This is a genomic window from Stenotrophomonas sp. YJH_SMC_119 (genome assembly GCF_059368315.1).
Map to the genome: position 1 here is coordinate 224280 of NZ_JCAFRP010000004.1, position 53003 is coordinate 277282.

A 53003-nucleotide genomic window follows, 5' to 3' on the forward strand; every position below is an offset into this window, starting at 1 on the left:
ATATGCAGGTAAATGCCTGCATGTCAAATCCGGCCCAGGGACTTCCGACCCTGGTAGTGCTGGCCGCTGGCCGGCATCCTCGTGACAGCTGATTGACGCGTTGACAGGAGTACGTGCATGACTGAAACAGGAAAGGACACCTTGACCATCCGCCGCGCCAGTGCGGCAGATGCCGCTGCGGTGCTGGCGCTGTTCGACGAGGTGATCGAATGGTTCGTGTCGATCGGCAATCTGCAGCAATGGGGCAGCGAGCCATGGTCCACGGTGCCACGCCGGATCACCCAGGTGACCGATGCGTGCGCGCTGCCTGGCGCATGGGTGGCCCAGAACGAGCAGGGTGAGGTGCGTGCGTTCCTGGCGCTGGGCGAGTCGATGCCCTATGTGCCGGCGCCCGATGGGCCGGAGCTGTACGTGCGGGTATTGGTGGCCTCGCGTGATGCGCGCGTGCGCGGCATTGGGCGTCGCCTGATGGCGTTTGCCGATGAACAGGCGCGCGCTGCCGGCCTCGACCATCTGCGCGTGGACTGCTATGGCGGAGGCAGCGGTGATCTGGTGCGCTTCTACGAGTCCTGCGGCTACACGCGAATTGCGCCGTTCAACGTGGACGGCTGGCCAGGCATGCTGCTGGGCCGCCAGCTCTGACGCCGCTGCGTCATTCGGTCGCAGCATGCATGCAGGAATCGGTACATCGGTTCGGCGCTAGAGTGGGGTCACCCCCTCCAGGAAGGAGCAGCGCATGTACTACAGCAGTGGCAACTACGAAGCCTTCGCGCGCCCGCGCAAGCCAGCCGGTGTCGATGGCAAGCGCGCCTGGTTTGTGGGGTCGGGGCTGGCCTCGCTGGCCGGCGCCGCGTTCCTGGTGCGCGATGGGCGCATGGCCGGTGAACGCATCACCATTCTTGAACAGCAGCAGATTCCTGGCGGTGCGCTGGATGGCCTGAAGGTGCCGGAAAAGGGTTTCGTGATCCGTGGTGGCCGCGAGATGGAAGATCATTTCGAGTGCCTGTGGGACCTGTTCCGCTCGATACCGTCGCTGGAGATCGAAGATGCCAGCGTGCTGGACGAGTTCTACTGGTTGAACAAGGACGACCCGAACTATTCGCTGCAGCGCGCCACCATCAATCGCGGCGAGGATGCACACACCGATGGCCTGTTCACGCTGACCGAGCAGGCACAGAGGGACATCATCGCGCTGTTCCTGGCCACCCGTCAGGAGATGGAGAACAAGCGCATCAACGAAGTACTGGGCCGTGATTTCCTGGACAGCAACTTCTGGCTGTACTGGCGAACCATGTTCGCGTTCGAAGAGTGGCATTCGGCGCTGGAGATGAAGCTGTACCTGCATCGCTTCATCCACCATATCGGCGGCCTGCCGGATTTCTCGGCGCTGAAGTTCACGAAGTACAACCAGTACGAATCGCTGGTGCTGCCGCTGGTGAAGTGGTTGCAGGACCAGGGCGTGGTGTTCCAGTACGGTACCGAGGTGACCGACGTCGACTTTGATCTGCAGCCCGACCGCAAGCAGGCCACGCGCATCCATTGGATGCATGACGGTGTAGCCGGTGGCGTGGATCTCGGCGCGGATGATCTGCTGTTCATGACCATCGGTTCGCTGACCGAGAACTCGGATAATGGCGACCACCACACTGCGGCACGCCTGAACGAAGGCCCGGCGCCTGCCTGGGACCTGTGGCGCCGCATTGCCGCGAAGGATGACGCGTTCGGGCGTCCGGATGTGTTCGGCGCGCACATTCCAGAAACCAAGTGGGAATCGGCAACGGTGACCACGCTGGATGCGCGCATTCCGGCCTACATCCAGAAGATCGCCAAGCGCGATCCCTTCAGCGGCAAAGTGGTGACCGGCGGCATCGTCAGCGTGCGCGACTCGCGCTGGCTGATGAGCTGGACGGTGAATCGCCAGCCACATTTCAAGAACCAGCCCAAGGACCAGATCGTGGTCTGGGTGTATTCGTTGTTCGTGGATACGCCCGGCGACTACGTGAAGAAGCCGATGCAGGACTGCACCGGCGAGGAGATCACCCGCGAGTGGCTGTACCACCTGGGCGTGCCGGTGGAGGAGATCGACGAGCTGGCGGCGACGGGCGCGAAGACGGTGCCGGTGATGATGCCGTATATCACCGCGTTCTTCATGCCGCGCCAGGCCGGTGATCGCCCGGACGTGGTGCCGGACGGTGCGGTGAACTTCGCTTTCATCGGCCAGTTCGCCGAATCGAAGCAGCGCGACTGCATCTTCACCACCGAGTACTCGGTGCGCACGCCGATGGAGGCGGTGTACACCTTGCTGGGGATCGAGCGTGGCGTGCCGGAGGTGTTCAATTCCACGTATGACGTGCGCTCGCTGCTGGCCGCGACCGGGCGCCTGCGTGATGGCAAGGAACTGGACATTCCCGGGCCAGCGTTCCTGCGCAACCTGCTGATGAACAAGCTGGACAAGACCCAGATCGGTGGTCTGCTGCGCGAGTTCAAGCTGGTGCAGGAGGACTGAGCGGGGCGTGGGTAGCGCCGGGCCATGCCCGGCGAGCCCGGCAGCGGGTAGTTGACAGCGTTTCAACCTACTAGTAGGTTGGCGACATGAAAGAGTCGCTCTCGCCCAAGGCCCAGGAGATCCTGACCCATGCCCGTTCGCTGCTGGAGGCCGGTGGCTACAACGGTTTCAGCTACGCCGACGTGTCCGCGCGGGTGAACATCAGCAAGGCCAGCATCCATCACCACTTCCCCAGCAAGGCCGACCTGGTGCGCACGGTGGTTGAACTGTACCGGGCCGAGGCGCGCGAAGGCCTGGCGCTGCTGGACCGGCAGCTGGACGACCCGCTGCAGGAGCTCAACGCCTATGTGGAGTACTGGTCCAGCTGCATTGCAGGGGGGACGTCGTCGTTCTGCATCTGCGCGATGCTGGCAGCGGAGGCGCCGATGATCCCTGCGGAGATTGCCGATGAAGTGCGCGGGCATTTCGAGGATCTGAGCGGGTGGCTGACGGTGACGCTGGAGAAGGGCGCGGCGCTGGGCCAGTTGCGCCTGCAGGGTTCCCCTGCGGACGAGGCCAGGGCGTTCATGTCCTCGGTGCACGGCGCGATGCTGGCCGCGCGCGGTTTTGGTGACGCGGCGACCTTCGCGGCACTGGCACAGTTGGCGATCGCGCGGGTGAGTGCGGCGCTCTGAGAGATGTGTGGTGGGCCTGCGGCGACGCGGGCCTTCTTTTTGAGTCCAATGCCTACCTACTAGTAGGTTCATTCTATCCCTGGAGATGTCCCATGTCCCACCCTCTGTCCACGCTTGGCGTGATCCATACCGCTGTCAGCCTGATCCCGGTGTTGAGTGGCCTGTATGCCTTCATTCGCCATCGCGCAATCGATCCCGCCACGCGCGCGGGCAAGCTGTACCTGGTGGGGCTGGTGCTGTCGGTGGCCACCTCGTTCACCGTGTCCAGCACGGGCGGGATCAACCCCGGCCACGCATTCGGGGTGATCGTGCTGCTGGTGGCATTCGGCGGCGTGCTGGCCGCGCGGCTGCGCTGGCTGGGGCGCGCAGCACCTTATGCATCGACGTTTGCGCTGTCTTTCAGCTTCCTGCTGTCGTTGGTGCCCGGCGTCAACGAAACGCTGACCCGCGTGCCGGCAGCGCATCCGATTGCTGCCGCGCCGATGGCCCCGGTGGTGCTGCACACGCTGCTGGTCTGCCTGGTGGTGTTCGTGATCGGCGTGGCCGCGCAGTGCTGGAGGCTGCGAAACCGTGCCTTGGCAGGACGATCCTGAGACGCCGCCGGTCACTCCGGCGCGGCAAGTGCGCCCAGCAGTGCCACCGGTTCGATCAGTGCAGCCGAGCGCGCCGGGTCAAGTTGAATGTGACGGCTGCAGAAGCCGAACGATCGGCCTGCGGCACGCTCGGGGACGCGTGCGCTCGCGTCCGGTGTCTCAATCTCCAGCACCTCATCCACGGCCAGCGCCAGCGTTGCGGTACCGGCATTGATCAACAGCATGGCCGGGCTGCCACCGTCGAATGCCGCTTGGCCGCTCATGCGGCGCAGGTCGACCACGGGTAATGGCTGCCCACGGACTTCCAGGGTCGGCCTGCCGTTGCGGTCTGCAGGGCCGAATGCCTCCAGGCCGCGAATTTCGACGGCAGCCTGGATGTCAATCGCGAACAGGGCGGTGCCTGCACGCACGATCACGATCTCGAACAGGTCGGCGGGCGATGCGCGTTTTTCCATTGCAGGTGGGGCGGGTACTGGCATGCGATGGGCGTGGCGAAGACAGCGGGAAGGAGGATCCTGATGATGACGCCCGAACGTAGCGCACGGCCGCGTCGGCAGGCGCACGCAAGGCGTCGGTTCAGTCTGTATCAGGCGGGGGCGCGTGGCGGCTCGACGGTGCCGATGCGTGGGAAATGCGGACGCAGCAGGCCAACGAGCTGATCCATGCCTGGAACGGAATGGCCAAATTCGTCCCATCGCGCATTGACCAGCCCGGACACGACGATCTGCCCGGTCTCGATGCGGGTCATCGCCCAGTAGGGTACGGCGCGTGCGCCGATTACCATGTCCAGTACCGGGGTGACGGCGGCGTGCGAACGACTGTCCTGGATGCGGCGCCTGACCGCCTCCAGGCCGTCGGGCGGGCCTTCGATGTACTGGAAAAACCGCTGCCCGTCGACGAGCAGCGCTCCGGTAACGTCCACCCGGCGATTGAACGCGGCAGAGCCCGAGACGATCTGGCGGAGGGTTTCATCGGAAAGCCCAGCCGACATGTGGCTGGAGTAAGCAAATGCGTGGAGCATGGAAGGGGCTTCGTGTGACGCCCATCACTATACGTGGGTCTCCACCGTCCGCCGTGAGCCTTTTCTCACGTGGCGCTGGAGAGCGCTGAGCTGGATCAGCAGCCCACCAGCCGATCCGCGCCAACACCGCCGCGATGCTGGCTGCGGTACTCGGTAGGGCTCGCATCGACCTGGCCCCGGAAGTGCCGACGGAACGATTCCTGCGAACCGAATCCAGCCTGCTCGGCAATCCACTGCAGCGGCCGATCGGTGGTTTCCAGCAGCTCGCGGGCGTAGGCGACGCGCTCGCGGATCAGCCAGTCGATGGGCGACAGGCCGGTGGCCTCCAGGAACTGCCGCTGCAGGGTGCGTTGGCTGAGTGCGGCCTGCTCGGCGAGGCTGCCCAGCGAGTGCGGCTCGCGCAGGTTGCGGCGCATCCATTCCATCAGCTTTGCCAGGCGCGTGGGCTCGCCATGGGGAATGGCGCGGCTGACACGCTGGCTGCGTTCGGCATCACGCCACGGCGCCAGTACCAGCCGTTCGGCCACCAGATTGGCCACGCGCGCACCGTAATCCTTGCGCACCATATGCAGCATCATGTCCATGCCGGTGGCCGAGCCGGCCGAAGTGATGATGCTGCCGGTATCCACGTACAGCGCATCCTCCCGCACATCGATGTGTGGGAACTCGCGTGCCAGCGCTTCGGTGAGGCGCCAGTGGGTGGTGGCCTGGCGGCCATCGAGCAGCCCGGCCCACGCCAGCACGAAGGCACCGGAGCAGATCGAAGCGATGCGCGCGCCACGGCCGTGGGCACGGATGAGTGCATCAAGCAGCGCCTGTGGCGGGCGCTCGCTGGGCTCGCGCCAACCGGGAATGACGATGATGTCGGCGTCATCAACTGTGCTGAGGTCGTAGGGAAGCTGCACCTGCGTTCCGCCAAGCATGCGCAGCGCACCAGGTTCACCCGCGCACAGCTGGGTGCGATACCAGGCCACGCCGAGTTCCGGCCGCACCGGCGCGAACAGGCCAACCGCACAGCCGAACTCGAACAGCCCTTGGCCGTGGCAGGCAACGATGGCGACGAGCGGTGCGCTGGGATCGGCGGGTGGGCTGGGCATGGCTTGATGCTACGGGTGGTGATGTGCGCCGCAGAATGCTGCGCGGGCATGAGGTGATGCCTGTGGAGCATGTGTACGGGGGGGGCATTCGTCTGGCTTGGGCACCCGACGGGGTAGAGTCGACTGTTAGTCGACTATCGCGCGCAGCGCGGGCTTCCAGGCGGTATCGCCAACAGCAGTCGACTAACAGTCGACTCTACCCCGTCGTTTGTCGCCCATCACCCACCACCTGCCACCCGCCGCTCGCCGTCCCATGGGCGTGGTGCGCAGGGCTGCCTAACGTCATTACCAGCAGTCATGTGGGTGGCCGGATGTTACGGCTGGGTGACGCGATCGCGCCTGTCGCGGTGGGCGGACAGGCCCTTGAATGGAAGCGTGTTTCCGGCCCACCCCCACGAGCCCCCATGCCTGCCGCCCACGCCCCTGTCCTGAGCACTCTCGCTGTTCTGATCACAGCCATCCTCGCCGCTTCGCCCAGCCATGCGGCTGAAGCCGATGCGGATCCTGCTGCCGCCGCTGCGACGGCCAACGTGGCCGCGTCCACGCTGGATGCCGTGGTGGTGACCGGCTCGCGCACCAGTACGCGTACGGTGAAGAACAGTTCCACGCCGATCGACGTGATCTCCGCCGAAGACCTCACCGCCACCGGCCAGGCCAACCTGCTGGAAGCACTGCAGCGCGCACTGCCGTCGCTCAGCCAGATTGGTGGCTACCAGAGCGACCAGGAGAGCCTGATTCGTGGCTACCAGCTGCGCAACCTGTCGCCCGGCTACACGCTGGTGCTGGTGAACGGCAAGCGCCGCAATGCCAGTGCCTATGTAAGCGGTGCCAATGGGGGCGGCTTCCCAGGCCATGCGTGGGCGGACCTGGCGTTGATTCCGGTGTCGGCCATCGACCACGTGGAAGTGCTGCGTGATGGTGCGTCGGCCATCTATGGCTCCGATGCGATTACCGGTGTGGTCAACGTGATCCTGAAGTCGCAGGCGCACGGTGGCGAGTTCGCCGTGGAAAGCGGGCAGAGTATTGATGGCGATGGCTCGCGAACCAGCGTGCGTGCCAACGTTGGCCTGCCGTGGGGTGCCGATGGCTTCGTCAACCTCTCCGGCGAGACCACCCGCCAGCATCATGCGATCCGCACCCGCCGCTACATCGATGGCTATCTGAGCTACCCGGCGGTGGATGGTAGCGGCAATCTGGTGGCGCTGCGGCCGAATAATCGATTGCCGGCCGGCGCATCGCCGAACCCGGCCGAAGCCAGCCGCAATGCCGAGGCCAACACCATCCTCAGCTCCCCGTCGTATGCGCTGAAGGCGTTCGCGGTGAACGTGGGCCATGGCCTGGGCGAGAGCGCGCAGTTCTACGCCAATGCCACCGCCAGCGATCGCACCGCGCAGGCGATCCAGAACTTCCGCCTGCCGGCGACCATCTTCACCACCTACAAGGCTCCAGGCGTGCTGAACGTGTTTCCCGATGGCTTCCTGCCGGTGCTGGAAACAAAGGAGAAGCAATACACCGGCACCGCGGGCGTGAAAGGCCAGATCGCAGGCTGGGACTACGACGCCAGCCTGACCGGCAACCGCAGCACGGTGCGTACCTATACGCGCAACTCGGTGAACTACTCGCTGCCGTACCCCCGTTCGCCCACTGACTTCTATGACGGCAAGCTGGACTACCAGCAGGGCATCGCCAACCTGGACCTGCGCCGTGGCTTCGAGGTGGCGGCGTTTGCGTCGCCGCTGGAGGTGAGCGCGGGCGCCGAGTACCAGCACGAACGATACGAGCGTGGGGCAGGGCAGTGGGAGTCATACACCGGCTTTGGTGCTGCGGCCTTCGTCGGCTATTCCACTGCGGACGCGGTGAAGGCGACCCGCAACAGCAAGGCGGTGTACGTGGGTGCGGCCACCAACATCACCTCGCGCTGGTATCTGGATGCGGCGGCGCGCTGGGAAGACCATTCCGACTTCGGCAGTGTCTCCACCGGCCGCCTGACCACGCGCTTCGACTTCACCGACGCGTTGGGTGTACGTGCGACGGTCAGCAATGGTTTCCATGCGCCCAGCCTGGGCGCGCAGTTCTACCAGGCCACTGGCAGCTGCCCGTGCGGTACCACGCTGGTGGCGCAGGTGTCTTCGCCGGCAGCGGTTGCGCTGGGTGCTACGCCGCTGAAGCCCGAGAAGGCCACCAACTACAGCCTGGGCGTGACCTGGGACCCGAGCCCGGCGTTCCACTTGGCCGTGGATGCCTACCAGATCGACATCCGCGGCCAGCTCGGCCAGTCCAGCCAGATCGGCTACAACGCGCAGGATCCTGCACGCGTCACCGACAACAGCGGCACGGTGCTGAGCGCGGCGCAGAAGAACACCATCGATGCGCTGCTCGGGTCGGCCGGCATCAGCATCCTGCCGGGTGATGCGTTCTACGCCAGCTACTTCACCAACGTGGGCAATACCCGTACGCGCGGCGTCGAGCTGACCGTGGAAGCGAACCAGGAAACGGCCTGGGGCAAGCTGCGCTGGAGCTACGCGGCCAACGTGGGGCGCACCACCATCCAGAAGATCAGCGACATTCCGGCGGCGCTGCAGGGGCTGCCGAACATCAACCTGTTGACCAAGAGCAGCGAGTACGCGCTGCGCTTCCGTACGCCCAGCTACACGCAGGTGGCGGGGTTGGGCTGGCAGAACGGGCGCTGGCGCTCGAACGTCGACTTCACCTACTACGGCCCGATCAAGCGCCTGAACAACGGCGTGGAGTACAAGCAGCCGCCGGTGCTGGTGACCAATCTCTCCGGTGCCGTGGAACTGGGCGCAGGCTGGAGTGCGGCGCTGGGCATCAACAACGTGTTCGACAAGCGCACGCGCAAGGTGCCGGAGTACGCGCGCAGTGCCACCGATGTGGCGAGCATCGAGACGACCTGGGACAACGGCGATGTGCTGGGCAACGTCGGCGCGTACTGGTACGGGCGGGTCAGTTACCGGTTTTGAGGTTCACGCCAAAGGCGGCCGGACGTAGTTCGGCATCATCGAGGAGCATTTCATGTCTTCTGCATTGAAGGTGGTGGCAGTGGTGGGGTCACCGACCAGCTCGGCGACGTCGCGCACGTTGCTGCTGGTGCGGCACTTGTTGGCGTCGTTGCAGCAGCGGGTGCATGCCAGCGTGGAGCTGGTGGAGCTGGCGCCGATCGCGCGTTCGCTGGGGCAGTCGCTGTCGCGCGATGAAGCGGAGCCAGCCGTAGAGCAGGCACTGCAGGCAATCGAGGCGGCCGGTCTGCTGGTGGTGGCGACGCCGGTGTATCGCGGTTCCTATCCCGGGCTGTTCAAGCACCTGGTCGATTTCATCGGGCTGGAAGCGCTGGTGGATACGCCGGTGCTGCTGGCGGCGACCGGTGGCAGCGAGCGCCATGCGTTGGTGATCGACCACCAGTTGCGGCCGTTGTTCAGTTTCCTGCAGGCGCACACGCTGCCGATCGGGGTGTATGCCACGCCTGCCGACTTCGATGGCGAGCAGATCAACAGTGCAGCCTTGCAGGCGCGCATCGCACTGGCGGCCGAGCGCGCGGCAGGGCATCTGGCTTCGCAGGCGCTGGCGGTACCGGCGCCGCTGCGAAGGATCGCCTGACGGCATAACCGGCGGCGCTTTGCTTATGGCCAAGGCGCATCTGCATGGCCGGATCTGACCGCCGATTGTCGCCTGGCATCGCCGTGCCGACCGCCGTCATCTCTAGCATCGATATCGAAGCGGCATCGCATTGCCGCCCCCCGATGAGGACGACCCCGTGAGTCTGAACGCAACCGACAAGCCCATCCTGTTCCTGCTCGACCGTGAGTTCGAGGACGGACAGATTCCCGGCCAGCGCTTCTTCTGCCGGCACAGCCTGTTGCTGGAAGGTGCGCTGTCGAGCATCGACGGCCTGGACGCGCAGCTGGACGTGCGCCGCATCGGTTTCGCACGGCCGCGCCGGGAGGTGATCGCCGAAATCGGCGAGCAGGACCAGTCGCTGCCGAAGCTGGTGCTGCCGCAGGGCGTGCGCAGTGACCTCGCGAGTGGCGTGCACCAGGACCGCCAGTACATCTCCGGTGCCGAACCGATCCTGGCCGCGCTGAACGGGTTGCTCGGCATCCCCGTGGCCCATCCCTGAGCGAGGACGCGACCATGAGCTATCAGATCAGCGTGTTGGACAAGAGCCCGGTGGCCGAAGGCGCCTCGCCGGAGCAGGCGCTGCGCAACAGCCTGCAGCTGGCGCAGCGCGCCGAACAGCTGGGCTATCACCGCTACTGGTTTGCCGAGCACCACGCCGTGCCGACGTTGGCCAGCCCCGCACCGGAAGTTCTGGCGGCCTGGGTGCTGGCGCAGACCCGGCGCATCCGCATCGGCAGTGGTGGGGTCATGCTGCGCCACTACGCGCCGTACAAGGTGGCGGAGAACTTCAACCTGCTGGCGGCGCTGGCGCCAGGTCGTGTTGACCTGGGCGTGGGCAAGGCGCCCGGCGGCCTGCCGGCCTCTACCGCTGCATTGGCAGCGGGGCGCCCGGCGTTCGCCGACTTCGACCAGCAACTGCGCGATCTTGAGGGCTATCTGTCCGGCGCCGACGCCGATGTGCTGGCGCGGCCGATTCCGCAGCGGGCGCCGGAGCGCTTTCTGCTCGGTGCCAGCCCGCAGAGTGCACGGCAGGCGGCCGAGCTGGGCTGGCGTTTCGTCTACGCCGCGCACTTCGACGGCGACCCTAAGCACATCGAGGCCGCGTTCGACGCCTACCGCAACGTCTCCTCGCAGCCACCGCTGCTGGCTACGGTGGCCTTCGCCGCGCCGACTGCCGAAGCCGCAGCGCGTCATATCGGTGCGCTACGCGTCTACAAGCTGCACCTTGGTCCCGGGCAGACGGTGAACCTGCCCAGCCCCGAAGCGGCTGCCGAGTACGCACGCCAAGTGGGCGTGGCCGACTTCCGCATCGAGGAAACACGCCCGAGCGTGTTGTCTGGCGATGCGCAGCACGTGCGCGGCGAACTGGACGCGCTGCATCGGCGCTTCGGCGTGGGTGAATTCATCCTCGATGCGCCGGTGGCCGACCTCGACGCACGCCTGACATCCCTTGAACTGCTGTCGCCCGCGCCGCGCGCGGCGGTGGCCTGACCTGCAGGAGCGATTCCCATGAGCACGACCCCCCGCCACATTCCGTTCGGCATCATGCTGCAGGGCCCCGGCAGCCACATGCATGCCTGGAAACATCCCTCCAACCCGGCCGATGCCAGCGTCAACCTGCAGTTCTACATCGACATCGCGCGCACTGCCGAGGAAAACGGCATCGCCTTCGGCTTCGTGGCCGATGGCCTCTACATCAACGAGAAGTCGATCCCGCACTTCCTCAACCGCTTCGAGCCGATCTCGCTGCTGTCGGCGCTGGCCACGGCAACGAAGAAGATCGGCCTGGCCGGCACGCTGTCGACCTCCTACAGCGACCCGTTCACCGTTGCCCGCCAGTTCGCCTCGCTGGATCTGCTCAGCGGCGGCCGCGCCGGCTGGAACGTGGTGACCTCGCCACTGGAGGGCTCGGGCCGCAACTATGGCCGGCCGCACCCGGAGCATGCGCTGCGCTACCAGATCGCCGACGAGTATCTGGAGGTGGTGCAGGGGCTGTGGGATTCCTGGGATGACGATGCCTTCGTGCGCGAGCGCAACAGCGGTACGTTCTTCGCGCCGGAAAAGTTCCGCCGCCTCGACCACAAGGGCCGCTTCTTCCAGGTGGAAGGCCCGCTCAACATCCAGCGTTCGCCACAGGGCCAGCCGGTGATTTTCCAGGCCGGTTCGTCTGATGATGGCATCGCGTTGGCCGGCAAGTACGCCGATGCGGTGTTCACCCATTCGCCATCGCTGGAAGAAACCCGCGCGTTCACCCAGAAGGTGAAGAACTCGGCGATTGCGCACGGCCGCAGCGGCAATGACGTGAAGATCTTCCCGGGTATCGGCCCCATCGTCGGCCGCACGGCCGAGGAGGCCGAAGCCAAATACCAGGCGATCGCTGCACTGGCCACGCTGGAGGATGCGCTGGCCTATCTCGGCCGCTTCTTCGACCACCACGATTTCAGCCAGTACGATCCGGACGCGCCCTTCCCGGAGCTGGGTGACATCGGCAGCAACTCGTTCCGCTCCACCACCGACCGCATCAAGCAGGATGCGCGTGAGAAGGGCTTGAGCCTGCGCCAGGTGGCGCTTGAAGCGGTGAGCCCGCGACCAAACTTCATCGGCACGCCGGAGCAGGTGGCCGATGAGCTGATCCGTTGGTTCGACGCCGGTGCCAGCGACGGCTTCATTCTCGGCTTTGCCGCACAGCGCGAAGGCCTGGATGATTTCGTGACCCAGGTGCTGCCGATCCTGCAGGCCCGCGGCTACCACCAGCGTGAGCTGCAGGGGCAGACCCTGCGTGAGCATCTGGGGCTGCCGTACAAGGCCAGCCGGTATGCGGCCGATGCCGAACCGGCGCGGAAGGCGGGGTAGGGCGATGAGCGGAGAGAATTCGGTAGCGCCCGGCCATGCCCGGCGAGACCCCGCGTACATCGGCGTGCTGCCCGAAATCGCGGCACGCGCCGAGGCGGCCATCGCGATCCGCCATGACCTGCACCGGCATCCGGAGCTGGCCTTCGAGGAGCACCGCACCAGCGCCCGTGTGGCCGAGCTGCTGCAACAGTGGGGCTATGAGGTCACCACCGGGCTCGGTGGCACCGGTGTTGTCGGCACGCTGCAACGCGGGCAGGGCGGCCGTCGTCTCGGCCTGCGCGCCGACATCGATGCACTGCCGATCCACGAGGACTCGGGGCTGGCCTACGCCAGCCAGAACGAAGGGCTGATGCATGCCTGTGGACACGATGGGCACACCGCCATCCTGCTGTCCGCCGCGCATTACCTGGCCCATCACGGCAATATCGACGGCACCCTGCAGCTGGTGTTCCAGCCGGCCGAGGAGACCGGTTCGGGCGCGTCGAAGATGATTGCCGACGGCCTGTTCGAGCGCTTCCCGGTGGACGCGATCTATGGCCTGCACAACTGGCCGGGCGTGCCGGTGGGCCACTTCGGCTTTGTCGATGGCCCGGCGATGGCGTCGGTGGACTGGGCACGGCTGAAGGTGATCGGAAAGGGTGGCCACGGTGCCGAGCCGCAGGGCAGCGTGGATCCGATCCTGGCCGCCGCGCACATCATCACTGCGCTGCAGAGCGTGGTGTCGCGCAATGTCGATCCGCGGCAGATGGGCGTGGTCACCGTCGGCTCGATCCACGGCGGCCAGGCCGCCAATGTGATTCCGGACGTGGTCGAGCTGAAACTGACCGTGCGCGCCTACCTGCCCGAGGTGCGCGACACCCTGCGGCGCCGGGTCACCGGGATTGCCGAGCAGACCGCTGCCGCGTTCGGTGCGCGCGCCGAGATCGAGTTCCCGCGCGGTTTCCCCAGCGTGATCAACCACCCGCAGCAGACTGCCTACATCCGCGAGGTGGCGCTGCAGGGCTTCGGCAGTGAACACGTAGTGCCCGAATTCGCGCCGCGCACCGCCAGCGAGGATTTCGCCTTCCTGCTGCAGGCGCGGCCGGGCAGTTTCGTGTTCGTCGGCAACGGCGACAGCGCGCCGCTGCACAGCCCGCGCTACGTGTTCAACGACGCCGCAATCGCACCCGCCGCCAGCCTGTGGGCACGGCTGGCCGAAGACTATCTGGTGAAGGACGTGGCATGAGCAGCAACGAACGCTTCTTCTACACCTCGGTGGATGATCCGCTGGCACGGCCTCTGTTCGATGGCCTGGAACAGGAGTACGACAGCCGCTACGCCGACGTGCGCCGACGCATCGGCGGCAGCGCCCGCGAGGAGCTGCAGCGCTACCCGGCGCAGGCCTTTGCGGCCCCGGTCGGTGCCTTCGTGCTGCTGCTGCGCGACGGGGTGGCGATCTCCGGCGGCGCGTTCATGCCGCACCGCGATCCGGATACCGCCGAGTTCAAGCGGATCTGGACGTTGCCCGGGCTGCGTCGCCAGGGCATCGCGCGGCGCGTGCTGCAGGAGCTGGAAGACCAGGCGGCGCGGCAAGGATACCGGCGGGTGTTCCTGACCACCGGCTTCCGCCAGCCTGAAGCGGTTGGCCTGTACCTCAGCCATGGTTACACCGCGCTGTTCGATCTGGATGCGGATCCCGAAACCATTGCGCACCTGCCGTTCGAAAAGCACCTGCGGGCAGCGACGCCCGTCATCGTGCCTGCGCAGACCCAGCTGCAAGGAGCCCACGCGTGAGCACGCCTTCGACCGCGCTGGATGGCATTGCAACCCGGCCCGCGCCAGCGCCCGCGTTGAAGATCGTGCCGGCCCGGCATCCGCTGCAGGTGTTCGGCACAGTACTGGCACTGGCGCTGATCCTGATCGGGCTGCAGTCCGTACTGGGTAATCCGCGCTGGGGCTGGGGCACCTTCGCTGAGTGGTTCTTCGCACGCCCGGTGCTCGAGGGCCTGGGCCGCACGCTGCTGCTGACCGCGCTCGGTACCGGTCTCGGTTTCGCACTGGGCACCTTGCTTGCGCTGGCCCGCGTCTCTGGTTCGCCGCTGCTGTCGGCGGTGTCGTGGGGCTACGTGTGGTTGTTCCGCTCGATCCCGCTGCTGGTGCTGTTGCTGCTGCTGAACAACCTGGGCTACCTGTACAGCACCATCGAGCTGGGCGTGCCGTTCACCGGCATCAGCCTGTTCTCGTACCCGACCACGCAGCTGATCGGTGTGTTCACCGCCGCGGTGCTGGGCCTGACCCTGAACCAGGCGGCGTTCTCGGCCGAGGTGATCCGCGGTGGCATCCTCTCGGTCGACCATGGCCAGTACGAGGCGGCAGCGGCACTTGGACTGCCGCGTGGCCGCCAGGTGCGCCGCATCATCCTGCCGCAGGCAATGCGTTCGATCCTGCCGGCCGCGTTCAACGATGTGATCGGCCTGGCCAAGAGCACCTCGGTGGTCTACGTGCTGGCGCTGCCGGAGCTGTTCTACACCGTGCAGGTGATCTACCGCCGCAATCTGGAAGTGGTGCCATTGCTGATGGTGGCCACGGTCTGGTACCTGGTGATCCTGACCGTGTTGTCGCTGCTGCAGCGGCGCGTGGAGCAACGCTTCGCGCGCGGCCAACTGCAGCGCGAGCGCTCGGTGTCGCGGGTGTCGTCACCGGTGCGGACATCCAGTGATGCCGCACCGCGCGTGGCCAACCGCCCGCGCATCGCCACCCAGGTTGAAGCGGGCGAGGGCGCTGCGGTGTCGCTGCATGGTGTGGGCAAGGTGTTCGGCGAGCAGCCGGTGCTGGAAGACGTGAACCTGGACCTGCGCGCTGGAAGCGTGACGGTTCTGATCGGCCCGTCCGGCGCCGGCAAATCCACGCTGCTGCGGCTGATCAACCACTTGGAGCGTGCCGACAGCGGCTATGTGACCGTGGGCGGCCAGCTGATCGGCTACCGCCGCGAGGGTGACACCTTGTACGAACTGCCCGAGCGTGAGATCCGCCGCCGTCGTGCGGAAGTGGGCATGGTGTTCCAGGGCTTCAACCTGTTCCCGCACCTGACCGCGCTGGAGAACATCATCGAAGCGCCGATCGCAGTACGCGGTGTGCCGCGCGCGCAGGCCGAGCAGCAGGCGCGCACGCTGCTGGAGCGGGTCGGCCTGGCCGACAAGGCCGATGCGTTCCCGCGCCAGCTGTCCGGTGGCCAGCAGCAGCGCATCGCGATCGCCCGCGCGCTGGCGCTGCAGCCGAAGGTGCTGCTGTTCGACGAACCCACGTCGGCGCTGGATCCGGAACTGGTGGCCGAGGTGCTGAGCGTGATCGAAGAACTGGCCCGTTCGGGTACCACGCTGGTGATCGTCACCCATGAGCTGAGCTTCGCCCGCCGCGTGGCCGACCACGTGGTGATGATGGACCAGGGCCGGGTGATCGAGCAGGGCACGCCCGAGGCCCTGTTCGAGCGCCCGCGCCAGCAACGCACCGCCGATTTCCTGGCCAAGACCCTGTAACCCTCAAGGAATGCCATGAGCCCTGCAGCACCCCGTCGCCCCTCACGCAGCACCTTGTTGATCGCAGGCGTGCTGGTCATCGGCATCGCCGGCATCGTCTACTCGCGCGTGCGCCAGGCCCCGGATGCCGGCGCCGTGGCCGCGACCAGCCTGGCCGGCGCGAACACCGCCATCCTGAAGGGCACGCTCGACCCGAAGGCGCAGGCCTTGATTCCGGCTGGCTACCGCTTCGTCACGCCGGGCGCATTCACCGTGGCGACCCACCCGGGGCAGCTGCCGCTGGCCGATTACGGCGCCGACAGCAAGGACGTGGTCGGTATCGAGCCCGACATCGCACGGCTGATCGCCGATGCGTTGGGCCTGAAGCTGGTGATCGTGCCGGTGGCGTGGGCCGACTGGCCGCTGGGGCTGGAATCGGGCAAGTACGATGCGGTGCTGTCGAACGTGACGGTCACCGAGGAGCGAAAGAAGAAGTTCGATTTCTCCAGCTACCGTTACGACCTGCTGGGCATCTACACGCGCACTGATGGGCCGATCCAGAAGATCGAAAAGCCGGCCGACGTTGCCGGGCTGAAGGTGGTGGTCGGTGCCAGCACCAACCAGGACCAGATCCTGCGGCAGTGGGACCAGCAGAACATCGCTGCCGGCTTGAAGCCGGTGGAGTACCAGTACTTCGATGACGCGGTGGTCGGCCGGTTGGCGGTGATCACCGGGCGGGCCGATGTCTCGTTCGAGCCCAATGCCACCGGCGCGTACTCGGCACGCGACGGCAAGGTGCGGCGCGTGGGCCTGTTCCCCGGCGGATGGCCGAACGCTGCGGCGATCTCGGTGACCACCCGCAAGGGCAGCGGCCTGGCTGATGCGGTGACGCAGGCGCTGAACACGCAGATTGCCAGTGGTACCTATGCGCAGGCGCTGAAGCGATGGAACGTGGCCGAGGAAGCCGTGCCGCAGTCGCAGACCAATCCGCCGGGGTTGCCAACGTTGCAATGACACCGGGCGTGGCCCGGGTGACCCCCCGCTTTGTAGAGCCAAGCCTTGCTCGGCTGCTTTACCAGCGCGCCTCCAGCGTTTTGAACGGTTTCGCCAGCCGCACACCCTCGGCATCGAAGTCGGAAACGCTATGCCCATCCACACGCACCGTCTTCGGCATGGTGCGCGCCGGCCACCAGACTTTCACTGCCGTCCCGCTGCGCAACCCCTTGCCCAGCGTGACCGTCAGCGTGCCGTCGCGCTGCCGCGCCTGCATCTGCAACGTGCCATACGCGGTCGGCAGCCGCTCCACCGCCAACCCATCGCCCGCCACCCACGACAGCGGCGTGCCCGGCAGCAATGACAATGCATCATCGTCTTCGCGCATCAGCATGCCGAACAGCGTGCGGCCATACTCGGCACCAATCCAGGTATGCGGCATGTCGCCCAGGTAGCGGGGGAAACGCAGCCGCGAGTGCACGACCTCGGCCAGTACCTGCCACTCAAGCGGGCGCCGATCATGCAGCAGTCCCTGCAGCAGCTCATCGGCAACCTGCGGTTGGCCCAGGTGCACATAGCTCAGCACGTTGCGGATCTCATACGGCGTATAGGCGTACAGCGCTTCGGGCTGGCTGCGCTTGCGCACATCCTCCAGATAACGCGCGAAGGTGGTCCGCAGTGCCTCGGCGGGCAGCACGCTCTGCGCACCGGTGGGGTCCAGTGCGATCGATACGCCGGTTGGATCGCCATCGCCCAGGTCGGCCGAGGAGGGGATGAAGTCGATGCCCTTCCACGCCATCGTCGCCTGGATAGAGGCGTGCAGCGCGCCGTAGAGCAGCTTGTATTGCTCGCGCGCCCAGACAGCAGTCTCGTGGTCGCCCAGTGCCTCGGCCAGCCACGCGCCGTCGTGCCAGCCCTTCAGTCCCCAGTAGTCATCCCAGTAGCTGTGGGTGGGCGAGGGGTAGCCCTCGTGGCTGATCGACGGCGCAATGATGCCCGCGAAGCGTTCCGGTGCCGGCTGGTCGGCCTTGTAGCCGGGCACCAGCGTGCGCTCGCGCAGTTCCTGCAGAAAGCGCAGCGCCGCTTTCACTTTCGGCAGATAGGCGCGCACTGTTTCTGGCCCGCCATCGAGGCGCGCGACATCGGCCACCAGCGTCACGTACTGGCCCTGGCTGTCGTACTCGATGTCCGAACCAAAGCCGGTGTTGACACTGCCATCGTCGTTGAGGATCGGCGAGACCAGGCCGTTGGCATGCACGCCGTGTTCGCTGTACCAGGCCAGGTAGTCGCGCGCGACGCGTGCTTCGCCCATGCGCAGCAGCACCGCCGAGGTGGCCATGCCGTCGCGGATGAAGGAGCGGTTGTAGTTGCGGGGCCCGGGCTGCATGGCCGGGCCGGTCTGGTTGATCAGCATGTAGGCGGCCTGCGCGCGCAGCATGTCGACCAGTGAGGGATCGGGCAGGCGCAGCCCGACCTGGCCCAGCCGTGCCTGCCAGTCCGCAGAGGCCTGCGTGGCCAGGGAATCGAACGCCGTATTGGCATCGCGGGGCAGCGTGGCCAGATCAAGCGCAGGCGCCTCGGGCAGTGCGCCCTTGCTATCGGCGGCGGCAGTACCCAGCGGGAACGCGACCACGATGGCATCGCTGGCGCCCGGTGCCAGTGATACACGGTAGTTGAGCGCGGCGGCGGCAAGACCCTGGTCATCACGCGCCTGTTGCGTGGAGGGCAGCTGGCCGGCAGCCAGGGTCGCGGTGATTTCCGTTGCGCCTTCCCTGCCAAACGGCGCCGCGCCGGACGCAGCCACCGGCGTGAGCGACTGCAGCAGCGTGCGTCCATTGATGCGCACGGCCTGTCCATCGATCGCCACATCGCGGATGGGTGACAGCCCGCCGTTCTGCCACGGTGGATTCATCTGCATCGGGCGCACGACCAGGCTGAGCGTGCCGTCGATCCTGGTGCCGCCGGTGTTGTGCAGGCGATGACGCAGGAAGGTCACCGGCTGGCCATTGCGCTCGATGGCGAACGCTTCACTGCGCAGCTCCAGGCCAGGTTGCGGTGACCAGGTAGCGGAGGGCATCGGCTTCCAGCCGTCCCGCAATGCATGCTGCACGTTCTGCCCGGCCGCACCCGCAGTGCTCCCATCGGCGCTGCGCCAGATCGGCTGCACCAACGGCGCGCCCTTGAAGGCTTCCAGGTTTCCGTACTCGTCGAAGATCGATTTCTGTCGTCCTGCGTGCACGCCGACGGCCGTCCAATAGGTCTGCTGCATCTGCAGTGAGGCTGGGAACAACGGGCGCTCCGCGCCGCTGGCGGCGATCTGATACTGCTTCATCGGTGTCATCACGGCTTTTGGGCCGAGCAGGCGCAGGCGTGCCACCTTTGGTGCAGATCCATCCACGCTCAGGCGGAATGCACGCACGGCCTGTGCGGCATTGGCGGCCAGCCAGCTCTGGCGGTGGCTGGCCGCCTGCGCATCGTGCGCGAGGTCCTGCCACCGGCCCTGTGCATCCTGAACCTGCAATCGGGCAGGGCCGCGGCTGCCATCAGCCCAGTCGACCACCAGACCAGCCGTCGATTGAGCCTGCGGCAGCGTGATCTCTAACGCATGGGATCCATTTGTCCCGGCCGGAATCGGGACGGTGCCGCCGCCTTGCCAGAGCGCTGCTGCCTGCGTTGCATCGATACCGCTGATGCGTGCGCTGAGCGTGCTGTCCAGCGGCTCCATCTCGAAGATCGACACGCCCCAGTCGGAAGTGCGCTGCGGACTGGCCAGCCGCAGATAGCGCGCCTGCCGCGGCGCGAAGTACAGCGTTTCCACATCGCCCAGTGAATCGGCCATCGTGTACGCGGTCTGCCACTGCGTGCCATCCAGTGAGGTCTGTAGCGAATAGCCTTCCGGATTGGAGACATCCCAGGTGAGGCGCGCGCCGGACAGCAGGGTGGGCGCGCCCAGGTCGATCTGGAACCAGTGGCCGGGGCTGAAGGCGCCGCCGGTCACGGTCTTCGGGTCGCCGTCGATCAGGTGGCCGATCGCCATCGCCGGTACCTGTTGCGATGAACTGCTGGCCTGCCATTGGCTGCGCGGGGTGAGGGTCTGTGCCTGTGCGCTGGAGACCAGGGCGGCCAACAGCAGGGCCGCGGCAAGGCGCAACGGGAAAAGCGGGGTGGAGACCTTGGAGCGTTCGGCGCGCAACGTCATTACGGACAGCCTCGCAGGTTCGACCGGAATCGGGCGAGCGCTACGCTAGCAAGGGATGTAATCGGTTACATGACGCACTGCAGCGCCGCTGGACGCTGGCCCCGCCATCACGGGAGGGCTGACGGATGTGGCTCTGGACGTGTAGCGCGGATTGGCTAGGGTCACATCGCAAGTCTTTTAGTTTGGTTGTCATTTGACAACTTACGTGAGCCGTGTGCAGACTATGGAGAACAAGGAATGTCTCGAGCGCGTCATCCAGACAAGGACATCGAAGCGGCGTTGCAGTTCGCGGAGGACCGTGGGTGGAGGCTCCGTATGGCGTGCGGCCATGCGTGGGGCCGGATGTATTGCCCTTACAACGACACCGATTGCCGATGCGGGGAGTTCTGCATCGTGAGCGTCTGGAGCACGCCGCGAAGCGGCAGCCATCATGCAAGGGCCTTGCGGCGTGTGGTCGAGAACTGCAGTCGTGAGCAATGAGATCAGGCTTCGTCAGAAGCGAAGGGGTCAATCATGGAATTCAACTTCACCCTGAAGTACCGCTTGCCGGACACAGGCAATGAAATCGGCGTCCTCGAGCAGCGCCTGGCCGAAGGCGGCTGTGACGACGCGCTTGTGGGCCTTGGGCTGCCGGGACGGCTGGCCCTGGCGTTCTGCCGCGAAGCAGACAGCGCAGGGGCTGCCCTGCGTTCGGCGCTGGACGATGTGCAGCGGGCCGTGCCCGGTGCCGAACTGGTTGAAGTGAGCCCCGATCTGGTGGGGCTCACTGACGTCGCAGACCTGCTCGGAATGTCGCGCCAGAACATGCGGAAGCTCATGCTGGCCAACCCGCAGTCGTTTCCGTCCCCCGTGCATGACGGCTCGACCTCGATCTGGCATCTGGTCGACATTCTCGGTTGGCTGCGAGCGCGCGGCAGCGGGAAAGTCACGACGGAAATGACCGAGCTCGCCGCCGCTGCGCTGCAGATCAATCTGGCCCGGGAAGGGCGCAGGCTTCACCCGAAGACGTAGCAGCGGCCAGAATCGGAGCCCATCGCATTACAGCTCCACCGTCTCCCACCATCGCGTACCCGCCTGCGGCGCCTGCATGTCCAGTGCTTCGCCCATCATCGGCGTGGCCACCGGCACATTCTTTGCGGCCGCCAATGCCGTGATGCGTTCGAACGGCTGCTGCCATGCGTGCAGGGCCAGATCGAAGGTGCCATTGTGGATCGGCAGCAGCCACTTGCCGCGCAGGTCCAGGTGCGCCTGCAGCGTCTGTTCCGGCTGCATGTGCACGAACGCCCAGCGCGGATCGTAGGCACCGGTCTCGATCATGGTCAGGTCGAACGGACCGTATTTTTCGCCGATGGCCTTGAAGCCATCGAAGTAGCCGGTGTCACCGCTGAAGAAAATGCGGAAATCATCGTCCTGGATCACCCATGACGCCCACAGGCTGCGATCACTGTCGCCCAGTCCGCGGCCGGAGAAATGCTGGCCGGGGGTGGCGGTCAGGCGCAGGCCATTGGCCTCGGTCGATTGCCACCAGTCCAGCTGTTCGACCTTGCTGGCGTCCACGCCCCAGGCGATCAGCTGGTCGCCGACGCCGAGCGGTGCAATGAAGCGCGCGGTCTTGCCGGCCAGCTGCATCACCGCTGCGTGGTCGAGGTGGTCGTAGTGGTTGTGCGAGAGGATCACGCCGGCGATCGGCGGCAGATCGTCGATGCTGATCGGCGGCGCATGGAAGCGGGCCGGGCCCATCCACTGCACCGGCGAGGCGCGCTCGGAGAACACCGGGTCGGTCAGCCAGTACTGGCCGCGCAGCTTCAGCAGGATCGTAGAGTGCCCCAGCCGGAACAGGCTGCGGTCCGGCGCGGCGTCCAGTGTGGCGCGGTCCAGCGGCTGCACTGGAATCGGGTGCGCGGGCACGGTGCCCTTGGGTTTGTTGAAGAGGAACGTCCACCAGATCTCCAGGCCGTCGCGCAGGCCCATCGCTGGACGGGGCAGGGCATTGCGGAACTTGCCATCACGGTACTGCGGCGACTCGGGGAAGTCGGGGAGGGACCAGGACTTGCAGAAGGTGTAGGCGGTCACGGCGAGGATTCCAAGCAGGAGGACAAGGAGCAGGCGCTTCATGGGTGACGTCCGCTGAGTACACTGCACAGTGTAGTTTCGGGTTTTCCAAAAGTACACTGCCGAGTGTAAAATGGAAGCATCCGTTCAGTTATCCGGTTCCCGCCATGCCCCGTGCCCCGCAACGCCTGACCGACCGCAAACGCGAAGCCATCGTGCGCGCGGCGGTGGAGGAGTTCCGTGCCGCGGGCTACGAGGCGACCAGCATGGACCGCATTGCCGAGGCGGCCGGGGTCTCCAAGCGCACCGTCTACAACCACTTCCCGAGCAAGGAAGCGCTGTTCTCGATGATCCTGGAGGAGCTGTGGGAGCGCAGCGTGGCCAGCGACGCATTGCCGTACCGCGCCGACCAGCCGCTGCAGGCGCAGTTGCTGCAGTTGCTGGGGCAGAAGCTGGAATTGCTCAGCGATGCCAACTTCATCGACCTGGCGCGGGTGGCGATGGCCGAGATCATCCACTCACCGGAGCGTGCGCAAGCCATCGTCTGCCGCATGGGTGAAAAGGAAAGCGGCGAGAGTGCATGGATCCGCGCGGCCATCGCTGATGGCCGGTTGCGCGAGGTCGATCCGGAATTTGCTGGCCACCAGCTGCACGGGCTGGTGAAGAGCTTTGCGTTCTGGCCCCAAGTGACGATGGGGCAGGCGCCGTTGAACGCACAGGAGCGTGCACGCGTGGCCGAATCGGCGGTGGCGATGTTCCTGGGTTTCTACGCGGTCTAGCTGGCGGCGAAGCGGAGGAACTCGTCGGCCGGCAGCGCCGCCGAGTACAGATAGCCTTGGCCGACATCCACGCCCAGGGCCCGCAGCTTCTGCTCCTGCGCCAGGGTTTCGGTACCTTCGGCCACCACGATTGCGCCGCAGCGGTGCGCAACCTCGACGATGAAGCGCACGATCGACTGCGACTTGGCGTCGGACAGTGTGGCGATCAGCGCCTGTTCGATCTTGACCTCGGCGATGGCCAGCTGCGAGAGCAGGATCAGGGTTGAATAGCCAGCGCCGAAATCATCCAGCGACAGGGTGACCTCTGCCGCCAGCAGCTGTGCGATGTTGGCATCTACCACGTCGCGCTCGACGATCTCGGTCCATTCGACGATCTCCAGGCGCAACATCACGCCAGGCACATCGTGCAGCTGCAGCAGTTCCTGCAGGCGCAGGCCGAAGTCGGGCAGGCGCAGTGACTCGGCCGAAACGTTCACTGCGATCTTCAGTTGCGTGCCATCGCGTCGGCACTGCTGCAGGAAGTGGATGGCCGACTGCAGCGTGGCCCATTCCAGTTCAGCCAGCCGTCCCTGCCGGCGCAGCAGGGAGATCACCCGCATCGGCGCGATCAGCCGGCCCTCGCCGTCGCGCATGCGCAGCAGTGCTTCGGCGCCGACCAGTTGGCGATCCTGCAGGCGATGCTTGGGCTGGTAGCACAGCGGTGCGTCGCCCTGCTGCAGCCAACGTTCGAGAGCGACTTCGATCAGGGCGTCGATCTCGCTGTCGCGCTGGATCGGGTCGTCGAAGAACACGACGCCGGATTCGATCGCACTCAGTGCAACGGTGATCGCACGGAACGGAAGATGTCCTTCGTCGGCATCTACGGGGGGCTTCAATTCGACTACTGCACAGCGGAACAGCGGCCGGAAACCGGGCCAATCGCGGCCGACCTGCTCGGCCAGGTTGCTGGCCAGCTCGGTGATCTGGGGCTGCGTGCGCAGTTCGGACAAGGTCAGGTCGCGCACCAGGATCGCCAGCGCGGCATCGCCGAACTGGTAGATCTCCAGTTGCGTGGCCGGCAGCGAGGGCAGCAGCCGATGTACTTCTTCGGTGCTGTCGCGCTGCCAGATACCGTTGTCCTGCAGCGGACCATAGCGCAGGCGCAGATCGCGCAGGTTGCCCATCTCGGCCACGATCAGGCAGGCCTTGCCGATGCCGTCGTTGTCGCGCCAGTAATGCTGCAGGCGTTCGCCGAGCGCACGCATGTTGGGCAGGCCACTGATCGGATCGATGCGCAGCCAGGCCTGTTCGCGCTGGCGTTGTGCATCGATCTGCGCATCGTTGTAGACCAGTGCGAACACCGCGCCGAGCATCAGCAGTGAGAGTGGCAGTGCCAGCAGGCGCTGGATTGCCAACTCCTCCACGGGTAGCTGATGGGCGCCGATGATTGCTACCCCCAGTGCCAGGCCCAACGCAGTGACGACGATACGAACGCCCCAGGCCTGCAGGATCAGGCGCAGCGAGAGTTCATTGAGCATGCGTGGGTGCAGGCGCCTGCGCAGCCAGACGCCGGCCAGCATCTGCAGCGTGGCCTCGAGGCCGGCAGGCAGGAAATACTGGGTGCCGGCGAACTGGTAGCGGGCCAGCAGGCTGGCGCCCAGGCAGGCCAGGCCACCGCGCCAGCCGCCGAGCAGGCCGCTGACCAGCAGGATGTCGAAACCCAGGTGGAGCTTGACCACGCCCTGGCTGTAGCGGGCCACGAACCAGGAATTGAACAGGTAGATCAGGCCCAGCGCCACGCCCACGTATAGACGGCGGCCTTCAATGGCGTGGCCGGCGCGGCGGGTGGCGATCAGCAGCACGCCGATCATGCCGATGACCGCCGTGGCCTGCAGCAGGTACAGCGGCAGGCTGGGCAGGGCGCTGTCCAGGACCTGGGCCGAGACCCGTGAAAGCGCATCCATAGCAGGTTCCCGCCTGTGACCGACGGCCAGTGACGAGCAGCGTAGTCGCAGCAGCGCGCAGGTTCAATTGCGCTGGCTGCGTTCGGGCAGGAGGTGTTCTGCCATGAAATCCACGAACGCGCGTACACGCGGCTGCTGATGGCGATGGCTTGGCCAGAGGGCCCAGAAGGTGCTTCGCTCAGTGCTCCATGGGTCCAGAACGCTGACGAGCGAACCGCGGTCCAGCGCATCACGCGTGGTGAAGTCGGGCAGGCACGCAATGCCATGGCCATCGATGGCCATGTGCAGGATCGTCTCAAGATGATTGGCGGTCATTGCGGCAGTCAGCCGGGTTTCAGCGCCTCCCTCACGTGCGGGCAGTGGCCAGCGTTCGATCAGGCCGGTGCCGGGAAAGCGATGGAGAAGGCATGCGTGGCCGCTCAGCTCGTCCGGGTGCTGCGGCGTGCCGCGCTGGGCGAAGTACGCAGGGGCGCCCACGCACAGCAGGCGGGTACTGCCGAGGTTGCGGCCGTGCAGCCGGGAGTCGGCGGGGCTGCCTGTGCGGACGACGGCATCGAAGCCTTCCTCGATGACATCGACCAGGCGGTCGCTGAAGTGCAGGTCGAGTTCGATGGCGGGGAAGCGCTGCGCAAACGCCGAAAGCACCGGCAGCATCAGACCGCTGGCGAGTGGAAGACTGACCTTCAGGCGACCGCTGGGCGCGGCGTGGGCATCGGTCAGTTCGCGTTCTGCCGCAGCGACCTCGATCATGATGCGGCGGCAGCGTTCAAGGAACTGCTCGCCTTCGGCAGTCAGGCTGACGCTGCGGGTATTGCGATTCAGCAGGCGGGCGCCCAGGCGCTCTTCCAGCCGGGGCGATGGTCTTGCTTGCGGCCGAAGGGGTGATGCCACGCTGTCGTGCTGCGGCCGCGAAGCTGCGTGCTTCGGCGACCAGAACGAAGAGGCTGAGACCGGCAAAGCTGTCCATGACGTGGCCATTGATGACGTTTGTGTCATTAAAGTATGGAGCGAATGACGGATTCTTACGCAATAGCGTCGTCGATAGCATCAATGCGGTGGCGCTTGGCCACGCTCGAGTTTCATCGACATGTCTGTTGCCTCTGCTGAGACGGCCGGATCATCACGCTTTGGCGTGGTGCTGGCAGGGTGTCTGACGGCGCTCACCATTCCCTTGAGCATTGCCAGCCCCGCCGTGGGCATTCCTGCCATCCGGGACGCGCTGGGCGGTTCCCCTGCGGCGTTGTCCTGGATCATCAACGCCTATCTGTTGACCTACGGCTGCACCACGCTGGTGGCCGGTGGACTGGCCGATCTGCATGGCAGGCGCCGGATCTGGATTCTGGGCGGCGCGTTGTTTGCGCTCGTCACCGGCCTGATTCCCTTGATGCCCGATGTGGCGTGGATCAATGTCCTGAGACTGCTCCAGGGGATGGCGGCGTCGGCAGCGTTTGCCGGCGCGATGGCGTCGCTGGCGCAGGTGTTCGACGGCCAGGCGCGGGCAAGGGTTTTCAGCCTGATCGGCACCACCTTTGGTGCAGGGGCCGCAGGCGGTCCGCTGCTGGCGGGCGGGTTGATCGATGCGCTGGGCTGGGAATGGGTGTTCTTCCTGCCTGCGTTGCTGGCCGCCCTGACCGTACCGCTGGTCGCCCTGTCATCCGCCGAATCGAGAAACGCCGGTTCGCCGCGCCTGGATTGGCTGGGGGCCATCACCTTCATGCTGGCGCTGGGCTCACTCACCTACGCCATGATCGTGTTGCCGGAACGTGGCCTGCTGCATCCGCAGACGCTGGTACTGCTGGCGCTCCCGGTGGTGTTGCTGGGCCTGTTCATTGCCGTGGAGCGCTCCCATCGAACACCTCTGCTGGATCTCGGCCTGTTCCGCAACCGGCGCTTTGTTGGCGTGCAGATTCTCGCCGCTGCACCCGCGTTCTCCTACGTCGTCCTTCTGGTCGTGCTGCCGGCGGGCTTCATCGGTGTTGAAGGACTGCGACCCACCGAGGCTGGACTGGCGATGGCAGCACTGTCTGCACCCTTGCTGGTTGTTCCGCTGGTTGCCGGTTACCTGCTGCGCTGGATTCCGGCGCGGACGCTGTGCTGTGCGGGCCTGCTGATCGGTGCGCTTGGGCTGGCATGGCTGGCGCAGGTGTTCCAGTTCCCGTCGGTGCGCTGGATGCCGATGCTGGTCATCGGAATCGGCATCGGCCTTCCCTGGGGGATCATGGATGGCCTGGCGGTCAGCGTGGTCGGCAAGGAACAGGCCGGCATGGCCGCTGGCATCTTCAATGCGATGCGACTGGCAGGCGATTCCATTGCCCTCGCGCTTGTCGGCATCATGCTCTCGGCCCGGATTGGCGGGAACATGATGCTGGAGGCCGGCGTCGTGGCCCGTGCCGCCGTGCGCAGGCTGTCCATGGGCGACCTTGGCGGAGCGGTGGAGGCATTGCCCGGCGTTTCGAGAACGGCGCTTGCCCAGGCATACGTGGAGGCCGTCCGTGGCCAGCTGTTTGTCCTGGCGATGGCGACCGTGCTGACCGCCATCGTGCTTGGGTACCTGTTGCGCGAAGAGGTCGAGCCTGGCCTGAGCAGGGGCAGTCAGTAGCGCGGGTCGGCGATGGCCGGCAGCACCAGTTCGCGCACGAAGCCGGACGGTGACAACTGCAGCAGCGCGCGCACCATCGCAACGACGTCGTGCACCGGCACCAGTTCACCGTCGCCGCGCGCTGCGGCCTCTGAAACCGGAACCGACAGCGCATCGTCGGTGTTGAGGTAGCCCAGCTGCAGGCTGGTCACCGCCAGGCGGCGATCGCGGAAACCCTCGCGCAGTGCATCGGCGATGCCGTTGAGTGCGAACTTGGATGCACCGAACGCCACTTCCGGGCGGCCGCTGCGCGGCAGTGCCGAGGTCGACCCGGTCAGCACCAGCTGCGGGCGTGGCGCGCCCAGCACCCGCGGCAGCAGGCGCTGCAGCAGCACCAGGGTCGCGGTGATGTTGACGTCGACCAGCTGGGTGAGCGCGGCATCGCTCTCGTCGAGGAAGGCGTACTCGTCGCTGAAGGCGGTCTCTTCCCAGATGCCCAGGTTGTGGATCAGCACATCCAGATCGGCCGGTGCCCGCGCTGCGATGTGATTGGCAGCCAGGGTGGGTTGGGACAGATCGGCCTCGATCCACTGCAGGATGACACCCTCGGGGCATTCAAGGTCGCGCGGACGGCTGCGCGAAACGCCGATGACGGTGTCGCCCGCACTGCACAGGCCTTCCACGAACGCCCGACCCAGGCCCCTGCTGGCGCCGATGACCATCAATTTCATGTTGCTTCCTTGTTGTACTGCGGCGGCCTCAGTCGGCAGCCAGAATGGTGTCCCAGTCGGCGAACGCGCGCAGGCCGCTGCGCTCGGCGGTAATGATCGAGGCGGTGTTGTCGAGCTGGCAACGGTACTGAGGCTGCAGCCCGGCCGCCTGCGCGGACATGGCCATGGCGTGTGCCAGCTGGCGCGCGTGCCCGCGACCGCGGGCCTCGGGCAGGGTCAGCACGCCCATGTCGGCCAGGGCTGGATCCAGGCTCCACGGGTACATGCTTCCCGCGGCAACCAGCCGCTCGCCATCGAAGGCGCCGAACACCTGCCAGTGGTCCAGCTCGACCCAGGCGGCATCGAGATCCTCTTCGCTGGCGTTGGCCTGGAACACCTCGAACGCGGCTGCGTCGGCCGGGTCGAGACGGCGGATATGTGGTGGTGCAGGGCGCGCGGCCAGGGCCGCAAGTTCTGCGGCAGGGAAGTAGAAGACACGATCCGCACCATGCGTGCGCTGGCCGAGCTGCTGCAGGCGCTGTTGCAGCTGTGCCAGCGTCCAGTGCGGTTGCGCATGCAGGTGCAGGCGAGCCGCCAGGGCAGGGCGCAACAGTGCGCGAGCGGGGCCGACGAGTGGATGCAGCAGCATGCCGTCCTCGCCCTCGTCGAAATCATCGCTGCACGCCAACTGCAGCAGTGGATCATCCTGCAGCGTGCGCTGCCCGCAGAACACGCCGCGCCAGGTCGCATCGATCAACGGAGCAAACACATCATCCATGACCGGTGTCTCGCTCAGTGCCGGGGCAGGTCCACCTGCAGGCCGGCGGCCTTCCATTCGGGGTAACCGGCGGCGAGCCGCTGCGCGGTCAGTCCGGCCTCGCGCAGCATCGCCACCGCATCGTTGGACAGCACGCAGTAGGGACCGCGGCAGTACGCGACAATGTGGACGGCACGCGGCAGTTCGTCCATCCGTGCACGCAGTTCCGTAACGGGAATGTTCAGCGCGCCGGGCAGGTGGCCCAGATCGAATTCCTCGCGCGGCCGCACATCCAGCAGCACCACGCTGCTGCGTTGTTCCAGCAGCTGCTCCACGGTCAGTCCTTCCAGCGCATCGCGGCGCTGCAGGCTGTCGTGGATCACGCCGTGCATTTCGCTGCGCTGGTGGTCGGCATAGTCGCGCAGTGCGGCCAGCAGGTTGCCCAGCGGGCCATCACCGCTGCGGTAGAGGATGCGCTTGCCGTCACGGCGGGTCTGTACCAGGCCGGCACGGCGCAGCTGCTGCAGGTGCTGGGAGGTATTGGCCACCGACAGGCCGGTCAGTTCAGCCAGGCGTTCCACGGCGCGCTCGCCTTGGGCGATGTGCTCCAGCAGGGCCAGGCGATGGGCATGGCCGAGCGTGCGGGCGATCTCGGCCAAGGCCTCAAGCGGTGAGGGTGGTGGCTCTGTTGCAGCGTTCATGCGGGGCACGCTAGCATCGCTCTATCATTCAAGCAAATAATTGAAGGTGTGCGATATGCTTGGCCAGGCGACATTCGTGATGGATGCGGTGGTAGTCGGCGTGGGAGCGACCGCAGTAATGGACCTGTGGGCGGTGGTGCAGCGGCGGCTGTTCGGCATTCCCTCGTTGGATTTTGCGATGGTCGGGCGTTGGCTGGGGCACCTGCCACGCGGGCGCTTCCGCCACGATGGCATCGGCCGCGCGGCAGCGGTCGGTGGCGAGCGCGCGCTGGGGTGGACCGCGCATTACGTGATCGGTGTGGTGTTCGCCACGTTGTTGCTGGTCGTGGTCGGGAGCGATTGGGGGCAGGCACCCACCCTGTGGCCGGCGCTGGCCTTCGGCATTCTCAGTGTTGCCGCGCCGTTCTTCATCCTTCAGCCGGGCATGGGTGCCGGCATTGCCGCTTCGAAGACCCCGGCGCCGGGCAAGGCACGCCTGCGCAGCCTGGTGGCGCACAGCGTGTTCGGCGTGGGCATGTACCTTTCCGCGCTGCTGTTGGCCGCGGTTCGTGCAGGGTGAGCGAAAATCGGTGGGGTCACCGGCAACAGGAACACCCCGGCATGGAAGCACCTGATCCCTTCGCTGATGGCATGCCGCTACCGTGGGCATGGCAGGAAACGTTGGCCGATGCGCGCATCGAGCGGCAGTCGATCGGCGTGTCGCGCGCGGATGTAGCCCGTGTGCAACGGCCGGGGCAGGCCGATGCCTTCGTGAAGTCGGAAGTGATCGACGCCTTCAGTGAGCTCGGTGATGAGATCGCGCGCCTGCGCTGGCTGCAGGAACAGGGACAACCGGTACCAACGGTAATTGCCACCGCCGAAGAAGCGGGCCGGCGCTGGTTGCTGATGAGCGCGCTGCCCGGCCGCGACCTGGCTTCGTCGCCGGAACTCGCGCCGCAGCAGCTGGTGGAACTGCTGGCCGACGCGCTGCGCGGGCTGCATGCGTTGCCGGTGGCAGCCTGTCCGTTTGACCAGCGACTGGTCTCGCGCCTGCAGGCCGCGCAGGCCCGCGTCGAAGCGGGCCTGGTGGACGCCGATGATTTCGATGATGAGCGCCTGGGCCAGAGTCCGCAGCAGGTCTTCGCCGAATTGTGCAGCACCCGACCCGATCATGAAGACCTGGTGGTCAGCCATGGCGATGCCTGCCTGCCGAACCTGATGGTGGTCGAGGGGCGTTTCAGCGGTTTCATCGACTGTGGGCGACTGGGTGTTGCCGACCGCTACCAGGACCTGGCGCTGGCTGCGCGCAGCCTGGTCCACAACTTCGGCGACACGCGTTGGGTGGCGCCGTTGTTCCAGCGCTACGGCGCGGTGGCCGACGAGCGCCGGCTGGCGTTCTACCGCTTGCTCGACGAGTTCTTCTGACCCCGCGCGTGGCTGGCGATGGCCGCGCAGATCAGGCCACCCACCACGCTCAGGTGCTCCAGCGCGAAGAACAGGGCCAGCTGCTGTTCCGCGCCGTGCTTGGTCCAGAAGGTATGCACGACGACGATGGTCAGCAGCATGAACACTGCCAGCACGCCGCTGCCCAGCCAGAGCAGGCGATCAAGCAGCAGGCACAGTGAGCCACCCAGCAGCACCACCGCGCTGGCGAGGTTGAACAGCACAGGCGGCTGCAGCCCGGCGGCCTGCATTTCGGCCACGCTGTTGTCCCACGCCAGCAGCTTGGCCAGGCCCGAGGACAGGAACACCACGGCCAGCAGCAGCCGGGCGAGGAACCACAGCACGCGGCTGTCGAGCAGGGTGGCGATCATCCGTGGCATGCAGGAACTCCGGGTTGAGCGTGGGGCGGGCCGGGCAGCATCGGGCCTCAACCGCGGTTGAGGTCAAGGCTGGCTGAACGAAGCCCGATGGTGGTCGGGTTGTTGCCTTCTAATTGGACGAACGTTCGTTCACTATTTGCGCCATGAAGCGAGCCGACCGCAACGAGCAACGCATCGCGCAGATCCTGCAGGCCGCCCTGCAGTGCTTCCTCGCGAAGGGATTCCACCAGACCAGCATGCGTGACATCGCGCAGGCGGCCGGTGTCAGCCTGGGCAATCTCTACAACCACTTCCCGGGCAAGGAGGCGATCATCCTTGCCGTGGCGGTGGCTGAGAGCGAAGAGCTGGCACCGTTGCTGCAGCGACTGGCCGCGTCCGAAGGCGAGCGCGCACAGGTGCTGGCTTTCCTTCGGGACTTCCACGCACTGTGCCGGCAGCCGGAATGGGCGACGCTCGCCGTCGAAGTGCTGGCCGAGAGCGCACGCAATCCGGCCGTAGCCGAGGCATTTGCGGCCAATCGCAGGCAGTTGCAGGCGGTCCTGGCCGAAGCGCTGCAGCAGGTGGCACAGCGCGAACGCCGGCGTCCCGTGTTGGCCCCCGCATTGCAGGCGCAGGTGCTGCTGGATGCCATTGAAAGCGATGCACTGCGTCGGGGGCTGGGCGAGGCCGGTGGCGGCGATGAGGCATCGCTGGATCTTGGACTGCTCGCGCTGCTGCTCGGGGCGCGCGCATGAGTGCCGTTGACCGGCGATTGCACGGCCTTGATCTGGCGCGCTACCTGGCCTTGGCCGGCATGGTGCTGGTCAACTTCCGCCTGGCGATGGCCGTGCCGGCAGAGGGCGCCGGATGGTTGGCAGGCTTCTTCCACTTTCTGGAAGGCAAGGCTTCGGCGACGTTCGTTACGCTGGCTGGCTTGGGCCTGGTGTTGGCCACGCAGCGGCAAGGGGGGTGGCCGGCCAGCGTGCAGACCTGGAGGCGCGCGCTGTTCCTGATGGTGCTGGGCCTGCTCAACCTGACCCTGTTCCCGGCCGATATCCTGCACTACTACGCGGTGTATTTCGCGCTGGCCGTGGTGTGGCTGCGTGCCTCGCCGCGCGTGCTGCTGGCCAGCATCGTGGGCCTGGCGGCCTGTTCGTTCTGGGCGTTGCTGCACTGGGATTACAGCCAGGGATGGAACTGGCAGACGCTGGAATACGCCGGCCTGTGGCAGTGGCCGGGCGCGGCCCGCAACCTGCTGTTCAATGGCTTCCACCCGTTGATGCCGTGGCTGTGCTTCTTCCTGCTGGGGATGCTGCTGGCACGGCTTCAGTTGTCGCAGCCGCGGGTGCAGCATGCATTGCTGGTGCTGGGGCTGCTGTTGATCGGGGCTGGACATGGCGTGCAGCAGCTTGCGCAGGGAACGCCCTGGCAGGTGTGGCTGGGAACGCAGCCGATGCCGCCGGGACCGGCTTATGTGCTTACGGGTGCGGGTGCGGCCTGCAGTGTCATCGCCGCGTGCCTGTGGCTGGCGCGTGTGCGACCGGGTGACTGGTTGGAGCCGTTCACCGCGGCCGGACGCATGACCCTGACCCTGTATGTGGGCCACATCCTGCTGGGCATGGGCACGCTGGAAAGCCTGGGCCTGCTCGATGGCAGCGCGTCGCTCGCATCGGTGCTGCTGTGGGCGCTGCTGTTCCTGATGCTGGCGACGGGCGCGGCCTGGCTATGGTCGTGGCAGTTCGCACGCGGCCCGCTGGAGACGGTGATGCGGCGCATCGCAGGCTAGTTCCCTGGTGGTGCTGAAGCGATGTTGTGACGGACATGTCTGTGCCGCGGCGAACGCATCTGCGATAGTGGTGGCAGGTAACACTTTCTGCTTGCATCCATGTCATTCGCTTCGGCGCAGCATCTCGGCGAAGTCCTGCAACAATCCTATGGCATCACCCCCACCGCCGTGGTGCCACGCCCGGTGGGCGCCGACGCCAATGCCAGCGTGTATCGCGTCGATGCGCGGCACGGGCAGTGGTGGTTGAAATGCCGTACCTACCAGGTCGCCCCAGCGGTGTGGGACAGCCTGCATTGGATGCGCGGCACGCTGGGTATCGATGAGATCGTCGCGCCGTGGCCGGCGTTGACCGGTGGTGCGTCTGTGCAGCGCTGGGGATTGCAGTTCACCCTGTTCCCGTATGTGGAAGGCCAGTCCGGGTTCGAGGCGGCGTTGAGCCGCACGCAGTGGAAACGGCTGGGGGAGGTGCTGCGGCGGCTGCATGGCGCGCAGTTGCCAGCGGAACTGCAGCAGGCACTGCCGATCGTACGGCTGGAAACCGCGGCGCTGGAGACCGTCGGGCAATGGTTGGCCGGCGAGGGCCTGGCGGCTGCGAAGGACGGGCTGGGCCGCGCATTCGTTTCGGTATGGGACCAGCAGCATGCGCGCATCGCGGCGCTGCATGCGCAGGCACGGGAGCTGCTCGCGGCGTTGCAGGACGCGCCGGTAGACCTGCATCTGTGCCACACCGATCTGCATGCCGGCAACCTGCTGATGGGCAATGACGGGGGCCTGCACCTGATCGATTGGGATGGTCTGTCGCTGGCCCCGCGCGAGCGTGACCTGATGTTCATCGGTGCCGCTGTTGGCGGGCGCTGGGGTCGCGAGAATCCACTGGGGTTCGAGGAGGGCTACGGCAGCGACCGCGGTGACCCACGCTGGATCGCCTGGTACCGGCACTGGCGCATTCTGCAGGACCTGATCGAGTTCCAGCAGGTGCTGCTGGGCAGTGACGGAGAGGACCGATCGCCGCAGCTGCGCCGGCAGTCGCTGCACTACCTGGGGGAGCAGTTCGCACCGGGCAATGTGTTCGATGCGGCGGAGCGGGTATATCGCGCGCTGGATCAGGTTCCAGGCCGTTGCCAGGATCGCCCTAGGTAGAGTCGACTGTTAGTCGACTGCGCTTCGATTGGAACAGGCAAAGCCCGCGCTGCGCGCGGGAGTCGACTAACAGTCGACTCTACCCATGGCCTGTCCATGCACGACCCGTGGCTTGCCCGTGCAGGCCCCATGGCTTGTCCATGCAGATGGTTTTCATTCGGCGGGCTTGGCTGCTGCCGAGGCCGCCGCGCTTGCGGCGCGGCGCGACAACACCGCTTCGCGGTGGGCGATGTAGGCGTTGGCGGCGAGGATGATGCCGGCACCGATGAGCGTCCAGCGATCCACGCTTTCGTTGAACAGCAGCCAGCCGAGCAGCGTTACCAGCGGCAGCTGCAGGAAGCTGATCGGGGTCAGCGCCGAGACTTCACCGAGCCGCAACGCCCGCGTCCACAGCAGCTGACCGACGGTGCCCAGCACGCCGGTGGCCAGCAGCCACAGCCACGCCATGCCGGAGGGCCAGACCCAGACGAACAGTGCCGGGACCAGCGACAGCGGCACCCAGAACACGTAGGTGTAGAGCACCACGGTGTCAGCGCTGTCGACACGGGTCAGCTGCTTGATCTGGATCGCCACCAATGAGCTGAGCACGGCGGCTGCCACCGCTACCAGGCTGCCCGCGGTGAAGCCGGCGGTACCGGGGCGCACGATCACCAGCACACCGATGAATCCAACCACCACCGCGGCCCAGCGCCGTATACGCACGGTCTCGCCCAGCCACAGCACGGCGGCGATGGTGACGAACAACGGCGTGGAGTACGAGAGGGAAACCGCCTGCGCCAGTGGCAGATGGCCCAGTGCCCAGAACGCGCACAGCATCGAACCCAAGCCAATCGCACTGCGCACGAAATAACGCGGCAGCTGCTGCGTTTTCAGTGGTGCATGGCCGGGGCGCAGCAGCATCGGCAGCAACGCGAGCAGGCCAAAGGCATTGCGAAAGAACGCCACTTCCTGGGTTGGTACGTACCGGGTGGCGTAGCGGATGGCGACGGCCATCAGGCCGAATGCCATCGTGCTGCCGAGCATCAGCAGCGCCGCCCGCATCGGGGTGGCGCTGGGGGAGAGGGCGGGGGTGTTCACCACTGTGCGCCGAGCAGGCGGGGCTCCGGTTCGATCGGCACGCCGAACTTCTCCAGCACCGAAGCGGAGATGCGTCGCGCCAGCGCCAGCAGTTCAGCACCGCTGGCATTGCCATGGTTGACCAGTACCAGCGCGTGGCTGGGGGCCACGCCGGCATCGCCTTCGCGGAAGCCCTTCCAGCCGCAGGACTCGATCATCCATGCCGCCGAGACCTTGCGCTTGTCGTCCTGCTCGGCCGGGAACACGGGCAGGTCGGGGAAGTGCTGCAGCAGGACGTCGACCTGTTCCAGCGGCAGCACCGGGTTCTTGAAGAAACTGCCGGCGTTGCCCAGCACATCCGGGTCGGGGAGCTTGCGGCGGCGGATCGCGATCACCGCGTTGGCCACGTCCACTGCGCTCGGCAGCTCCACGCCCTGTGCCTGCAGTTCCTCGCGGATGCCGGCATAGTCCATGCGCAGGTCGTGCAGCAGCGGCAACTTCAGTTCGATGGCGGTGATCAGGTAGCGGTCCATCTGCTGCTTGAACACGCTGTCGCGGTAGGTGAAGCGACACTGCTCGTTGTCCAGCCGTACCCAGGTTTGTTCCTGGCAGTCCCAGGCCTCGACCGCCTGGATGAACTCGCCGACCTGCGCACCGTAGGCGCCGATGTTCTGGATCGGCGCGGCACCGGCGGTGCCGGGAATCAGGGCCAGGTTCTCCAGCCCGGACAAGCCTTCCTGCAGCGACCACATCACCAGGCCATGCCAGGGGACGCCGGCCCCGGCGCGGATCACTGCGTGGTCAGCGCGGTGTTCCAGGAAACTGATGTCACGGTTGCCGAACACCAGCACGGTGCCCGGCAGGTCTTCGGCGATCAGTACGTTGCTGCCGGCACCCAGTACCAACAGGGGACCGCTGGCCACTTCGGGCAATGCCAGCACTTCCGGCAGCAGTGCGGCATCGTGCAGTTCCAGCAGCTGCGCGGCGCTGGCCTGCACGTGGAAGGTGTTCAGCGCCTGCAGTGGCGCATTGCGGGTGAGCGTCCAGCGCAGCGGGGCGTTGCCGTCGACGGTATCCATGGGCGCGCTCACAGTGGGGCCACCGCGCCGCGGCTCGGCGCTTCGCGGCGGCGACGGATCGCCTCCACGCATTCGGAGACCAACGCCGGGCCACGGAAGATCAAGCCGCTGTAGCACTGCACCAGCGCCGCGCCTGCGGCCATCTTGGCCACCGCATCGGCACCGGACAGGATGCCTCCGACACCCACCAGCGGCACCGACTCGGGCAGGCGCGAGCGCAGGCGGCGCAGCACCAGGGTGGACTGCTCCAGCACCGGCGCACCGGACAGGCCGCCGGCCTCGTTGGCCAGCGGGTCGCCGGCCACCTTGCTGTGGTCGATGGTGGTGTTGGTGGCGATCACGCCGTCCACCTGCAGTTCGCCCAGCACGCGCGCGGCGGCATCGATGTCGCGGTCACTCAGGTCCGGTGCAACCTTGACCAGCATCGGCACACGGCGGCCGTGGCGCGCCGCGAGATCTTCCTGGCGGTCGCGCAACTGGCTGACCAGCTGGCGCAGCGCGGTCTCTTCCTGCAATTCACGCAGGCCGGCGGTGTTGGGCGAGGAGATGTTGACGGTGATGTAGTCCGCCAGCGGATACACCTTGTCCAGGCAGGCGATGTAATCGTCCACCGCCTGTTCGTTCGGGGTGTCCTTGTTCTTGCCGATGTTGATGCCGAGCAGGCCGCGGCGGTTGCGCGCGCGCTCGACATTGCGCACCAGCGCGTCCACGCCCGCATTGTTGAAGCCCATGCGGTTGATGATCGCGTTGTGTTCCGGCAGGCGGAACAGGCGCGGCTGCGGGTTGCCGGCCTGCGGGCGCGGGGTGATGGTGCCGATCTCGACGAAGCCGAAGCCGAGCGCGAACAGCGCATCGATGTGCTCGCCATTCTTGTCCAGGCCGGCAGCCAGGCCGACCGGATTGGGGAAGGTCTGCCCGAACACCGTGCTGGGCATCGGCGCGATGCGTGCGGCCAGCAGCGGCGTGGTGCCGGTGCGGTAGGCCAGGTCCAGTGCGGACAGGCCCAGGCCGTGGGCGCGCTCGGCGTCGAGCGAGAACAGGAAGGGGCGGGCAAGCGAATACATGCGTCGGTTCAGTCCAGCGTGCCGAGGAAGGCTCGGGTTCGATATTCAAAAGCGACCTGGCCGTCGACCGCGTGGGCGGCGAACAGGTCCTGCAGAGCGTCGATCATCGGCGCGTGGCGAGGATGACCGGATTGGGGTGCGTAGGAGGAGGACAGCAGGCGCCCGCGCAGGGCGTCGAAGTCCAGATGCTGTACGTTCGGCAACTCCACCATGCCGCGCAGGCCGCGGCCGAACCAGGCCTGCATGGTGGCATCGTCCTGGTAGCGCTCGGCCACCGCGGTGTAATCGGTGCCGTAGTCCAGCAGCAGCTGTTCGTAGCCGACCAGGAATGGACTGGCATCGAGCAGGCGCGAATTCCAGTAGATCAGTGCCAGGCCACCGGGGCAGAGGATGCGCTGCCACTCGGCGCGCACCGCCACGGTGTCGAACCAGTGGAACGCCTGCGCGACGCTGACCAGATCGATGCTGGCATCGTCCAGGCCGGTGGCCTCGGCGCGGCCATCGACGGCGGAAAAGCCCGGATACTGCGGCGCCAGCCACTCTTCGGCGGCGGCGCGCATGGCGGCGTTCGGCTCGACCGCCACCAGCGGATGACCGCTGGCCAGAAACTGACGGCTGGAAATGCCGGTGCCAGCACCGATGTCGGCGACACGGGCCTGGTGACTGACATCCATCGGGCCGTGCAGCCATTCCAGCAGCGCGGGCGGGTAATCGGGCCGGTAGCGGACGTAGTCGGCGACGCGGCTGCTGAAGCGTTCAGTGCTGTCGGAGGTGGTCATGGCGTCAGTTCGACACCGCGGCCAGCCACGCCAGGCCACCGAAGAACAGGATGAAGACCAGGATGGCGGCAAGTACCGCGCCGACCATCACCCAGCCCAGCACCAGGCCGGTAACGGCCAGGCCATCACCTTCCAGTTCGTGCGGGCGGCGGCGGATCTCGGCGCGGGCCATGTGGCCGGTGATGATGGCCACGATGCTGGCCACGAAGGGCAGGACGGTCCAGCTGGCGATGCCCATGACCAGGCTGACCACGGCCAGGGCGCTTGTCTGTCGGGGTGCCACGCTCATCGGGGTCCTCCTTGGCAGTGTGCACATGATAGTGCCTCTGCCCGGGCAATCCCATGCCCGGCGGATGCGATGGCAGGCGTGGACCCTGGTGGGCGAACGAGGTGCAAGCCCTGGTAGGCGTCGACCTCGGTCGACGAAAGGCATTTCAGCAGGGTAGGCGTCGACCTTGGTCGGCGAAAGGCATGCCAACCAAGGTTGGCAGCGACCGGAGTGCCGGTATCAGCCCATCAACACCTGGCCGCCATCCACGTTGAGCACGCTGCCTGTGACCCAGCGCGCCAGCGGCGAGCACAGGAACAGGGCGGCGTCGGCAATTTCGCGCGGATGGCCGAAGCGGCCGAACGGGATCTTCGCCAGGGTGCCGTGGTACAGCGCCGGATCTTCGGTGCGGCGGCGATCCCACAGGCCGTCATCGAACTCGATCGAGCCCGGCGCGATCGCATTGACCCGGATCCGGTCCCTGGCCAGCGCCAATGCCTGCGACGTGGTGTAGTGCGACAGCGCGGCCTTTGCGGCGGCGTAGGGCGCGCCACCGGGGCGCGGCTGCTGTGCGGCGATCGAGGACAGGTTGAGGATGCAGGCATCGCTGGATGCGCGCAGCCACGGCAGTGCCAGGCGCGAGGCCCGTACCGCCGCCATCAGGTCGATCTGCAGGCTGGCGGCCCAGCCATCCTCGTCGTCGGCCATGCCGTAGCCGGTAGCGTTGTTGATCAGTACATCGATGCCGCCGAGTGCATCGGCAGCGGCCTGCAGCCAGGCCTGGATCTGGCCGGCGTCGGCCAGATCGGCGGAGACGGTATGCAGCGGGGTGCCCTGTGCCTGCGCATCGGCACGCAGGGCATCCAGGCCGGCCTGGCCACGTGCGCAGACCGAGACCTGCGCACCGGCGCCGGCAAATGCCAGCGCCATTTCACGACCGATGCCCTTGCTGCCGCCGGCGATCAGCACGCGGCGACCGGTGAAGTCGAGGGTCGGAGCCCCATTGGGGATCCGGCCCTGGGCAGGGGTCAGATCCCCGGAGGGGCTCTGACCCGCAGCCATGGCAGAAACGTCTGCCATCACAGATCGAACTTGATGCCCTGGGCCAGCGGCAGCGAGTCCGAATAGTTGATGGTGTTGGTCTGGCGGCGCATGTAGACCTTCCACGCATCCGAACCGGACTCGCGGCCACCGCCGGTGTCCTTCTCGCCACCGAAGGCGCCGCCGATCTCCGCACCGGACGTGCCGATGTTGATGTTGGCGATGCCGCAGTCGCTGCCAGCGGCCGACAGGAACTTCTCGGCAGTCTTCAGGTTCTGGGTGAAGATCGAGGACGACAGGCCCTGCGGCACGCCATTCTGCATGTCGATGGCTTCATCGAGGGTGTCGTACGGCATCACGTACAGGATCGGCGCGAAGGTCTCGTGCTGGACCACGGCATCGCTGTTCTTCAGGCCGGAGACAATCGCCGGCAGCACGAAGTTGCCGGCGCGGTCGATGCGGGTGCCGCCGGTTTCGATGGTGCCGCCGGCAGCCTTGGCCTGGGCGATGGCATCGAGGAACTGCTGCACGGCGCCGTCGCTGTTCAGTGGGCCCATCAGGTTGGCCGCATCGGTCGGGTCGCCGATCTTGCCTTCGACCTGCTTGTAGGCCTTGACCAGGGTGGCCAGCACGTCGGCGTAGATCGAGCGGTGCACGATCAGGCGGCGGGTGGTGGTGCAGCGCTGGCCGGCGGTGCCGACGGCGCCGAACACGATGCCCGGCACGGCCAGCTTCAGGTCGGCGGTTTCGTCCAGGATGATGGCGTTGTTGCCACCCAGTTCCAGCAGGCAGCGGCCGAGGCGACGCGCGACCTTCTCGTTGACGGTGCGGCCGACCTGGGTCGAGCCGGTGAAGCTGATCAGCGGCACGCGACGGTCATCGACCATCTTTTCCGACAGCGCGGTGCCCGCATCGTTGATCAGGAAGAAGATGTCCGGGAAACCGGCTTCGCGCAGGGCGTCGTTGCAGATCTTCAGCGAGGCGATGGCGGTCAGCGGCGTCTTGTTGGACGGCTTCCAGATGCACACGTCGCCACAGATGGCGGCCAGGAACGAGTTCCAGCTCCACACCGCGACCGGGAAGTTGAAGGCGGAGATGATGCCGACCAGGCCCAGCGGGTGGTACTGCTCGTACATGCGGTGGCCGGGGCGCTCGGAATGCATGGTGTAGCCGTACAGCATGCGGCTCTGGCCCACGGCGAAATCCGCGATGTCGATCATCTCCTGCACTTCGCCGTCGCCTTCCGGCTTGCTCTTGCCCATTTCCAGCGCCACCAGCGAACCCAGGGCGTCCTTGTGCTTGCGCAGTGCTTCGCCGCACAGGCGCACGGCTTCGCCGCGACGCGGGGCTGGCGTGGTACGCCAGATCTTGAAGGCTTCCTGGGCGCGGGCGACGACGGTCTCGTACTCGGCCTCGGTGGTCGCGCGGACCTGCGCGATCGGCTCGCCGGTGGTCGGGTTGACCGGGGTGATCAGCTCACCGCTGGTCGCGCTCGACCACTCCCCGTTGCCCAGGTACGTGCCAGCGTTGATCGCGTCCAGGCCAAGGGACTTGAGCAGCTCGGAAGACATGCGGACTCCTGTGTTTCGTTACGTTGTTTGGTGCCATCGCGGGCAGGTGGGGGGCGCGATGAACTGAATCGCCGATGGTAGCAGAGCGGCCTGTCCGGCCATGGTGCAACGCGCCAGCGCCGCCGTGTGGAGCACGAATGCTTGGAGGGTAGGGTGTGTTGCCTGTAAACTTCCCGGCTGCATGGCCCCGTAGCTCAGCTGGATAGAGCGTCCCCCTCCTAAGGGGAAGGTCGCCCGTTCGAATCGGGCCGGGGTCACCAGAATCAATAACTTAGGAAGACTCAGTGGCGAGCATTTCCCACTGTTCCCTGCATATCCACAGGATTTGGTCCCAGTGGTCCCAACGCCGCGGATCAGTATTTGAGCTTCGCTACGGCGCCATCGTCGCCCTCAGGAGTTAGGTGAGCGTAGAACTTCTCGGTCGTGGCGTAATCAGCGTGTCCGGCCAGAATCTGCACCCGTCGCAATGGCACTCCGGCCATGACCATGTGGGCGCAGAAGGTGTGCCGTAGTCGGTGGAGGCTGCCGCCGATCCCAGCCCGCTTGGCATTGGACGCGAACCAGTCGGATACGGTGTCTTTGTGCACGGCCACCAGCGGATCGGGTAGGCGGCGCAGCGCCCAGCGCGCATACCGGTTAAGCGGCACCTCGCGCCACTTGCCTGACTTCGTGCGCCCCTGGCCATCTTCGTCTGGCTCGCTCTCGACCCTGAGTCTGCTCCCTGCCACCGAATCCTTGCCCAGTCCAACCAGCTCACCACGGCGCAGACCCGTGTGGGCAATGAAAAGCCACAGAGGCGCCCGACCGGGGTTCGCACGGTACAGCTTGCGCATCGCGGCCCGGTCGTAGAACCGCACCGCTACGCTGCGGACGCCGCGCGGTGCCTGGGTTTCCTCCAGCGGGTTGAAGTCCAGTTCCTTCCACTTCACGCCACGCCGGAACGCGGCCTGCAGCCTACGCACTTCCTTGCCCACGGTCTCTGGTGCCACCTTGTCCTTGGTCAGGCGATCTGTCTTGTATGACTCCATTTCCATCGGGCGCAGGGTGTCGATCGGTCGATGGCCGAAGCGAGCAATGAACAGTCGGACCTCGCTCTTTGCCTTCCCGTGCGTGGTCGGGTGTTCCGCCTTGTACCAGTCCAGGTACGCCTCCAAGAAATCCTTGACAGTGGGCAGCCGGGGGAGGATGCGCACACCATGGGTCAGTTCCGCTTCTTTCGCTGCTCGTACGCCCTCAGCCTCGCGTGGGCTGACGCGACCAATGGCGACACGGCTTCGCTTGCCGCCTTCCCGCCAGTTGAGGTACGCGGCGCCATCGTGCCAGAAGATTGTGACCTTGACCATTGCTTGGAGCCGTAGATTGCAGAGTAGAGGACAGCCTTCTCGTATAGCTTCTTGCCCATGAAATTTCGTGGTTCGATGCCGTAGTCGGCGATGTTCGAATCGAACTGGCTTCGTGAAACCCCGCAGTAGTGCGCGGCCTCGTCCACGGTCAGCCAGTCCTTTCCGACGATGTCTAGCTTTTCAGCAGCTCCCATCGGGTCCTCCTTCAGTTCGTGGCCAGCGCAGCGCGCAGCTGCTCGGTGGCGGTGCTCATGCAAACAGGTCCAGTTGGGCCGGCAGTGCCGGTAGTGGCGCGATAGAGGCGGCTCCGGATCCACCCATCCCGAGTTGCTGCATTCGCACCAGAAGTCGCGCGGCATAGTTCTCGCTGTTCCTGATGAACCGTGAGTGCTGGGCGGACCTGTATCGGTCACCGGCGTGGCTACGCAGTAGCAATGCGTCCCGCTCTTTGCGCAGCTCCCGGATGTGGTGGAGCGTTTGGGAGTACGCACCCGGCAGGCGCCGGCGGTCGTACTCGTCCTCATCGGGGTCAGGCACGTGCGTTGTGTCCTGGGCGATCATCGGAACATCTCCAGTTGCTGCGGCACGGTCGGACGACGAATGGCGTAGGGGCTGGGATCTCGCTCGTTGAGCAGGTCCTGGGCGACATGGAAGTGGTAGCCGCGGCCGTTCATGTCGGTGATGAAAACCATCGGGAAGTAGCAGACCGCGATGGCTCCGGAGCAGAGCAGGTAGTAGCCGCGACCACACGGCGCGCGGCCGGCCTCGGTGCTGCTGTCCAGCATGTCGCGCGTCTAGCCGGCAGCAATGCGGACGGCTACCGCGTTCGATGCGATCTCCCATGCTTCGTCTCGGTCCATGATCCGCGAGGACACCATGCCCATGGTTCGCAGCGCGGCGTCCATGTCGCCGGCAGCGAGCGCCTGAAGTGCGTGGCCGCGGGCCTCCCACAGACGAGCGTCCTGGGGGGCGATCGAGTCGAGCTCGACCCCGGACATGCTGGCCAGCTGCCGGCCGACCTCGCGGTGGTCGATTGCCTCAGCCATGAGCGCACCTCCGCCAGCACCAGCGCAAGCGGTGAGCAGCTGGTCAGCCATTCTCATTCTCCTGCGCATGGCAGCCGCGTGGCAGAATTCGCTCCGACATCAAGGAGGTGTGGCCATGGGTATTTGTCCGCTGGCAGCAGATTGGGGCAACGTTGCGGATTGGATTGCGGCCGGAGTAGCTGCTGCTGGAGCTGTCGCGGTTTGGCTCGTTACGAAAGCTGCGAATCGAACGGCGAGCGCATCGCACGAACTCGCTCGGCAGATGAAGGAGCGTGACGATGAGGTCCGACGTCGTGATCAGGCGGTTTTGATCGCGCTCATTTACGCAGAGGTGCTTTCTGCAGCGATATCCTATGCAGATCTTCTCGAACATCTTGTCACGGGGAATTCGCTCGAATGGGCAGTAGAAAGCGAAGTTAACTTGGACAAGTTGGAGCGTTTGGCTGCCGGTCCAGGTCTGGTAAGGTCGAAAAAAGAGATTGGGCGACTCAATCTCCTTCCAACGGAAATTTGTGAGCAGCTGGCGATGGGGCTTGCCCTTACTGACCTGTGTGCTGAGAACGTGCGCTTGCTTCGACAAGCTAACGATCGAGACGGACAGGAGGAGCAGTTCGAGGTTCTTTGCAATAGCGTGCAAGGTGCTGCCAAAGCATTCGCTGCGGCGAGTGCACGCATGAAGCTGCTGATGGTCTCGAATGAGCGAGTTGAAGCTCATGTCGACACTCCCCACGCCTGATGGTCGATCTTCTTCACTCGGCCGAACAACTGGCGGCGGGAGTTCAACAGCTGCAGCGCGATGTGCCGGCGGTGGTCGGTGAGCTGGAACGTCCGCGTCTCGATGTGCAGCTTTCCGGCCAGGTCGCGGCGGAACAGGCGGTAGGTGAGGACGTGGCCGCCCAGCACCTTGTCGATGGACCGGCCCCGAGCGAAGCCCTCGGTGCGCTTCGGTAGCCTGCGGTCGCAGCGGTGGTGGGTCATGGCAGAATGCCCTCCAACATCAGGGAGGGTCTATGGCGATTGAGTTTTGTCCGTTGGCGGACGACGTAGGAAACTTGGCCGATTGGGCTGCGGTTTTTGTCGGTGCGATAGCAGCGATTGCCACTACAGTGGTGGCAGTGCTCGCATACAAAACGTCGGATCGAGCTACGGACATTGCCGAGAAGGCGAAGGACATTGCTGAGAAGGCGAAGGACATTGCTCAGCAGCAGCACCAAGAGGCAGCTGATCTGCGAGACGCCCAGGCTCGTATTCTCGGCAAGAGGCTGCGCCATGAAGTGACCCATCTGGCGCTGCGTGTCGGAGGTCTTCTCAGACAGCTCGACTCCGCCGTGAGCTTCGTTGGGCTGCCACATATTGAGAATGGCGACAAGCTGGTTGGTATGCTGGATGAAGCGTCGATGCCACTCTTGCCCGGCGGCCGTGCGGTAGAGGATCGAATTCACAACCTCCCAGATGCTTTGGGTGCTGATCTTGCGACGTTGATTGGCGCTGACCAGACATTGGAAGAGCGAGTTAGGAACATGCGAGCTCGACTGCATGCCGTTGGCCCGGATTCGCCGTGGGCGTATGGAGGAGAGACTACGGACTTCCTGATCCTCAAGAATCACCTTGATTGGATACGGGGGCTTGCCACGAACGTCGCTTTGCAGTTCATATCCTTCGAACTTGAGGGCCGAACCGAGTAGGAGCCGTAAGTTGATTGAAGACGGATTGGTCACCTGATAGGTCACGCGTGTACCCCCATCGCCTGCAGGTCGATTTCGTCAACCTTGTCGCGCAGGTAGCGGCGCGCGCGCCGCAGGTGGCCGGCGATCACAACTCGATCGTCATGGGCGAAGAAGGTCAGCACGTGCATATGCAGTGCACGGCGGTGGTCGCGGCGGTACAGGCGCCACGTGATTGCGCTGCCGCCGAAGGTTGGGAACCGGCCCCAGGCGAAGCCCAGCGTCTCCTTGGGCGCGCGGCGTTCGATGTGGCGGCTCATGCCTGTGCTGCCTTTTTGCCACCGCGGCGATAGTGTCCACCCTCAACCACCTGGCGGCGGCCGATCGTGCTCTTGTCGATGCCGCTGTTGCCCAGGATCTGGACCTTACCGCCGCCGGCCTCGAAGCGCGCCATGTCGCCGGCCAGCTTCTGCCGGGCCTGGTCCTTTTCGCGATCGGTCGCGCCACTGAAGACGGGCTTCACGTGGATGCTGGTCATGCTGCTGCTCCTTCGTAGACCCAGCGACGCACGGTCCCAAACGCGACGCGCAGCGCGGCGCTGATCTGGTTGACGGTGTTGCCGCTGGCCCGGAGCTGCCGGGCGCGGCGCTTAGTGGTGGCCGGCCAGTACAGGGCGTGAGGCTGGCGTGGTACCGGCATCCCCTGGCAGCGGGCCATGTCCTGGACCGCGCGGGGCGAGCGCCCGAGGGCGGCCGCAACGGTCATCGCGTCGCGGCCCTCCATCTGGCGCAGGGCCCGCAGTTCGCTGGTGCGCCAGAACTCCATCACGCTGCCAGCGGGTACTGGTCGGCCGCATCCTGCAGGCCGTGGATCATGGCCCGGCACATGTCCGGGAACTGCGCCTGGTCGTACAGCTTCGCCGCGCCGGTGGCGTTGATCGGCTTGAACCCCAGCAGGGCCAGACCGTCGGCGCTGATCGAGAGCGGGGCGACCCTATCGCTGCGGCAGCAGGTGCGCGGGCGGTACAACCCAGCCAACGACACGCCGCTGCTTCGGTTCGGGTTCGACATGCGCAACCGTGGCGTGGAGAGCTGGCTGCAGTCGAATTCCTCGCGCCTGATCAGCGGCGTGGTGGAGGACGCCACAGCCACCAGGCGATGAATGGTCAGGTACGCCGGTTCGGAGAGCCGTTCCAAACCCCCAACGGTGCGTTGATGCGGTTCCCCGGCGACACGTCGCTCGGTGCCGGTCCGGAGGAAACCATCGGCTGCCGCTGCATGAAGCAATACCGGGTTGACATGGCGGCGGAGGTGAAGCGTGGCCAATAAGTTCGGGAGCCAGGTCCGCGCTTTCACGGAGAAGGCCAAGGCCATGCAGGGCGTGATCTTCCGCGAGTCGGCCACGAAGCTGATGGAGGAAGCCGGCACGCCAGAGGGACAGGGCGGGAAGATGCCGGTCGTCACGGGCACCCTGCGCAACTCCGTTGCGGCCTCGGTCGAGGGTATGCCTACGGATGGGGCACAGCCGCCGGAGGTGGTATTCGCCACCATTGAGCTGGGGCAGACCGTGTGGGCTGGCTGGACAGCGAAGTACGCCATGCGCATGGAGCACGGCTTTCAGGGCGAGGACAGCCTGGGCAGAACTTATGCCCAGACCGGTAAGGGCTTCGCGCGCGCGGCGGCACAGCGCTGGGATTTCATCGTGGCCGAGGTCACCGCCGACGTGAAAGGACGGATGGGATGAGCGATACCGCGATCTATGACGCATTCGCCACGCTGGCGGGGCAGTTCGCTGCGGCGCAGGGCCTGGCCTGCTCCTACCCGGGGCAGGGATTCACGCCGCCCACCGGCAAAGGTGCCCGCTGGCTGGAGCTGCAGTGGTTCCCGAATCGGACCGAGAACTACGGCATCGAGGACGATGGCCCGTTCCTGATGCAGGGGTTCGGCCAGCTGTCGGCCTGCTACCGGCCCGGGCAGGGGATCATGGTCGGTACCGCGATGACGGACCAGATCATCGCTGCCTTCGCCAAGGGCACGACCTTCGCCGGCATGCGGGTGGAGAGGAAGCCCTGGACGTCCAGCATCATTCAGGATCCGGAGCGGGTGATGCATCCGGTGACCATACCTTGGCGGGGCGTCACTGATTGAAACCCTGCTAACATCGTCCATGACAGTCATGGGAAGCGAATAATGGACGATATTGCTGCGCTCAAAAGCGAGCTGTCTGGTATCAATTTGGACGACGTCTCCGAGGACGATTCCGCGTATCTCTCTCAATGTCTTGACACAGTTCGACACGACATTGGGTTACTCCAGAAAGGCGAACTGGACGCAGGCGCGAAAGGACGTGTGCTGGCTGCTCTGGATGCTCTGAAGATTGCAATAGATGCGTCGAAGAGGAAGCGGGCTTTCAAGCGTGCGGAAGACGAGGCTAAGTTGAAATTGGCCGAAGCCCAGCGCAACCACGATCAGGCAGAGAAGGAAGCTAGGAAGGCTGTGCTTCACTTGCATGGGCTGCTCACCGCTCTCTCGCAAGGCTCCGATCTTAGAATTTGACGGTTCGATCAGTTCAATTGGAGCACATGCGACCTACGCCACCCAATCTCCATTTGGTCAGCAGCAACGAGATCCCGAACGAGGGTGAGCTGCAGGCCATGCGCGATGCCATCACCCGCATGAAGCGGAACCGGCAGCTGCTGGACGAGTTCTGCGCTGAGCAGGCGAGATTCGTCCGGGCCGAGTACTTGGCTTACGTGGAGGCGGGATTCACCCGGCCGCAGGCCATGCAACTGGTGTCTGCAAAACTGTCACCGAAAAAGTAACGCTTGCGTTAGATCTGGGCGTCCCCATGTCTACTTGACTTTAAAAAATAGGAGACGTCCATGCCGTACCAACTCAGTTTCGCTCCTGCGTCCAGCAATGATAATGATTGTGGCCCGACCTATGGGTTCATCCTTAACGCCGACAGCCTCCCTGGGGCTCTTTCCAAATGGATTGGGGCGCAAGGAACGATGATCGATGGTCAAGGGAGGCTGGTTCCAATACAGCTCGGCGCCGGGTCCAAAGAATCATCGCTTCGGATCTTGCCAGCAGATGGCAGCGACAAGCGAGAGCATGTGATTGTCAGTGTCAGTGGCGATCTGGGGGTTGGAACGTCGGTTGCGCTGGCTTGGCCGTCTAACCCTTACAACCCGCTGGCCTACAAGATCAGCTACTACGGCGAAATTTGATTGCCACAAGAAGCCCGCTGCCCAGCGGGCTTTTTCTTTTCAACGACCCCGCCCCGTGGCGGGTTTTTTTACGCCCATCGCGAGGAGATACGGCTATGGCCGCTGAAGCAAAGACCAACGCAGGTTCCAAGCTCTTCATCTGCGTCACCCCCAAGAATGCCGACCTGACCGAAACCGAGTTCGCGGCCCTGACCTTCGTCCAGGTGAAGAAGGTCGGCAGCATCGGCGAGCGCGGCATCAACACCAACATCGTGCAGTACGACACGCTGGACACGTTGGTTGCCCTGAAGGGCAAGGGCATCACCAACGCCGGCGACCCGCAGGTGAAGGTGGCCGAGGATCTGACCGACCCGGGGCAGGTGGCCCTGCGCGCCGCGGGCGCCCCCAACGTCCCGGACGCCTATGCGTTCAAGGTGGAACGCGCCGACGGCTCCATCGAGTATCTGCGGGGTCTGGTGACCGGTCCCAACGTGCCCGGTGGCCGCAATGAGGATTTCATCCTCAACACCTTCACCCTGGCGCTGAATCAGGCGCCGATCACGGTGGCCGCACCGGGCGGCCCTTAACCCTGCGAGATTGCATGTTCCTACGAATGAACCACAGAATTGACGGCCAATCTGAAAGGAGTCGCTCATGAGGCTTGATCGCAAGGGCAACCACGCTCTTGAACTGACCGTATCCAGCGTGGATCCGGATTACGACAATCAACGGCGACTCATGGTCTGCCTAGGTCGCGTGTCGGGAGTGAAGCCGATTGAGGTCCAGTACACGCACAAGCGCCAGTCAAAGAAGGAGACGTGGGTTTGGGTCACCTGTACCTGGGAAAGCCAAGAACTTGCGTCACTTGGCGAAGCGATGGCGTTCGTTCGAAGTGTGACTATTGGCGACTTAACCGACCTGCAGATCAAGCCTGACTCTGTGGCGCGTTTGAAGCGAATTGCGGGAATTGACTGGAAATCGATCTAGAACGATGCGCTGTTCATAAGTTAGCTGATATTCCCTGACTTACCCAATAAGGAGCCCGCCATGTGCGGGCTCTTTCTTTTTCGGAGACCCGACCATGACCGAACTGTCCAACATCGTGGCGGCCGAGCGCCGTCTGGAACTCCTCCACCCGGCAACCCAGGAGCCGGTGGGCCTGGTGCTGGTTCTGCTGCCCGACAGCCATCTGCAGGTGAAGGCCGCAGCCCGCAAGTCGATCAACGACCGCATCAGCCACCGCGGCAAGGTGAGTGCTGAGCAGCTCGAAGCCAGCCGCATCGGCATGCTGGCTGCCTCGGTGGGTGGCTGGGAGTGGCAGGGTGAGCTGACCTTCCACGGTAGCAAGCCCGAGTTCAACCCGCAGACGCTGCAGCAGCTGCTGAAGGAACTGCCTTGGGTGACGTCGCTGACGGCCGCGTCGATGGTGTTCGGTATCCAGTTGGCCTGGGCGTTCCCGCCCGGGGCAACCGACACCGAACGCACCGAGATCTGGCGCAGCCCGGGACCGAGTCTGGAAAGCGCGACGAAGCTGGGCGATTTCGCCTATCCCCAGAACCGGCACCGGCTCGATGGCTTGGCCGCCGGCGCGAAGTTCTACTTCTGGGGCCGGCTGGTGGATCGCAGCGGCAACATTGGGCCGTGGTATCCGGCCGGTGCAGGCGTGGTGGGCGAGTCGAGCACCGACGTGGCCGAGTACGACGCGTATTTCTCCGGCCTCATCAACAAGAGCGCGCTGAGGCAGGAACTGCTGTCGGAAATCGAGAGCATCAGCAGCATCGTCCCGTTGATCTGGGACGCAGATGCCACGTATGAGGCGGGCCAGACGGTGGTGCGCAACGGCAAGATCTGGTTGTGGACCGACGCCCCCCCCGGCAATGAGGAACCGCCGGGCACGAAGTGGAAGAGTGTGGGCGATGCTGTGGCCGAGGCCGGTGCGTTGGTTGGGCGAATCGACCAGCTGGAGCTGGACGTTACGGAGATCGACGGCAAGGTCACCGCGGTGGGGAACCGTGTGGACGGCTTGGTCGCGCAGTACAGCGCCGAGCATGCGGGCGATGAGGACTGGAACGCAGGTGATGAGGACTCGTTTGCAGGCACGGTCACCACGCTGACGGTCATTGCCAGTGGCGACTATGCGCTGAGCCGGCACGTGGATACCACCGAGGCGGCGGTGGGCGAAACCCGGGCGATGGTGCAGGCCACCTCGCAGGCTCTGGTCGACTTGGACGGGCAGATCAGCGCCTCGTACAGCCTGAAGCTGCAGATCGCCGCCAACGGGCAGTACTACGCGGCCGGCATGGGCATCGGCATCGAGAACCAGCCGGACGGCAGCTACCAGAGCCAGGTGCTGTTCACCGCCGATCGCTTTGCGTTCGTCAACCTGGTCAACGGGCAGCTGACCTCACCGTTCGTGATCCAGGGCGGCCAGACCTTCATCAACCAGGCGCTGATCGGAACGGCGTGGATCAACACGGCCAACATCGCGGATGCGGCGATCACCAACGCAATGATTGGTGGCGTCATCCAGTCAGACAACTATGTTCCAGGGCAAACCGGTTGGCGAATCAGCAAGGACGGTGGTTTCGAACTGAACGGGAACACGCCAGATGGCTACAAGTTGCGCGTAGTCAATCAAGGCGTCTACGTCTATCACCCGAACGGAGTTCCAGCTGTTGAAGTGGGGGTCTTGCTGTGACCCTAGTCGGGCTCCGCATACGACGAGCTGATGGCTACGTGGAGACCACGGTCACCACCAAGCTGTCCAAGATGATCGGGTCGTACAGATTCCCGCTCTACAACCCGGTGAACTCCAACAACAAATGGGTGGCGCCGCCTGAGGCGAATGGCGGGCTCGTCGTCAATGATTTCTCCGGCGGCGAGCCCTTCTACTACTTCACCTGCGAGGGGCAGCGATCGGTGTACGGAATGCTGGTCCCCTCCGTTACCGTGACAGGCAACAGCATCAACTGGTCCTGGGGTCCTGACGTGGTGAACTATCACGTCAGGATGGAGATGTTCTAGAGCCAGTCGATCACCAACACCGTGGGCGGCATCACCCTTCACTACGGGATCTACAGCTGATGGCCGTCGGACTTCGTGTGCGGAACCAAGGGACCGGGCAGATCCAGTCGTTGAGGTCGGCCAGTTCTTCCCTGGCACCAAGATTGGCATCGCCATCCCGTCTCCCAGGTTCTATTACGCATCGGTATCCCAGGACCGGTGTACTGGCTACGCCGATGCATTCCACATGACCAGCGACAATAGAATTTTCATGTCAAAGCATGAGACGTTCTCGCAAAATCTCATCACCAACACCTTCCCGGTCGGCGGCGTGACTATGGGCCCTCAGAGGGCCACGATCTTCATCGTGGACCTGACAGAGGTGCCGCTGGGGTTCGGCTGACACAGTGACGTTTTTGGCTGTGGGAACTAGGTCATGTCGCGGACTTGCAAGCCCCGCTAGGATGGTCCGGCGAGCAAGAGGCTCGCGATTAAAGAAATGGAGATGTCCGTGAAAGCATGTCTTTTGGGAATTTCGTTGCTTCTGGCAGCCGGTAGCGCAGCGTCCGCTCCTGCCAGCCAGTCCGATCTGTCTGGTGTGGCAAACGCAGCAGTTCAGATGAACCCGACGCTGGCTGTGCCGCCTGGCGTTACCTTGAGCGAGGTCGTCCGCATCTACAGACCTAACCTTGGCTCACACGTGAGCGTGAACTGGGACTACGGTCTCTACTTGCGGGATGGGTGGCACATTGAGGGAACTTTGGGATTCATCTCCTTGACTCCCTTTGAGAACAGCTTGCCGATCCGCGAATGTGTCTCGCATACTCCCTGGGACACCTTCAGTAGCACCGACGTGAACTGTGAGGGGCAGCCGATGCTCCCATACTCGCATCTACGGGGCTACATCTCGCAAGCCCAGTTGCCAGGTACTGTTCCCCTGTACCGCTGCCGCCATCTCTGGGAGGGGAAGTCGCGGCATTTTGATACCCTTCGCGCGGATTGCGACGGGGCGCCTGGCGCTATCCTTGACGGTCCTTTGGGTTACGTCTTCATGTGATCCCCTGCTGCCCAGCCATGGCTGGGCAGTTCAAGGTACGGGCAATCGCAGATTCTCGCCGTTTTCCGCGGCGACGTGTTGACAGTGCGACTGACGCGGGAGGCCTCCATCACCGGCGGCTAGCTAGCCGTCCTTTCGTATCCACGCGAACATGTGGGGCACATAGTCTGCCTTCCCCAGAGGGATGCCGTTATGGCGTAGGATGCAGTACGCGGTTATCAGGTGGAAGTAGAACTGAGGTGTTGCCCAGTTCGTTGCGTACTCATCGCCCTTCATTTCGAATGCAAGGCCACCAGTCAGTTCGATCACGACATGACGCGAGGCGCCGGCATCGATCTCTTCCGCTTCGCTGGTGGTCAAGTACTCCAGCGTTTGGTCTATGAGCGCACGTGCTTCGTCCATGTCGCTCGGCGGCTGGAGTGTCGGCAGGGGCTTGCCACCGAGACGGCTGATCACTTCACGGGCTTGGGTGCATACGAACTGAATCTGCTTGGCAAGGGAGTGCATATCTGGCGCCAATCGCGCTAACAG

At 65.5% G+C, this 53003-nt stretch carries 61 protein-coding genes, 1 tRNA gene and 1 pseudogene (1 of these 63 only partly in view); 33 read left to right on the top strand and 30 right to left on the bottom strand.

The window, feature by feature from the left end; genetic code table 11:
- The first annotated feature begins 117 nt into the window (after positions 1-117).
- The 4 genes from AC5P6S_RS08610 (at position 118) to AC5P6S_RS08625 (ending at position 3773) form a co-directional block, all read left to right on the top strand.
- The gene (locus AC5P6S_RS08610) at positions 118-642 is read left to right on the top strand and encodes a GNAT family N-acetyltransferase (RefSeq protein WP_164173361.1); all 525 of its coding nucleotides are present in this window, start codon (positions 118-120) and stop codon (positions 640-642) included.
- A gap of 94 nt (positions 643-736) precedes the next feature.
- Positions 737-2506: an oleate hydratase gene (locus AC5P6S_RS08615; RefSeq protein WP_164173363.1), complete on the top strand. Its 1770-nt coding sequence runs from the start codon at positions 737-739 to the stop codon at positions 2504-2506.
- Between the two features lie 86 nt (positions 2507-2592).
- Entirely contained in the window at positions 2593-3180 is a 588-nt protein-coding gene (locus AC5P6S_RS08620; protein ID WP_049395871.1) for a TetR/AcrR family transcriptional regulator, read from the top strand.
- 92 nt (positions 3181-3272) lie between these two features.
- Positions 3273-3773, top strand: coding sequence for a hypothetical protein (locus AC5P6S_RS08625; RefSeq protein WP_005413048.1), 501 nt, complete (start codon positions 3273-3275; stop codon positions 3771-3773).
- 11 nt (positions 3774-3784) lie between these two features.
- Here the strand turns inward: AC5P6S_RS08625 and AC5P6S_RS08630 are convergent, their stop codons facing one another.
- The 3 genes from AC5P6S_RS08630 to ftrA all read right to left on the bottom strand — a co-directional run bounded on the left by AC5P6S_RS08630 (position 3785) and on the right by ftrA (position 5891).
- Positions 3785-4336, bottom strand: a complete 552-nt coding sequence (locus tag AC5P6S_RS08630; protein ID WP_224481844.1) for a chemotaxis protein CheW — start codon at positions 4334-4336, stop codon at positions 3785-3787.
- A 23-nt stretch (positions 4337-4359) separates the two neighbouring features.
- On the bottom strand, positions 4360-4794 hold the full coding sequence (locus AC5P6S_RS08635) for a BLUF domain-containing protein (protein WP_329751044.1): 435 nt from the start codon (positions 4792-4794) through the stop codon (positions 4360-4362).
- A 95-nt stretch (positions 4795-4889) separates the two neighbouring features.
- Positions 4890-5891 (bottom strand): transcriptional regulator FtrA, encoded by a 1002-nt coding sequence (gene ftrA, locus AC5P6S_RS08640; RefSeq protein ID WP_164225675.1) that lies wholly within the window; start codon positions 5889-5891, stop codon positions 4890-4892.
- A gap of 404 nt (positions 5892-6295) precedes the next feature.
- Between ftrA and AC5P6S_RS08645 the strand changes: the two genes are divergently transcribed.
- The 9 genes from AC5P6S_RS08645 (at position 6296) to AC5P6S_RS08685 (ending at position 16888) form a co-directional block, all read left to right on the top strand.
- Positions 6296-8872, top strand: a complete 2577-nt coding sequence (locus tag AC5P6S_RS08645) for a TonB-dependent receptor plug domain-containing protein (RefSeq protein ID WP_065184095.1) — start codon at positions 6296-6298, stop codon at positions 8870-8872.
- A gap of 52 nt (positions 8873-8924) precedes the next feature.
- Entirely contained in the window at positions 8925-9506 is a 582-nt protein-coding gene (gene msuE, locus AC5P6S_RS08650; protein WP_049397092.1) for an FMN reductase, read from the top strand.
- Between the two features lie 157 nt (positions 9507-9663).
- Positions 9664-10026 (top strand): DUF3088 family protein, encoded by a 363-nt coding sequence (locus tag AC5P6S_RS08655; RefSeq protein WP_099497614.1) that lies wholly within the window; start codon positions 9664-9666, stop codon positions 10024-10026.
- Positions 10027-10040: 14 nt separating this feature from the next.
- The gene (locus AC5P6S_RS08660) at positions 10041-11018 is read left to right on the top strand and encodes an MsnO8 family LLM class oxidoreductase (RefSeq protein ID WP_099497615.1); all 978 of its coding nucleotides are present in this window, start codon (positions 10041-10043) and stop codon (positions 11016-11018) included.
- 18 nt (positions 11019-11036) lie between these two features.
- Positions 11037-12380 carry an LLM class flavin-dependent oxidoreductase gene (locus AC5P6S_RS08665; RefSeq protein WP_495204559.1) on the top strand — a complete coding sequence of 448 codons (1344 nt, stop codon included), beginning with the start codon at positions 11037-11039 and terminating at the stop codon, positions 12378-12380.
- Between the two features lie 4 nt (positions 12381-12384).
- Complete coding sequence (locus tag AC5P6S_RS08670; RefSeq protein WP_043035038.1) at positions 12385-13605, top strand: M20 aminoacylase family protein; 1221 nt, start codon at positions 12385-12387, stop codon at positions 13603-13605.
- Positions 13602-14153 (top strand): GNAT family N-acetyltransferase, encoded by a 552-nt coding sequence (locus AC5P6S_RS08675; RefSeq protein ID WP_043035039.1) that lies wholly within the window; start codon positions 13602-13604, stop codon positions 14151-14153. The genes AC5P6S_RS08670 and AC5P6S_RS08675 overlap by 4 nt, the downstream gene beginning before the upstream one ends.
- Positions 14150-15895, top strand: a complete 1746-nt coding sequence (locus AC5P6S_RS08680) for an amino acid ABC transporter permease/ATP-binding protein (protein WP_099497616.1) — start codon at positions 14150-14152, stop codon at positions 15893-15895. Before AC5P6S_RS08675 ends, AC5P6S_RS08680 begins: the two co-directional genes overlap by 4 nt.
- A 15-nt stretch (positions 15896-15910) precedes the next feature.
- Complete coding sequence (locus AC5P6S_RS08685) at positions 15911-16888, top strand: ABC transporter substrate-binding protein (protein WP_024956912.1); 978 nt, start codon at positions 15911-15913, stop codon at positions 16886-16888.
- 58 nt (positions 16889-16946) lie between these two features.
- Here AC5P6S_RS08685 and AC5P6S_RS08690 read toward each other — a convergent pair whose 3' ends face one another.
- A complete protein-coding gene (locus tag AC5P6S_RS08690; RefSeq protein WP_099497617.1) occupies positions 16947-20066 on the bottom strand; it encodes a discoidin domain-containing protein in 3120 nt (1039 codons plus the stop codon).
- A 513-nt stretch (positions 20067-20579) separates the two neighbouring features.
- On the opposite strand from AC5P6S_RS08690, the gene AC5P6S_RS08695 reads away from it, so the two are divergent.
- Entirely contained in the window at positions 20580-21077 is a 498-nt protein-coding gene (locus tag AC5P6S_RS08695; protein ID WP_012479990.1) for a helix-turn-helix transcriptional regulator, read from the top strand.
- Between the two features lie 27 nt (positions 21078-21104).
- Here the strand turns inward: AC5P6S_RS08695 and AC5P6S_RS08700 are convergent, their stop codons facing one another.
- Entirely contained in the window at positions 21105-22181 is a 1077-nt protein-coding gene (locus AC5P6S_RS08700; protein WP_059034253.1) for an MBL fold metallo-hydrolase, read from the bottom strand.
- Between the two features lie 104 nt (positions 22182-22285).
- Here AC5P6S_RS08700 and AC5P6S_RS08705 point away from each other — a divergent pair, with 104 nt between their 5' ends.
- Positions 22286-22897: a TetR/AcrR family transcriptional regulator gene (locus tag AC5P6S_RS08705; RefSeq protein WP_005413131.1), complete on the top strand. Its 612-nt coding sequence runs from the start codon at positions 22286-22288 to the stop codon at positions 22895-22897.
- Here AC5P6S_RS08705 and AC5P6S_RS08710 read toward each other — a convergent pair.
- From AC5P6S_RS08710 to AC5P6S_RS08720, 3 genes and pseudogenes are all read right to left on the bottom strand, one after another.
- Positions 22894-24840, bottom strand: coding sequence for an EAL domain-containing protein (locus AC5P6S_RS08710; protein WP_483723778.1), 1947 nt, complete (start codon positions 24838-24840; stop codon positions 22894-22896). The genes AC5P6S_RS08705 and AC5P6S_RS08710 overlap by 4 nt on opposite strands.
- 63 nt (positions 24841-24903) lie before the next feature.
- Positions 24904-25731 carry a LysR substrate-binding domain-containing protein gene (locus tag AC5P6S_RS08715; RefSeq protein ID WP_495204560.1) on the bottom strand — a complete coding sequence of 276 codons (828 nt, stop codon included), beginning with the start codon at positions 25729-25731 and terminating at the stop codon, positions 24904-24906.
- 7 nt (positions 25732-25738) lie between these two features.
- A pseudogene (locus AC5P6S_RS08720) lies at positions 25739-25888 on the bottom strand (hypothetical protein); the annotation flags it as partial.
- Between the two features lie 39 nt (positions 25889-25927).
- On the opposite strand from AC5P6S_RS08720, the gene AC5P6S_RS08725 reads away from it, so the two are divergent.
- Positions 25928-27439, top strand: a complete 1512-nt coding sequence (locus AC5P6S_RS08725) for an MFS transporter (RefSeq protein ID WP_171968860.1) — start codon at positions 25928-25930, stop codon at positions 27437-27439.
- Here AC5P6S_RS08725 and AC5P6S_RS08730 read toward each other — a convergent pair.
- The 3 genes from AC5P6S_RS08730 to AC5P6S_RS08740 are packed head-to-tail and all read right to left on the bottom strand — an operon-like array spanning position 27433 to position 29586.
- Complete coding sequence (locus AC5P6S_RS08730) at positions 27433-28149, bottom strand: SDR family NAD(P)-dependent oxidoreductase (protein WP_495204561.1); 717 nt, start codon at positions 28147-28149, stop codon at positions 27433-27435. The genes AC5P6S_RS08725 and AC5P6S_RS08730 overlap by 7 nt on opposite strands.
- A 28-nt stretch (positions 28150-28177) precedes the next feature.
- Positions 28178-28906: a GNAT family N-acetyltransferase gene (locus AC5P6S_RS08735; RefSeq protein WP_087803434.1), complete on the bottom strand. Its 729-nt coding sequence runs from the start codon at positions 28904-28906 to the stop codon at positions 28178-28180.
- Positions 28907-28920: 14 nt separating this feature from the next.
- Complete coding sequence (locus tag AC5P6S_RS08740) at positions 28921-29586, bottom strand: ArsR/SmtB family transcription factor (RefSeq protein WP_005409356.1); 666 nt, start codon at positions 29584-29586, stop codon at positions 28921-28923.
- Positions 29587-29641: 55 nt separating this feature from the next.
- Here AC5P6S_RS08740 and AC5P6S_RS08745 point away from each other — a divergent pair, with 55 nt between their 5' ends.
- Together AC5P6S_RS08745 and AC5P6S_RS08750 are read left to right on the top strand one after the other, a co-directional pair.
- On the top strand, positions 29642-30145 hold the full coding sequence (locus AC5P6S_RS08745) for a DUF2938 domain-containing protein (RefSeq protein ID WP_076738959.1): 504 nt from the start codon (positions 29642-29644) through the stop codon (positions 30143-30145).
- Between the two features lie 41 nt (positions 30146-30186).
- Positions 30187-30990 carry an APH(3')-II family aminoglycoside O-phosphotransferase gene (locus AC5P6S_RS08750; protein WP_201862114.1) on the top strand — a complete coding sequence of 268 codons (804 nt, stop codon included), beginning with the start codon at positions 30187-30189 and terminating at the stop codon, positions 30988-30990.
- On the opposite strand, the gene AC5P6S_RS08755 is transcribed toward AC5P6S_RS08750, so the two are convergent.
- On the bottom strand, positions 30963-31388 hold the full coding sequence (locus AC5P6S_RS08755; protein ID WP_088430215.1) for a DoxX family protein: 426 nt from the start codon (positions 31386-31388) through the stop codon (positions 30963-30965). The two genes, AC5P6S_RS08750 and AC5P6S_RS08755, sit on opposite strands and share 28 nt — an antisense overlap.
- Before the next feature lie 143 nt (positions 31389-31531).
- Here AC5P6S_RS08755 and AC5P6S_RS08760 point away from each other — a divergent pair, with 143 nt between their 5' ends.
- From AC5P6S_RS08760 to AC5P6S_RS08770, 3 genes are all read left to right on the top strand, one after another.
- Positions 31532-32122, top strand: coding sequence for a TetR/AcrR family transcriptional regulator (locus AC5P6S_RS08760; RefSeq protein WP_024956902.1), 591 nt, complete (start codon positions 31532-31534; stop codon positions 32120-32122).
- Positions 32119-33153 (top strand): DUF418 domain-containing protein, encoded by a 1035-nt coding sequence (locus AC5P6S_RS08765; protein ID WP_099497624.1) that lies wholly within the window; start codon positions 32119-32121, stop codon positions 33151-33153. The genes AC5P6S_RS08760 and AC5P6S_RS08765 overlap by 4 nt, the downstream gene beginning before the upstream one ends.
- Before the next feature lie 99 nt (positions 33154-33252).
- Positions 33253-34293: an aminoglycoside phosphotransferase family protein gene (locus AC5P6S_RS08770; RefSeq protein WP_012480001.1), complete on the top strand. Its 1041-nt coding sequence runs from the start codon at positions 33253-33255 to the stop codon at positions 34291-34293.
- 153 nt (positions 34294-34446) lie between these two features.
- Here the strand turns inward: AC5P6S_RS08770 and AC5P6S_RS08775 are convergent, their stop codons facing one another.
- From AC5P6S_RS08775 to amaB, 7 genes are all read right to left on the bottom strand, one after another.
- Positions 34447-35334, bottom strand: a complete 888-nt coding sequence (locus AC5P6S_RS08775; RefSeq protein WP_032966688.1) for a DMT family transporter — start codon at positions 35332-35334, stop codon at positions 34447-34449.
- A 32-nt stretch (positions 35335-35366) separates the two neighbouring features.
- The gene (gene murB, locus AC5P6S_RS08780) at positions 35367-36428 is read right to left on the bottom strand and encodes a UDP-N-acetylmuramate dehydrogenase (RefSeq protein WP_005409364.1); all 1062 of its coding nucleotides are present in this window, start codon (positions 36426-36428) and stop codon (positions 35367-35369) included.
- A gap of 8 nt (positions 36429-36436) precedes the next feature.
- Positions 36437-37492 (bottom strand): quinone-dependent dihydroorotate dehydrogenase, encoded by a 1056-nt coding sequence (locus tag AC5P6S_RS08785; RefSeq protein WP_024956899.1) that lies wholly within the window; start codon positions 37490-37492, stop codon positions 36437-36439.
- 8 nt (positions 37493-37500) lie between these two features.
- Complete coding sequence (locus AC5P6S_RS08790) at positions 37501-38271, bottom strand: class I SAM-dependent methyltransferase (protein WP_005413143.1); 771 nt, start codon at positions 38269-38271, stop codon at positions 37501-37503.
- Positions 38272-38275: 4 nt separating this feature from the next.
- Complete coding sequence (locus tag AC5P6S_RS08795; RefSeq protein ID WP_005413144.1) at positions 38276-38560, bottom strand: DUF4190 domain-containing protein; 285 nt, start codon at positions 38558-38560, stop codon at positions 38276-38278.
- A 219-nt stretch (positions 38561-38779) separates the two neighbouring features.
- Positions 38780-39619: an SDR family NAD(P)-dependent oxidoreductase gene (locus AC5P6S_RS08800; protein ID WP_012480006.1), complete on the bottom strand. Its 840-nt coding sequence runs from the start codon at positions 39617-39619 to the stop codon at positions 38780-38782.
- Positions 39619-41151: an L-piperidine-6-carboxylate dehydrogenase gene (gene amaB, locus AC5P6S_RS08805; protein WP_012480007.1), complete on the bottom strand. Its 1533-nt coding sequence runs from the start codon at positions 41149-41151 to the stop codon at positions 39619-39621. Before amaB ends, AC5P6S_RS08800 begins: the two co-directional genes overlap by 1 nt.
- A gap of 183 nt (positions 41152-41334) precedes the next feature.
- Between amaB and AC5P6S_RS08810 the strand changes: the two genes are divergently transcribed.
- A tRNA-Arg gene (locus AC5P6S_RS08810) sits at positions 41335-41411 on the top strand.
- 93 nt (positions 41412-41504) lie between these two features.
- Here AC5P6S_RS08810 and AC5P6S_RS08815 read toward each other — a convergent pair.
- The 4 genes from AC5P6S_RS08815 to AC5P6S_RS08830 all read right to left on the bottom strand — a co-directional run bounded on the left by AC5P6S_RS08815 (position 41505) and on the right by AC5P6S_RS08830 (position 43591).
- On the bottom strand, positions 41505-42494 hold the full coding sequence (locus AC5P6S_RS08815; protein WP_099497627.1) for a tyrosine-type recombinase/integrase: 990 nt from the start codon (positions 42492-42494) through the stop codon (positions 41505-41507).
- Positions 42495-42743: 249 nt separating this feature from the next.
- A complete protein-coding gene (locus AC5P6S_RS08820; protein WP_005409371.1) occupies positions 42744-43055 on the bottom strand; it encodes a hypothetical protein in 312 nt (103 codons plus the stop codon).
- Positions 43052-43279, bottom strand: a complete 228-nt coding sequence (locus AC5P6S_RS08825) for a hypothetical protein (RefSeq protein ID WP_005409372.1) — start codon at positions 43277-43279, stop codon at positions 43052-43054. Before AC5P6S_RS08825 ends, AC5P6S_RS08820 begins: the two co-directional genes overlap by 4 nt.
- Before the next feature lie 9 nt (positions 43280-43288).
- Positions 43289-43591 (bottom strand): hypothetical protein, encoded by a 303-nt coding sequence (locus tag AC5P6S_RS08830; protein ID WP_049449894.1) that lies wholly within the window; start codon positions 43589-43591, stop codon positions 43289-43291.
- 64 nt (positions 43592-43655) lie between these two features.
- Between AC5P6S_RS08830 and AC5P6S_RS08835 the strand changes: the two genes are divergently transcribed.
- Positions 43656-44276, top strand: a complete 621-nt coding sequence (locus AC5P6S_RS08835) for a hypothetical protein (RefSeq protein ID WP_133050649.1) — start codon at positions 43656-43658, stop codon at positions 44274-44276.
- Here AC5P6S_RS08835 and AC5P6S_RS08840 read toward each other — a convergent pair.
- From AC5P6S_RS08840 to AC5P6S_RS08865, 6 genes are read right to left on the bottom strand one after another with little or no spacing between them, the layout of a single operon-like run.
- Entirely contained in the window at positions 44252-44518 is a 267-nt protein-coding gene (locus AC5P6S_RS08840) for a hypothetical protein (RefSeq protein ID WP_005409375.1), read from the bottom strand. The genes AC5P6S_RS08835 and AC5P6S_RS08840 overlap by 25 nt on opposite strands.
- Positions 44515-45270 (bottom strand): hypothetical protein, encoded by a 756-nt coding sequence (locus AC5P6S_RS08845; protein ID WP_125899037.1) that lies wholly within the window; start codon positions 45268-45270, stop codon positions 44515-44517. The genes AC5P6S_RS08840 and AC5P6S_RS08845 overlap by 4 nt, the downstream gene beginning before the upstream one ends.
- The gene (locus tag AC5P6S_RS08850; RefSeq protein ID WP_005409377.1) at positions 45267-45524 is read right to left on the bottom strand and encodes a hypothetical protein; all 258 of its coding nucleotides are present in this window, start codon (positions 45522-45524) and stop codon (positions 45267-45269) included. Before AC5P6S_RS08850 ends, AC5P6S_RS08845 begins: the two co-directional genes overlap by 4 nt.
- Positions 45521-45742 carry a hypothetical protein gene (locus AC5P6S_RS08855; protein WP_005409378.1) on the bottom strand — a complete coding sequence of 74 codons (222 nt, stop codon included), beginning with the start codon at positions 45740-45742 and terminating at the stop codon, positions 45521-45523. Before AC5P6S_RS08855 ends, AC5P6S_RS08850 begins: the two co-directional genes overlap by 4 nt.
- Positions 45739-46029, bottom strand: a complete 291-nt coding sequence (locus tag AC5P6S_RS08860; protein WP_005409379.1) for a hypothetical protein — start codon at positions 46027-46029, stop codon at positions 45739-45741. The genes AC5P6S_RS08855 and AC5P6S_RS08860 overlap by 4 nt, the downstream gene beginning before the upstream one ends.
- On the bottom strand, positions 46029-46529 hold the full coding sequence (locus tag AC5P6S_RS08865; RefSeq protein WP_495204562.1) for a hypothetical protein: 501 nt from the start codon (positions 46527-46529) through the stop codon (positions 46029-46031). The genes AC5P6S_RS08860 and AC5P6S_RS08865 overlap by 1 nt, the downstream gene beginning before the upstream one ends.
- Here AC5P6S_RS08865 and AC5P6S_RS08870 point away from each other — a divergent pair.
- From AC5P6S_RS08870 to AC5P6S_RS08915, 10 genes are all read left to right on the top strand, one after another.
- Positions 46522-46947 (top strand): hypothetical protein, encoded by a 426-nt coding sequence (locus AC5P6S_RS08870; RefSeq protein ID WP_049449892.1) that lies wholly within the window; start codon positions 46522-46524, stop codon positions 46945-46947. The two genes, AC5P6S_RS08865 and AC5P6S_RS08870, sit on opposite strands and share 8 nt — an antisense overlap.
- Positions 46944-47351 carry a phage tail terminator-like protein gene (locus tag AC5P6S_RS08875; RefSeq protein ID WP_099497630.1) on the top strand — a complete coding sequence of 136 codons (408 nt, stop codon included), beginning with the start codon at positions 46944-46946 and terminating at the stop codon, positions 47349-47351. The genes AC5P6S_RS08870 and AC5P6S_RS08875 overlap by 4 nt, the downstream gene beginning before the upstream one ends.
- 42 nt (positions 47352-47393) lie before the next feature.
- Positions 47394-47759: a hypothetical protein gene (locus AC5P6S_RS08880; protein WP_005409384.1), complete on the top strand. Its 366-nt coding sequence runs from the start codon at positions 47394-47396 to the stop codon at positions 47757-47759.
- A 53-nt stretch (positions 47760-47812) separates the two neighbouring features.
- On the top strand, positions 47813-48025 hold the full coding sequence (locus AC5P6S_RS08885) for a hypothetical protein (RefSeq protein WP_032965820.1): 213 nt from the start codon (positions 47813-47815) through the stop codon (positions 48023-48025).
- A gap of 60 nt (positions 48026-48085) precedes the next feature.
- Positions 48086-48433, top strand: coding sequence for a hypothetical protein (locus AC5P6S_RS08890; protein ID WP_005409386.1), 348 nt, complete (start codon positions 48086-48088; stop codon positions 48431-48433).
- Positions 48434-48528: 95 nt separating this feature from the next.
- Entirely contained in the window at positions 48529-48999 is a 471-nt protein-coding gene (locus tag AC5P6S_RS08895) for a hypothetical protein (protein WP_005409387.1), read from the top strand.
- A 67-nt stretch (positions 49000-49066) separates the two neighbouring features.
- Positions 49067-49399, top strand: a complete 333-nt coding sequence (locus AC5P6S_RS08900) for a hypothetical protein (RefSeq protein ID WP_005409388.1) — start codon at positions 49067-49069, stop codon at positions 49397-49399.
- Between the two features lie 94 nt (positions 49400-49493).
- Positions 49494-51110 (top strand): phage tail tip fiber protein, encoded by a 1617-nt coding sequence (locus tag AC5P6S_RS08905; RefSeq protein ID WP_224119413.1) that lies wholly within the window; start codon positions 49494-49496, stop codon positions 51108-51110.
- A gap of 38 nt (positions 51111-51148) precedes the next feature.
- Positions 51149-51436 carry a hypothetical protein gene (locus AC5P6S_RS08910; protein WP_099497670.1) on the top strand — a complete coding sequence of 96 codons (288 nt, stop codon included), beginning with the start codon at positions 51149-51151 and terminating at the stop codon, positions 51434-51436.
- Positions 51437-51662: 226 nt separating this feature from the next.
- On the top strand, positions 51663-51818 hold the full coding sequence (locus AC5P6S_RS08915; RefSeq protein ID WP_158230117.1) for a hypothetical protein: 156 nt from the start codon (positions 51663-51665) through the stop codon (positions 51816-51818).
- A 777-nt stretch (positions 51819-52595) separates the two neighbouring features.
- Here AC5P6S_RS08915 and AC5P6S_RS08920 read toward each other — a convergent pair.
- Positions 52596-53003: the 3' portion of a DUF1993 domain-containing protein gene (locus tag AC5P6S_RS08920; RefSeq protein WP_005409392.1), read on the bottom strand. The gene runs 117 nt beyond the window's last position; the window shows 408 of its 525 coding nt (coding positions 118-525); its start codon lies off the right edge, out of view — the gene reads right to left on this strand; the stop codon is at positions 52596-52598.

Coding starts and splice junctions, on each gene's coding strand:
- AC5P6S_RS08660 (WP_099497615.1), top strand. CDS start 10,041: ATGAGCTATCAGATCAGCGTGTTGGACAAGAGCCCGGTGGCCGAAGGC.
- AC5P6S_RS08760 (WP_024956902.1), top strand. CDS start 31,532: ATGAAGCGAGCCGACCGCAACGAGCAACGCATCGCGCAGATCCTGCAG.
- murB (WP_005409364.1), bottom strand. CDS start 36,428: ATGGATACCGTCGACGGCAACGCCCCGCTGCGCTGGACGCTCACCCGC.
- AC5P6S_RS08710 (WP_483723778.1), bottom strand. CDS start 24,840: ATGGATGCGCTTTCACGGGTCTCGGCCCAGGTCCTGGACAGCGCCCTG.
- AC5P6S_RS08690 (WP_099497617.1), bottom strand. CDS start 20,066: ATGACGTTGCGCGCCGAACGCTCCAAGGTCTCCACCCCGCTTTTCCCG.
- AC5P6S_RS08665 (WP_495204559.1), top strand. CDS start 11,037: ATGAGCACGACCCCCCGCCACATTCCGTTCGGCATCATGCTGCAGGGC.
- AC5P6S_RS08730 (WP_495204561.1), bottom strand. CDS start 28,149: ATGAAATTGATGGTCATCGGCGCCAGCAGGGGCCTGGGTCGGGCGTTC.
- AC5P6S_RS08735 (WP_087803434.1), bottom strand. CDS start 28,906: ATGGATGATGTGTTTGCTCCGTTGATCGATGCGACCTGGCGCGGCGTG.
- AC5P6S_RS08635 (WP_329751044.1), bottom strand. CDS start 4,794: ATGCTCCACGCATTTGCTTACTCCAGCCACATGTCGGCTGGGCTTTCC.
- AC5P6S_RS08775 (WP_032966688.1), bottom strand. CDS start 35,334: ATGCGGGCGGCGCTGCTGATGCTCGGCAGCACGATGGCATTCGGCCTG.
- AC5P6S_RS08765 (WP_099497624.1), top strand. CDS start 32,119: ATGAGTGCCGTTGACCGGCGATTGCACGGCCTTGATCTGGCGCGCTAC.
- AC5P6S_RS08750 (WP_201862114.1), top strand. CDS start 30,187: ATGGAAGCACCTGATCCCTTCGCTGATGGCATGCCGCTACCGTGGGCA.
- AC5P6S_RS08915 (WP_158230117.1), top strand. CDS start 51,663: ATGACCAGCGACAATAGAATTTTCATGTCAAAGCATGAGACGTTCTCG.
- AC5P6S_RS08790 (WP_005413143.1), bottom strand. CDS start 38,271: ATGACCACCTCCGACAGCACTGAACGCTTCAGCAGCCGCGTCGCCGAC.
- AC5P6S_RS08900 (WP_005409388.1), top strand. CDS start 49,067: ATGAGGCTTGATCGCAAGGGCAACCACGCTCTTGAACTGACCGTATCC.
- AC5P6S_RS08695 (WP_012479990.1), top strand. CDS start 20,580: ATGGAATTCAACTTCACCCTGAAGTACCGCTTGCCGGACACAGGCAAT.
- AC5P6S_RS08645 (WP_065184095.1), top strand. CDS start 6,296: ATGCCTGCCGCCCACGCCCCTGTCCTGAGCACTCTCGCTGTTCTGATC.
- AC5P6S_RS08685 (WP_024956912.1), top strand. CDS start 15,911: ATGAGCCCTGCAGCACCCCGTCGCCCCTCACGCAGCACCTTGTTGATC.
- AC5P6S_RS08745 (WP_076738959.1), top strand. CDS start 29,642: ATGCTTGGCCAGGCGACATTCGTGATGGATGCGGTGGTAGTCGGCGTG.
- AC5P6S_RS08880 (WP_005409384.1), top strand. CDS start 47,394: ATGGACGATATTGCTGCGCTCAAAAGCGAGCTGTCTGGTATCAATTTG.
- AC5P6S_RS08820 (WP_005409371.1), bottom strand. CDS start 43,055: ATGATCGCCCAGGACACAACGCACGTGCCTGACCCCGATGAGGACGAG.
- AC5P6S_RS08895 (WP_005409387.1), top strand. CDS start 48,529: ATGGCCGCTGAAGCAAAGACCAACGCAGGTTCCAAGCTCTTCATCTGC.
- AC5P6S_RS08835 (WP_133050649.1), top strand. CDS start 43,656: ATGGGTATTTGTCCGCTGGCAGCAGATTGGGGCAACGTTGCGGATTGG.
- AC5P6S_RS08705 (WP_005413131.1), top strand. CDS start 22,286: ATGCCCCGTGCCCCGCAACGCCTGACCGACCGCAAACGCGAAGCCATC.
- AC5P6S_RS08725 (WP_171968860.1), top strand. CDS start 25,928: ATGTCTGTTGCCTCTGCTGAGACGGCCGGATCATCACGCTTTGGCGTG.
- AC5P6S_RS08740 (WP_005409356.1), bottom strand. CDS start 29,586: ATGAACGCTGCAACAGAGCCACCACCCTCACCGCTTGAGGCCTTGGCC.
- AC5P6S_RS08875 (WP_099497630.1), top strand. CDS start 46,944: ATGAGCGATACCGCGATCTATGACGCATTCGCCACGCTGGCGGGGCAG.
- amaB (WP_012480007.1), bottom strand. CDS start 41,151: ATGTCTTCCGAGCTGCTCAAGTCCCTTGGCCTGGACGCGATCAACGCT.
- AC5P6S_RS08625 (WP_005413048.1), top strand. CDS start 3,273: ATGTCCCACCCTCTGTCCACGCTTGGCGTGATCCATACCGCTGTCAGC.
- AC5P6S_RS08795 (WP_005413144.1), bottom strand. CDS start 38,560: ATGAGCGTGGCACCCCGACAGACAAGCGCCCTGGCCGTGGTCAGCCTG.
- AC5P6S_RS08670 (WP_043035038.1), top strand. CDS start 12,385: ATGAGCGGAGAGAATTCGGTAGCGCCCGGCCATGCCCGGCGAGACCCC.
- AC5P6S_RS08815 (WP_099497627.1), bottom strand. CDS start 42,494: ATGGTCAAGGTCACAATCTTCTGGCACGATGGCGCCGCGTACCTCAAC.
- AC5P6S_RS08890 (WP_005409386.1), top strand. CDS start 48,086: ATGCCGTACCAACTCAGTTTCGCTCCTGCGTCCAGCAATGATAATGAT.
- AC5P6S_RS08785 (WP_024956899.1), bottom strand. CDS start 37,492: ATGTATTCGCTTGCCCGCCCCTTCCTGTTCTCGCTCGACGCCGAGCGC.
- AC5P6S_RS08615 (WP_164173363.1), top strand. CDS start 737: ATGTACTACAGCAGTGGCAACTACGAAGCCTTCGCGCGCCCGCGCAAG.
- AC5P6S_RS08860 (WP_005409379.1), bottom strand. CDS start 46,029: ATGGAGTTCTGGCGCACCAGCGAACTGCGGGCCCTGCGCCAGATGGAG.
- AC5P6S_RS08620 (WP_049395871.1), top strand. CDS start 2,593: ATGAAAGAGTCGCTCTCGCCCAAGGCCCAGGAGATCCTGACCCATGCC.
- AC5P6S_RS08905 (WP_224119413.1), top strand. CDS start 49,494: ATGACCGAACTGTCCAACATCGTGGCGGCCGAGCGCCGTCTGGAACTC.
- AC5P6S_RS08840 (WP_005409375.1), bottom strand. CDS start 44,518: ATGACCCACCACCGCTGCGACCGCAGGCTACCGAAGCGCACCGAGGGC.
- AC5P6S_RS08610 (WP_164173361.1), top strand. CDS start 118: ATGACTGAAACAGGAAAGGACACCTTGACCATCCGCCGCGCCAGTGCG.
- AC5P6S_RS08770 (WP_012480001.1), top strand. CDS start 33,253: ATGTCATTCGCTTCGGCGCAGCATCTCGGCGAAGTCCTGCAACAATCC.
- AC5P6S_RS08675 (WP_043035039.1), top strand. CDS start 13,602: ATGAGCAGCAACGAACGCTTCTTCTACACCTCGGTGGATGATCCGCTG.
- ftrA (WP_164225675.1), bottom strand. CDS start 5,891: ATGCCCAGCCCACCCGCCGATCCCAGCGCACCGCTCGTCGCCATCGTT.
- AC5P6S_RS08830 (WP_049449894.1), bottom strand. CDS start 43,591: ATGGCTGACCAGCTGCTCACCGCTTGCGCTGGTGCTGGCGGAGGTGCG.
- AC5P6S_RS08700 (WP_059034253.1), bottom strand. CDS start 22,181: ATGAAGCGCCTGCTCCTTGTCCTCCTGCTTGGAATCCTCGCCGTGACC.
- AC5P6S_RS08755 (WP_088430215.1), bottom strand. CDS start 31,388: ATGCCACGGATGATCGCCACCCTGCTCGACAGCCGCGTGCTGTGGTTC.
- AC5P6S_RS08825 (WP_005409372.1), bottom strand. CDS start 43,279: ATGCTGGACAGCAGCACCGAGGCCGGCCGCGCGCCGTGTGGTCGCGGC.
- AC5P6S_RS08800 (WP_012480006.1), bottom strand. CDS start 39,619: ATGGCAGACGTTTCTGCCATGGCTGCGGGTCAGAGCCCCTCCGGGGAT.
- msuE (WP_049397092.1), top strand. CDS start 8,925: ATGTCTTCTGCATTGAAGGTGGTGGCAGTGGTGGGGTCACCGACCAGC.
- AC5P6S_RS08850 (WP_005409377.1), bottom strand. CDS start 45,524: ATGAGCCGCCACATCGAACGCCGCGCGCCCAAGGAGACGCTGGGCTTC.
- AC5P6S_RS08855 (WP_005409378.1), bottom strand. CDS start 45,742: ATGACCAGCATCCACGTGAAGCCCGTCTTCAGTGGCGCGACCGATCGC.